We start from the raw sequence: 57671 nt of genomic DNA on the forward strand, positions 1-57671 counted from the left end.
ACGTGAAGGCCGGCCGGGGTGATGCCGGGGGGCGGGGCGGCGGCGATCTCCTCCACCCCGGCCATCACCCTCGCCGCGCGGCGGATGGCGCGGCGGATGCGCGGGGTGGTGCCGCAGCGGCAGATGTTGGTGATCGCCGCGTCCATGTCCGTATCGGTGGGGTTGCGGTTCTTCTCCAGCAGCGCGGCCACCGCCATCACCATGCCGGACTGGCAATAGCCGCACTGGGGCACCGCCTCGGCGATCCACGCCTGCTGCACCGGGTGGCCGCGATCGCCCGAGAGATGCTCGATCGTGGTGACGAAACTGCCCTCGATCGCGCCGATCGCGATCTGGCAGGATCGCTGCGCCACGCCGTCGACATGCACGGTGCAGGCGCCGCACAATCCCGCGCCGCAGCCGTATTTCGTGCCGGTGAGGTTGGAGGCATCGCGCAGCGCCCACAGCAGCGGGGTGGCCGGGTCCATGCGGTAATGGACGGCCTGCCCGTTGACGGTGAAGCGGGTCATGCGCCTGTCCTCCCGGCGGCCCTCAATAGCTCATCTCGTCGTACACGCGCGACAGGTCGCCCTGCCATTCGCCGTGGTAGCGGTCGAGCAGGCGCTGGGCCGGCACCTTGCCGCTTGCCACGATCTCGCGCAGCGGATCGAGGAAGCCCTGTTCGGTGTCGCCGATGCCGTTCAGGCGGGCGCGGGCGGCGAGGCCGGCGTCGGCGATGGCGAGCACCTCCTTGCCGAGCTGCTGGAAGGTGCGGCCGCGCGGGCCACGCGCGGCCAGGCCCAGGCGGGGCACCTCGGCACGGATGCGGTGATGGTCCTCGATCGTCCAGTGCTTCACCAGATCCCAGGCCGCATCCAGCGCGGTCTGGTCATAAAGCAGCCCCACCCAGAAGGCGGGCAGCGCGCAGATGGTGCCCCACGGCCCGCCGTCGGCGCCGCGCATCTCCAGATAGCCCTTAAGCCGCACTTCGGGGAAGGCGGTGGAGAGGTGATCGGTCCAGTCGCCGAACAGCGGCTTCTCGCCCGGCAGGACGGATAGGTCGCCCTTCAGGAAATCGCGGAAGCTGAGGCCGGCGGCATCGACATAGCCGCCGTCGCGGAACACGAAGTACATCGGCACGTCGAGCATGTAGTCGGCATAGCGTTCGTAGCCGAAGCCGTCCTCGTACACGAACGGCAGCATGCCGGTGCGGTGCGGGTCGGTGTCCGTCCAGATGTGGCTGCGGTAGCTGAGGAAGCCGTTGGGCCTGCCCTCGGTGAACGGCGAGTTGGCGAACAGCGCGGTGGCCAGCGGTTGCAGCGCGAGGCTGACGCGGAACTTCTTCACCATGTCCGCCTCGCTCGCATAATCGAGGTTGGTCTGGATGGTGCAGGTACGCAGCATCATGTCCAGCCCCATCGTGCCGACGCGCGGCATGTGATCGAGCATGATCTTGTAGCGGCCCTTGGGCATGATCGGCAGCTCGGCGCGGGTCTTGTCCGGCCACATGCCGAGGCCGAGGAAGCCCAGGCCGAGGCGGTCGCCGATGGCCTTCACCTGCTCCAGATGACGGCCGGTTTCGGCGCAGGTCTGATGCAGGTTTTCCAGCGGCGCGCCGGACAGTTCGAGCTGCCCGGCCGGTTCCAGGCTGACGTTGCCGTCCGGCCCGCCCAGCGCGATGATCTTGCCGCCCTCGTAGATCGGCTCCCAGCCGTATTTCGTCAGGCCGATCAGCAGCGCGTGGATGCCACCCGGCTCCTCGTAGGAGGGGGCGCGGTGATCGTCGCGGAAGTAGACGAACTTCTCGTGCTCGGTGCCGATCCGCCAGCGTTCGACGGGCTTTTCGCCCTTCGCGAAGATGGCGAGGAGATCCTCGCGCGTTTCGATCTGCGGATCTTCGCCGTCGCCGGCCGTGCGGGTGCTCATGCCTTGCGCCCATAGCGTCGCGGCGGGGGCTTCGCCAGCGCCTATGTTGCCGGCTGTTTCCAGTCCCCCGCCGCTGCCATCCATACCGCCACGGCGGCGGCGGCGGCGGTATCGGCGCGCAGGATACGTGGCCCCAGCGACACGCCGCGCGCCGCCGGGATCGCGGCGATCAGCGTGCGTTCCTCCGCCGTGAAGCCGCCCTCGGGGCCGATCAGGATCGCCGCCGGGCCGGGGCGGGCGACATCGGCCAGCGGCGCGCCGCCCTGCTCGTCGGCGTGGATCAGCATCCGCTCGGCCGGCCAGTCGCGCAACGCCTCGCGCAGCGGACGCGGCTCGTCGAGCGCGGGCAGCGCGGTGCGGCCGCATTGTTCCGCCGCCTCAATCATATGCGCGCGCAGGCGATCGAGGTTGAGGCGGTCCACCACGGTGCGCTGCGTCAACACCGGCAGCACGCGGGCGACGCCCAGCTCGCACGCCTTCTCCACCAGCCAGTCGATCCGCCCCTTCTTGATCGGCGCGGCCAGCAGCCACAGGTCGGGCACCGTCTCGCGCGGAGAAAGCCGGGTGGTGACGGCCAGCGTCATGCGGCGCTTGCCCGCATCCGCCACCTCGGCCAGCCATTCGCCGCTCGCATCGTCGAACAATCGCACCGGCGCGCCGGGTTTCAGCCGCATCACCGCGCCGAGATAATTCGCCTGCGCGCCCTCCAGCACGATCGCGGCGCCTTCGTGCAGCGGGGTTTCAACGAAGAGGCGAGGGGTGCTGGCGGGCGGCCAGGCGGGAGTGGCGGTCATGCCCCCGATGTATCGCCGGCGGGGGGCGGCGTCATCCCTCCGCCATGATGCGAGGGGGCAGGCCGAGTGTTGCAATGCGGCAACAGCGCCGGGAAGTTCCAAGTGCGACGCAACAATCCCGACCTGGCTTGGTTCATCCCCTACGCACGGAGCGGCACGCGGCCGATCAATCCGGCGAGTAAATCTGGAGCTTTGCGCTTTTATGAAGACGTTCTTTCTCGCGGCCCTCGCCCTCGCTGCCCTGCCGACCGCCGCAATGGCGCAGGACACCGCACCGGACGGCACCCCCGCCTTCGGCATCGAGCCGTATGTCGGCGTGCTCGGCGGCTACCACTCGTTCGATCGCCTCAGCGAGTTCGGCACCAGCGGTCGTCGCGGCCGTATGGATGGCGCCCTCATCAGCGGGATCGCCGGCGTGAACGTGCCGCTCGGGCCGGTGTTCGTCGGTGCCGAAGGCAACGCCACCAAGGGCTTCAAGGACATCGATTGGGAATATGGCGTGAAGGGCCGGATCGGCGCGCGCGCCGGTGACAGCGGCATGATCTACGCCTCGGCCGGCTACCAGTGGGTCAACGGCAAGGGCAACCGTGGTTTCGCCGATCGCAGCGATTGGATCTACGGCGTCGGCCTCGAAGTCGGCCCGAAGGACATCGGTCTTGGCGGCCTGACCGGCAACTCGGGCGTGCGTCTGCGCCTGCAGGCCGAAACCTATGATTTCGACTCGGTCCGCCCGATGGCCGGCCTCGTCTTCCACCTGTAAGGGGTTCACTCCTTCAGCCCGGTCGTCGCCACGACCGGGCAAACGAGCGGCCGGGGTGGCGACACCCCGGCCGCTTTGCTTATATGCGCCGCGCGGGCATAAGCCCGCGTTCCCTTTCTGCCTGGAAGTTCCCCGATGTCCGCGATGCTCAAGATCAGCCTGCCCGATGGTTCCGTTCGCGAAGTCGCGGCCGGCACCACCCCGGCGGACATCGCGGCGGCGATCGGCCCCGGCCTCGCCAAGGCGGCGCTGGCCGCGCGGGTGGATGGCGAGCTGCGCGACCTCAACCGCCCGCTGGAGGCGGACGGCACGCTGGCGCTGGTGACGGCGAAGGACGAGGCGGACGCGCTGGAACTGGCCCGCCACGATTACGCGCATGTGCTGGCCGAGGCGGTGCAGCATCTGTTCCCGGGCACGCAGATCACCTTCGGCCCTTCCACCGACGACGGCTTCTATTATGATTTCGCGCCGAAGGACCGCCCGTTCACCGAGGAGGATCTGCCCGCGATCGAGGCGGAAATGCGCGCGATCATCGCCCGCAACGAGCCGCTGGTGCGTGAGGAATGGCAGCGCGAGGATCTGATCGCGCGCTGGCGGGCCGAAGGCGAGACGTTCAAGGCCGAATGGGCCGCCGAACTGCCCGAGGGCGAGGCGCTGACGGTGTATCGCGCCGGCAGCGGCGCCGATGCCTGGCTGGACATGTGCCGTGGCCCGCACCTGCCCTCCACCGGCAAGCTCGATCCCGCCGCCTTCAAGCTCACCCGCGTGTCCGGCGCCTACTGGCGCGGCGACCAGAAGAACGCGATGCTCAGCCGCATCTACGGCACCGGCTGGCTGAGCAAGAAGCAGCTCGACCAGCACCTGACCCGGCTGGAGGAGGCCGCCAAGCGCGATCACCGCAAGATCGCGCAGGAGATGGACCTGTTCCACCTCCAGTCCGAGGCGCAGGGGTCGGTGTTCTGGCACCCCAAGGGCTTCGTGCTGTGGCGCCAGCTCGAGGCGTACATGCGCCGCCGGCTCGACGGATCGGGCTATGCCGAGGTGAAGACGCCGCAGCTGATGGACGCCCGCCAGTGGGAGCAGAGCGGCCACTGGGGCAAGTATCGCGAGAACATGTTCGTGGTGCCGGACGAGGTGCCCAACACGGCGGACGAGGGCGCGGTCCTTTCCGGCGAGGGCGACCTGATGGCGCTGAAGCCGATGAACTGCCCGGCGCACGTGCTGATCTTCAAGCAGGGCATCAAATCGTATCGCGACCTGCCGATCCGCATGGCCGAATTCGGCTGCTGCCACCGCAACGAGCCGCATGGTGCGCTGCACGGCATCATGCGCGTGCGCCAGTTCACCCAGGACGACGCCCACATCTTCGTGCGCGAGGACCAGCTCATTCCCGAGGTGCAGCGGTTCTGCGAATTGCTGGACGCGGTGTATCGCGATCTCGGCTTTTCCGACTATGCGGTGAAGCTGGCGCTGCGGCCGGAACAGCGCTTCGGCTCTGATGCGATGTGGGACAAGGCCGAGGCGGAACTGCGCGAGGCGGTGATGCAGGCCAACCTCAGCGATGCGGTGAAGGCCGGGTTCGAGGAACTGCCCGGCGAGGGCGCCTTCTACGCGCCCAAGCTGGAATTCCACCTGACCGACGCGATCGGGCGGACGTGGCAGGTGGGCACGATCCAGTCCGACCGGGTGCTGCCCGAGCGGCTGGACGCCAGCTACGTCGGCGAGGACGGCAACCGTCATCGCCCGGTGATGCTGCACCGCGCGATCCTGGGCACGTTCGAGCGGTTCATCGGTATCCTGATCGAACATCACGCCGGCCGTTTCCCGCTGTGGCTGGCGCCGGTGCAGGCGGTGGTGGCGACGATCGTATCGGACGCCGACGAGTATGCCGGCGAAGTCGTGGCGAAGCTGGCGGCCGCCGGGCTGCGGGTGGAGGCGGACCTGCGCAACGAGAAGATCAACTACAAGGTGCGCGAGCATTCGCTGGCCAAGGTGCCGGCGCTGCTGGTGGTCGGCAAGCGTGAGGCCGAGGAAGGCAAGGTGGCGATCCGCCGGCTGGGCAGCCAGAACCAGCAGGTGATGACGCTGGACGAGGCGATCGCGCTGCTGACGGCGGAGGCGACGCCGCCGGATCTCGTCGCCGCGGCATGATGGATGCTGCATCTTCAAAATTCGGTCGCGAAGGACTATACCGCCCCCCTGAACCGCCACGACTGGAGAAGTTGCTATACGTCCGCCCATGATGCGCCGCCCGCTCGGCCAGCCGCCGATGCCGCTGAACGGCCCCCGATACAATGAGTTCATCCAGTCGCCCAAGGTCCGGGTGATCGATGGGGACGGCGAGAATCTGGGCGTGATGTACACGCGCGAAGCGATGGAGCAGGCGCAGGAAGTGGGCCTCGACCTCGTCGAGGTGTCACCGAATGCCGATCCGCCCGTCGCCAAGTTCCTGGATATCGGCAAGTTCAAGTACGAGACCCAGAAGAAGGCCAACCTCGCCCGCAAGAGCCAGAAGACGCAGGAGATCAAGGAGATCAAGATGCGTCCGAACATCGACGATCATGATTATGATACGAAGATGAAGAAGGTGAACGAGTTCATCGGCGAGGGCGACAAGGTCAAGGTCACGCTGCGTTTCCGTGGTCGCGAACTGGCGCACGGCCAGCTCGGCATGCAGGTGTTGCAGCGCGTGCAGGCCGATATCGCGGAGGTTGCCAAGGTGGAGCAGCATCCGCGCATGGAAGGCCGGCAGATGCTGATGGTGCTCGCGCCCAAATAAGCCGCGACGGCACGGATCGCTGACGAACAGGAGAGGGAGTCGCTGCGGCGGCTCCCTTTTTTCATGCCGGTGGATCGTGATTGGCCCCGTTCCGTCCTCCGCCGCCGTCCATGATATTCCGCTACGGAAACCGGCTTTTGGGTGGCGACCCCCCGGCGGGCGGGCTAGACCCGGCCGGGGGATGCGATTGGGGCTGGCAAGCGGCGCGCGGGTGATGCACGTTGGCCGTAATCAGAATATATATCGGGGGGATAGCATGTCGAAGTCATTCTGGCTGCTGGGCACCATGCTTGCCGGCGTCGCGCTGCCGGCACAGGCGCAGGTTGCCACCGAGGGGGGCACGCCAGGTCCGACGGAGCAGGGCGGGGGCGTCGCCGCTACGCCCGCCGTCGTCGATGCCGCCACGGACAACGGCGATATCATCGTCACCGCCACCCGCCGCAACGAGGCGCTGTCGGACGTGCCGATCGCCGTCTCCGCCGTATCGGGGGATACGCTGACACGATCGGGCGCGACCGACATCCGCGCGCTCAACCAGCTGTCGCCGTCGCTGCTCGTCTCGTCCACCACCTCCGATGCGGGCGGCGCGGTCGCGCGGATCCGGGGCATCGGCACGGTGGGCGACAATCCCGGCCTCGAAAGCTCGGTCGCGCTGTTCATCGACGGGGTCTATCGCTCGCGCACCGGCGTGGGGCTGACCGAGCTCGGCGCGATCGACCGGATCGAGGTGTTGCGCGGGCCGCAGGGCACGCTGTTCGGCCGCAACGCCTCTGCCGGCCTCATCAGCGTCATCACCGCCAAGCCCAGCTACGAGGAGGCGGGCACCGCCGAACTGAGCTACGGCAATTACGATTACTGGCGCGGCCAGCTCGGCCTGACCGGCGCGATCGTGCCCGGCAAGATCGCCTACCGGCTGGATGGCGTGTACGTGAAGCGCGACGGTTTCCTGAAGGAAGGCCCGTACAGCGGCAGCACCGGCCGCCGGTTCAACGACCGCGACCGCTACATCGTGCGCGGGCAGCTGCTGTTCGAGCCGACCGAAGCACTCTCGTTCCGCCTGATCGGCGATTATTCACGCAAGAACGAGGAATGCTGCGCGGGTGTGTACCTGCCCACGCGGGATGTGTCGCGCAACGCCAGCGGCCAGCTCGTCACCGGCCCGTCGTCCACGGCGGCGGTGCTGCGCAGTCTCGGCGGCTTCATCAACGACCGGCCTTACGACCGTCGCGCCTCGGTATCGCCGGGTCGTAGCTATCGGCAGGATGTCGAGGATTACGGCCTCTCGGGCGAGGTGAACTACGATCTCGGCGGCGCGGCGCTCACCTCGATCACGGCCTATCGCAACAACGACTATACGCGCGGGCAGGATGCCGACTTCAGCAGCGTCGACCTGCTCTACCGGCCTGACGACGGGCGGGACTTCATCCGCTTCCGCACCTTCACGCAGGAACTGCGGCTGCAGGGCGAGGCGTTCGCCGGCAAGCTCGACTGGCTGGTCGGCGGCTATTACGCCAGCGAGAAGCTCGATGTCCGCTCCGCGCTTAGCTTCGGCAAGGATTTCGACAGCTACATCACCCGGCAGGTGCAACTGGGCGGCGGCGGCGCGCAGTTCCCCGGTTTTTCCAACCTGCGCGGTTTCCTTTCGGCCGGGCTGGCCCAAGGGGGGCTGCCCACGGCGCTGATCGGCCAGATCGCACCGCTGGTGCCGAACATCGCCACCTATTCCAATACCGGGCAGGACGATCGCTACCGCCAGCGCAGCCGCAACTTCGCCTTCTTCACCCACAACGTGATCCATGTGACGGACACGCTCTCGCTGACGCTGGGCGCGCGCTACACCAACGAGCGCAAGACGCTGAACGCGAACTTCACCTCCACGGTGCCGGCGGGCAATGCGACGGCGCAGCTGGGCAACGCGATCGTGGCGCTGCGCACGCTCGCCGCCAACGCGCCCGCCACGGCGGCGGGGGCCGCGTTGCGGGCGGGGGCGACGCAGGCGGCCAACGGCATTACCGCACTCGCGCCCGCCTCCGCGCTGTACGGCGTGCTCACCGGGTTCAACGGCACGCTGCCCGAGCGCCGCCGCAAGGAGGACGAGTGGACCGGCACCGCCGTGCTGAGCTGGAAGCCGACGCCAGACCTGCTCACCTACGCCAGCTACTCCAAGGGCTACAAGGCGGGCGGCTTCAACCTCGATCGATCGGTGTTGAGCCTGACCGCGCCGGACCTGAACCAGCTGGAGTTCCAGTCCGAGAAGGTGGACGCCTATGAGCTGGGCGCGAAGTTCAACGGGCGCGGGTTCGACCTGAACGTCGCGCTGTTCCAGCAGGAGTTCAAGAACTTCCAGCTGAACAACTTCCAGGGCGTCAACTTCATCGTCGAGAACATCAACGGCTGCACGGCGCTGGCGGGCGGATCGGGGGCGGACAGCGACACCGGCAACAGCGGCAGCGCCGCCGAGGCCGCCGCTACCGCCTCTGGCGCGTGCACCGGCAAGCTGAAGCCGGGGGTGCGCAGCCGCGGCATCGAGGTGGAGGCCTATATCCGCCCCGCGCCCGACTTCAACGTCAACATCGGCTTCACCCGGGCGGAGACGAAGTACAAGAAGGATCTGGCCGGCGCGTTCGGGCGGCCACTGCCCACCTCGCTGGTCAACCTGCCCGGCGCGCGCGTGTCGAACTCGGCGGTCTATACCGTCACCACCGGCGCGGGGTGGACGCCGGCGCTGGGCACGGGTGGCCTGCGCGGGCTGATCTATGCCGACATGCGCTACCAGAGCGACATCAACACCGGCTCCGACCTGTTCTTCGAGAAGCGGCAGGACGGCTTCGTCACGGTCAACGCCCGCGTCGGCCTGACCGGTGAAGACGGTGCGTGGGCGCTGGAGTTCTGGGGGCAGAACATCTTCGATACCGATTACACGCAGGTCGCGTTCAACGCGCCGACGCAGGGGCTGGGCGACACGATCTCGGTCGCGCGCGGGCTGCAGACCTCGACCAACCGGCTGTACGGCGCGTTCCTCGCCGAACCGCGCACCTATGGCGTGACGGTGCGGACGAAGTTCTGACCGGCGGGAGGCTGGCCGGGGGCGCGCGGCCGGCTCAGGCCGCCGCCCTCTCCGCCACCGTACCCGACGCGGCTTCCAGCAGGCGGCGTTCCAGCGCCTTAAGCCGGGCCGCGTTGGTCACCTTGTCGCCGATCAGGTCGGTGAAATAGAACACGTCCACCGCGCGCTCGCCATAGGTGGCGATGTGCGCCGAATGGATCGTCACCTTGGACTGGAACAGCGCCAGCGCCAGCGCATTCAGCAGCGCCGGCCGGTCGCGCGCGTTCACCTCCACCACCGTGTAGCGGTTGGAGGCGCGGTTATCGATCAGCACGTTAGGCTCGATCTCGAACGCCTCGGCGCGGGTGCGGGGCGAGGGCTTGGCGGCGAGGCGATCGGCCATGCGGTTGCGGTTGGCCAGCGCATCCTCGATCGTCAGCCGCAGCCGGGCGAGCCGGTCGGGGTCGTCGAACGGCTGACCGAACGGATCCTGCACCAGCAGATTGTCCACCGCCATGCCGTCCCGCGTGGTGTGGATGCGGGCATCGATGATGCTGGCGCCGGCCAGGTGAATGGCGCCGGCGATGCGATAGAACAGCCCCGGGTGATCGCTGGCGTAGATCGTCACCAGCGTGGCGCCGCGCTCGGGATCGGCGGTCGCGGCGATCGAAAGCGGGCGGTTCTCCGTCTGCGCCCCGGTGATGAGCCGGGCGTTGCGTTCGAGGATGTCGAACGCCTCGGCTACCCAATAGGCATCGGGCAGGCGGCGGACATAGGCGTCGAACCGCGCCTCGTCCCAGCCCAGCACCTCGCGCAGCCGCGTCTGCTTGGCGTCGATCCGCTCGCGCCGGCCCTTCTGCTTGTGGCCCAGCCGCAGCACCTCCTCGGCGGCCTCGTACAGGTCGGAGAGCAGCTGCCGCTTCCACCCGTTCCACACGCCGGGGCCGACGGCGCGGATATCCACCACCGTCAGGATCAGCAGCAGCCGCAGCCGTTCCGGGCTCTGCACCACCTCGGCGAAATCGAGGATGGTCTTGAAGTCGGAAAGGTCGCGCTTGAAGGAGGTGGCGGACATCAGCAGGTGATAGCGCACCAGCCAGGCGACCGTTTCGGTCTCGGCCGGGGTGAGGCCGAAGCGCGGGCACAATGTCTCCGCCACCTCGGCACCCAGCAGGCTGTGATCGCCGCCACGCCCCTTGGCGATGTCGTGGAGCAGCACCGCCACGTAGAGCACCCGGCGCGAGATGATGCGGCGGAAGATGCCGCTGGCGAGCGGGTGATCGGTTTCCAGCTCGCCCTTCTCGATCGCCGACAGCAGGCCGATCGCGCGGATCGAATGTTCGTCCACGGTGTAATGATGGTACATGTCGAACTGCATCTGCGCCACGACACGGCCGAAATCGGGCACGAAGCGGCCGAAGATGCCCGCCTCGTTCATCCAGCGCAGCGCGTTCTCGGGGTCGTTGCGGCTGGCCAGCACGTCGAGGAACAGCGCGTTGGCGCGGGGGTCGCGCCGCACCTGATTGTCGATCAGCCGCACGTCGCGCGTGGCCTGCCGCATCGCGACGGGGTGGATTTCCAGCCCGTGGCGGTCGGCGACGGCGAACATCTCGATCAGGCGGACCGGATCCTCGCGGAAGAACTCGTCGGACGGCACGTTCAGCCGCCCGCGATCGAAGATGAAGCCGTCGAGATTGCGCGGCTTGCGCTTGAGCGTGGGCAGGGCGAAGCGCCGGCCGCGCTGGGCGAACTCCTCGTCCAGATGCGCGAGGAACACGCCGGTCAGGTCGCCCACCTGCTTGGCCGTCAGGAAATAGTGCTGCATGAACCGCTCGACCGACGAACGGCCCGGGCGGTTGGCGTAGCGCATCCGTTCCGCCACCTCGCGCTGCACGTCGAAGGTCAGCCGCTCCTCGGGCCGCCCGGCGATCAGGTGCAGATGGCAGCGCACCGCCCACAGAAAATTCTCGGCGCGCTGGAAACGGCGCAGCTCGGTCGGCGAGAGCAGCTTCTTGTGGACCAGTTCGCCCTTCGAGCGGACGCGGTGGACGTATTTGCCGATCCAGAACAATGTGTGCAGGTCGCGCAGGCCGCCCTTGCCCTCCTTCAGGTTCGGCTCGACCACGTAGCGGCTGTCGCCCATGCGCTTGTGCCGCGCGTCGCGCTCGGCCAGCTTTTCCGCCACGAAGGTGCGGGCGGTGCCGGCCATCACCTCCTGGTCGAATCGCTTCGATGCCTCGTCGTACAGTCGCTCGTCGCCCCAGACGAAGCGGCCTTCCAGCTGCGCGGTGCGGATCGTCAGGTCGCTCTTGGCCATGCGGACCAGATCGTCGAGCGAGCGGGTGGAGTGGCCGATCTTCAGCCCCAGATCCCACAAGGCGTAGAGCATCGACTCGATTACTTGCTCGCCCCACGCGGTCTGTTTCCACGGGGTGATGAAGGTGACGTCGACGTCGGAATGAAGCGCCATCTCGCCGCGCCCGTAGCCGCCGACCGCCATCAGCGTCAGCCGTTCGGCGGCGGTGGGGTTGTTCTGCGGGTAGAGGCGAAGGGTGGTGAAATCATAGATCAACCGCAGCAGCTGATCGGTGAGGAAGGCGTAGGAGGCAGCGACGTCGTGTCCCCGCGTGGGGTGTGCCGCCAGCCGCCCGGCAATCTCCGCCCGCCCGCGATCGAGCGCACCGCGCAGCACCGGCGTCGCCGCCTGCCGCATGGCGGCGGCATCGCCGGCGGGGATCGACCCGAGCGCATCGGCGATGACGCGGCGATCGATGATGGCGCGGCGGTTGGGCAGGGTTTCGAAGCGTGCGGGCATGGGGGGGAAGATAGGCGCGGGGTGCGTCAAAAGCGAGTATCTCCATCGCCGTCCGTCCCGCTATGCTGTGCGTTCGCGGGGCGGGGGAGACGATATGCGGCGGGGGTTTTGCACTGCGGCGATGACGGTGCTGTTGCTCGGTGGGTGCAGCAAGGCGCCGGAAGGGACGACCGTCGCCAAGGAAGCGTTGCCGCCCGGCGGCGCGGCGGCGGCATCCGCGATCAAGGTCAGCGTGCCGCAGATCGCCTATACCTTTGGCTACAGCTATCGCGTGCCGTCCGGCGAGATCGCGGCGCTGCAGGATCGCCACATCGCATTGTGCGACCGGCTCGGTCCGGCAGGCTGTCGCGTGATCGGGATGCAGCGGGAGAGCGACGACACCGCGTCGGCATCGGGGTCGCTCACGCTGGCGGTCAGCGCGCCGGCCGCGCGTGCCTTCGGCCGGGCGCTGACGGCTGCCGCGGCGCGGTCGGGCGGCAGCGAGGCAGACAGCAGCATCGCCGCCGAGGATCTCTCGAAACAGATCGTCGATACCGAGGCGCGGCTGCGCGCCCGTCAGGCGCTGGCCGACCGGCTGATGGAACTGCTGCGGACGCGGACCGGTCCGGTCGCCGATCTCGTCGCCGCCGAGCGATCGGTGGCCGCCGTGCAGGAGGAGATCGACGCCGCCCGATCCTGGCTGGCCGAGGCGCGCGGACGGGTGGCGATGTCCACCGTCGAGGTGCGCTATGTCGCCGGGGACGGCGGCGTCTTCGGGCCGTTGCGCCCGACGCTAGCGACGATGGGATCGTTCTTCGGCCAGAGCCTCGCGCTGTTGCTCCAGCTGGCCGTGGTGGTGGTGCCGTGGGCGGTACTGGCGGGCGCGATCGCTTATGGCGTGCGACGGTTGCGGCGGCGTCGGCGGATCAGCGACGACGCCCGAATCACTCCTCCGCCGCCCGCTTGAGCGCATACAGGCGGTCGAGCGCATCGCGGGGGGAGAGGGCGTCCACGTCGATCTCCGCCAGCAGCGCACGCAGGGGATCAGGCGGGGGCGTGGCGGCAGCGGCGGCGGCGAACAGGGGGAGGTCGTCCAGCCCGTCGGCGAGACCGCCGGTGGCGGCGCGGCCCTTTTCCAGCTTCGCCAGCACCGCCTTCGCCCGCGCCACCACCGGCGGCGGCAGGCCGGCCAGCTTGGCGACGGCGAGGCCGTAGCTGCGATCGGCCGGGCCGCGTGCCAGTTCGTGCAGCAGCACCAGATCGCCCTTCCATTCGCGCGCGCGCACATGGTGGAGGGTCAGCCCGTCGAGCCGTTCCGCCAGCCGGGTCAGTTCGTGGTAATGGGTGGCGAACAGGCAGCGGCTGCGGTTCATGTCGTGCACCGCCTCCACTACCGCCCATGCGATCGCGAGGCCGTCATAGGTGCTGGTGCCGCGCCCCACCTCGTCGAGGATGACGAAGCTGCGTGGCGTCGCCTGCGCGAGGATCGCCGCGGTCTCCACCATCTCCACCATGAAGGTGGAACGGCCGCGCGCCAGATTGTCCGACGCGCCCACCCGGCTGAACAGGCGATCGACCAGCCCCAGCGTGGCGGAGGTGGCGGGCACGTAGCTGCCCGCCTGCGCCAGCACCGCGATCAGCGCGTTCTGCCGCAGGAAGGTGGATTTGCCGCCCATGTTCGGCCCCGTCACCAGCCACAGCCGCGACTCCTCGGAGAGCGCGCAGTCGTTGGCGACGAAGCGACCACCCGATGCCGCGACCGCGCTCTCCACCACCGGATGGCGGCCGCCGGCGATCTCGAAACAGGGATGGCCGGTGAAGCCGGGGCGTGCCCAGCCGCCTTCCGCCGCGCGTTCGGCCAGCCCGGCGGCCACATCAAGCCGGGCGAGCGCATCGGCGGTGGCGGCGATGGCGGCGGGGGCGGCGAGCGCGAGGGCGGTCAACTCCTCCAGATGCGCGGCCTCGGCGGTGAGCGCGTGGGCGCCCGCCTGGCCGACGCGCAAGGCTTGCTCGTGCAGGTCGGCGGCGTTGAAGCGGACGACGCCGGCCAGCGTCTGGCGGTGGGTGAAGCCGCTGTCCGCCGCCATCAGCGCATCGGCGTGCCTGGCCTGCACCTCGACGTGATAGCCGAGCACGCCGTTGTGGCGGATCTTGAGGCCGGCGATGCCGGTGGCGGCGCGATACTGCGCCTCCAGCCCGGCGATGGCGCGGCGCCCCTCGCCGCCGGTGGCGCGCAGCGTGTCGAGCGCGGGATCATAGCCCTCGGCGATATACCCGCCCTGCGCGGCATCGACCGGCGGCACCGGCACGAGCGCGCGGGCCAGCAGGTCGATCAGCGCGCCGTGGCCGGCCAGCCGCGCCGCCGTCTCGTCCAGCAGCGGCGGGCGATCGTCGAGCGAGGCGAGCCGCTTGTGCAGCGTCCGCGCCTCACCCAGCCCGTCGCGCAACTGGCCCAGATCGCGCGGGCCGCCGCGCCCCGCCGCCAGCCGGCCCAGCGCGCGGCCGATATCGGGGGCGGCGCGCAGGGCCGAACGCAATCCCTCGCGCAACCCAGGATCCCGCTCGAACCGCTGAACCAGATCGAGCCGCGCCTCGATGGCGGCGCGATCCATGAGGGGGGCGGCGATATCGGCCGCCAGCATCCGCGCGCCCGCACCCGTCACGGTACGGTCCACCGCGTCGAGCAGGCTGCCCTTGCGCCCGCCGCCGGTGGCGCAGGTGAGTTCCAGGCTTTCGCGCGTGGCCGCGTCGATCAGCATGTGGTCGGCGGTGGCGCGCGCCACAGGCGGCTGCATCAGCGGCAGCGCGCCCTGCCCGGCGCGATCGAGATAGGCGAGCAGCCCGCCCGCCGCCGCCAGCCCGGCTCGCTCGAACCGGCCGTAGCCGTCGAGCGTGGCGACACCGAACAGCGCCTTCAGCCGGGTTTCCGCGGCGAGACTGTCGAACGCGCGCGGGGAGAAGGGGATCGCGCCCGCCGGCGCCGCCTCCAGCGTTTCCGGCACCACGATCTCGGCCGGGCCGAGCCGGGCGAGTTCGGCATCGAGCGAGGCCAGCGGCACCGTCGCGATCTCGAACCGGCCGGTGGAGATGTCGGCCGCCGCCACCCCGGCCATGCCGCCGGCCTCGGCCACGGCGACCAGCCAGTTGGCGGTCCGCGCATCGAGCAGCGCCTCCTCGGTCAGCGTGCCCGCCGTTATCACCCGCACGATCGCGCGCTCCACCAGCGCCTTCGATCCGCCGCGCTTCCTGGCCTCCGCCGGGCTTTCCACCTGTTCGGCGATGGCGACGCGGTGGCCGGCCCTGATGAGGCGGGCGAGATAGCCCTCGGCCGCGTGCACCGGCACGCCGCACATCGGCACCGCGTTGCCGCCATGCTCGCCGCGCGCGGTGAGCGCGATGTCGAGGCAGGCGGCGGCGGCCTTCGCATCGTCGAAGAACAACTCGAAAAAGTCGCCCATGCGGTAGAACAGCAGGCAATCGGCGCTCTGTGCCTTCAGCGCATGATATTGCTGCATCATCGGCGTCATCGCCGCGGCGGTGCTCGCGGGGATATCCTTTTCTGGGGTCTTTCCGGCCATGGCGGGGCTGATAGCGGCTTGTGAGGCGTGCAGCCATGCCCCACAAGGCGCAGCGGAGCGGACGCATCGGGGGTACAGTAATGAGCGACGGCAGCAGCAACGTGCAGTTCTCGGAGCGCGAGGCGCTGCTGTTTCATTCGGCGGGGCGGCCCGGCAAGATCCAGATCGTCGCGACCAAGCCGATGGCGACGCAGCGCGACCTGTCGCTGGCCTATTCACCGGGCGTGGCGGTGCCGGTGCGCGCGATCGCCGCCGACCCCGATACCGCCTACGACTATACCGCCAAGGGCAATCTCGTCGCGGTGATCTCCAACGGCACCGCCATCCTCGGCCTCGGCGATCTAGGGGCGCTCGCCTCCAAGCCGGTGATGGAGGGCAAGGCGGTGCTGTTCAAGCGGTTCGCCGACGTCGATTCGATCGATATCGAACTGAACACCAAGGATGCCCAGCGCTTCATCGAGGCGGTGGAGCTGATGGAGCCGACGTTCGGCGGCATCAACCTTGAGGATATCGCCGCCCCCGACTGCTTCATCATCGAGCAGGCGCTGCGCGAGAAGATGAACATCCCGATCATGCACGACGACCAGCACGGCACCGCGATCATCACCGCCGCCGGGCTCATCAACGCCTGCCACCTGACGGGCCGCGACATGAAGGACATCAAGGTGGTGGTGAACGGCGCCGGTGCAGCCGCGATCGCCTGCACCGCGCTCATCAAGTCGATGGGCGTGCGCCACGACAACGTCATCATGTGCGATCGCAAGGGCGTGATCTGGCAGGGGCGCGAGGGGGTGGACCAGTGGAAGTCCGCCCACGCTGCCGTGACCGACCACCGCACGCTGAACGACGCAATGGAGGGGGCGGACGTGTTCCTCGGCCTTTCGGCGGCCGGCGCGCTCAAGCCCGAGATGGTCAGGCGCATGGCCGACCAGCCGATCATCTTCGCGATGGCCAACCCCGATCCGGAGATCACCCCGCCCGAGGCCATGGCCGCGCGCCCCGATGCGATCGTCGCCACCGGCCGTTCGGATTACCCGAACCAGGTGAACAACGTCCTCGGCTTCCCGTTCATCTTCCGCGGGGCGCTCGATGTGCGCGCCACCGCGATCAACGAGGAGATGAAGATCGCCGCCGCCGAGGCGCTGGCCGGGCTGGCGCGCGAGCAGGTGCCCGAGGAAGTGGCGCTCGCCTATGGCGGCCGCGCGCCGCGTTTCGGCCGCGACTACATCATCCCCGCCCCGTTCGACCCGCGCCTGATGGAGGTGGTGCCCGCCGCCGTCGCCAAGGCGGCGATGGATTCGGGCGTGGCGCGCAAGCCCATCCTCGACATGGCGGCCTATCGCGATTCGCTGCGGGCCAGGCTCAACCCGACCACGGCGACGCTGACGCTGGCCTATGAGGCGGCGCGCGCGCACCCGAAGCGCGTGGTGTTCGCCGAGGCCGAGGAGGAGGTGGTGCTGCGCGCCGCCATCCAGTTCCGCGACGGCGGCTACGGCACGCCGGTGCTGGTCGGGCGCGACGAGGTGCCGGACAAGCTGCGCGCGCTGGGCGTTGGCGACCCCGACAGCTTCGAGCTGCACAACAGCCGCAACTCGCCGCTGGTCGGCCGGATGGTGGACTTCCTGTACGAGCGGCTCCAGCGGCGCGGCTACCTGCGGCGCGATATCGAGCTGCTGGTGAACCAGGATCGCAACATCTTCGGCGCGCTACTGGTGGCGCTGGGCGAGGCCGACGTGATGATTACCGGCGTCACCCGCACCTATTCGCAGACGCTGCGGCAGATCCGCCGCGTGATCGATCCCGCCGCCGGCGTCACCCCGTTCGGCATCCACGTGCTGGTGGGGCAGAGCCACACCGTCTTCATGGCCGATACCACGGTGAACGAGCGGCCGACCGCGCTGCAACTGGCCGACATCGCCGAGCGGACGGCGGCGGTGGCACGCAAGATGGGGCATGAGCCGCGCGTCGCGTTCCTCAGCTATTCCACGTTCGGCAACCCTTCCGGCAACTGGCTGGACAGCATCCGCGAGGCGGTGGCCATCCTCGACGCGCGCGGCGTGAGTTTCGAATATGAAGGCGAGATGGCGCCGGACGTGGCGCTGAACGAAAAGCTGCAAAAGAACTATCCGTTCATGCGGCTGTCCGGCCCGGCCAACGTGCTGGTGATGCCGGGGCTGCAATCGGCCAACCTCTCGGCCAAGCTGCTGCGCGAACTGGGCGGCGATTCGGTGATCGGGCCGATGCTCGTGGGGCTGGAGAAGCCGGTGCAGATCGCCACCATGTCCGCCACCGCCTCCGAACTCGTCACGCTCGCGGTGCTGGCGGCGGCGGGCGTCGCCAGCTAGGCGCCCCGCCCAACGAAGGAACGTCCGGATGCCTGCCGACCATGATGCCATCGCCGAACTCGTGCCGGCGCTGGTCGCGATCCGGCACGATATCCACGCGCACCCCGAACTCGCCTTCGCCGAGCATCGCACCGCTGCGATCGTGGCGGCCGAGCTGCGGGCGCTGGGGCTGGAGGTGGAAACCGGGATCGGCGGCACCGGCGTGGTCGGCACGCTGCGCGCCGGGCAGTCCAATCGCTCGCTCGGGTTTCGCGCCGATATGGACGCGCTGCCGTTCCATGAGGAAACCGGCGTCTCCTATGCTAGCACCTTGCCCGGCACGTTCCACGGCTGCGGGCATGACGGGCATGTCGCGATCCTGCTCGGCGCGGCGCGGCATCTGGCCGAAACCCGGGCGTTCGCCGGCACGATCCACTTCATCTTCCAGCCGGCCGAGGAGGGGCAGGGCGGCGCGCGCGCGATGATCGCCGACGGGCTGTTCGATCGTTTTCCGTGCGACCGGGTGTTCGCGCTGCACAACTGGCCCGATCTGCCGGCCGGCAGCATCCGCACCCGGCCCGGCCCGATCATGGCCTCGGCCGACAAGTTCGAGATCGTGCTGACCGGCAAGGGCGGCCACGCGGCGCTGCCACACCAGACGCCGGATGCGATCCTCGCCGCCGCCGATCTGGTCGGCCAGCTCAACACCATAGTCTCGCGCCGGGTGCCCGCCACGAAGGCGGCGGTGCTGTCCGTCACGCAGATCCACGGTGGTCTGGCGCACAACGTGATCCCGGCGGAGGTGCGGTTGATGGGTACGGTACGCACGTTCGACCCGCAGGTGCAGGACATGATCGAGCAGTCGCTGCGGGACATGGCGGCCGGGGTCGCGTTGTCGAGCGGCACGAGCGTGGCCGTCATCTACGATCGTTATTATCCCGCGACGATCAACGGTGCGGAGTCCGCCGCGCTCGCGCTGGAGGCGGCGGCGGCAGTCTGTGCCGATGCGGCCGAGGCGCCCGATCCGGCGTTCACCTCGGAGGATTTCGCGTTCATGCTGCAGGCCCGGCCCGGTGCCTATCTGTGGCTGGGGCAGGGGCGCGGCGCGGAAAGCCCGGCGCTGCATCACCCGCGCTACGATTTCAACGATGGCGTGATCGGTACGGGAATCGCCCTGTTCGCCGAACTGGCCCACCGTTTGCTGCCGGTGCGTCCGGCCTGAAGCGCCGCACCGGCATATTATGCGCTGAACCGACACGAATCCTTACAACGACCTAGGGAACGTCGTCTCTTTGTCATAATCTACCTTGAGGCGGCCTCATACTCGGGGGGTCAAGAGGCTTCAGGGGAAGAAAGCCGCTGATCTCGATATAATGAGCGCGCGGCGAAATACGCGCGAGCGAGATCATCGGTTCCCAAGGAGCGCAGGAGGACGACGGCTGCCAGCCAAGGGGAACCATTATGCCTTTCATGTCCGATTTTCGATCCGGCCTGCTCAGCGGCGCCGCTGCCGTCCTCGCCTTCGCCGGCTCATCCGCCCATGCACAGACCGCCGATGCCCCGCCCGCCTCGCTGACCGAGGTGGCCTCCGCCGAGGATGGCGGCACCATCACCGTGACGGGCCTGCGCCAGCAGTATCGCGGTGACGTGCCGTTGAAGGAGCTGCCGCAGAGCATCCAGACGCTGTCCGGCGAGACGCTGCGCGAGGTGAACCTCACCCGGCTGGATACCGCGCTCGACTTCGCCAGCGGCGTCTCGCGCCAGAACAATTTCGGCGGGCTGTTCGATGCGTTCGCGCTCCGCGGTTTCGCCGGCGACGAGAACACCGCCAGCAACTACCTCGTGAACGGTTTCAACGCCTCGCGCGGCTACGGCGGCATCCGCGATACGTCGAACATCGAGCGGATGGAGGTGCTGAAAGGCCCGTCGTCGGCGCTGTTCGGGCGCGGCGAGCCGGGCGGCACCGTCAACATCATCACCAAGAAGCCGCAGTTCGATGCGTTCGGCCTCAACGCTACCGTCGGCTACGGCCGCTTCGACACCTATCGCGCCGAGGGCGACGTCAACGTGCCGCTGGCCGGCAACTTGGCCGTGCGCGTGACCGGCGCCTACGAGAATGCCGACAGCTTCCGCGACTTCATCGAGAGCGAGAAGTACACCGTCACGCCCTCGATCCTGTGGAAGCCGGCGCCCGACACGACCGTTTCGTACGAGCTTGAATATATCCATCAGGCGGTGCCGTTCGATCGCGGCATCGTGGCGGTGAACGGCGACCCCAAGGCGCTGTCGCGCAAGACCTTCCTCGGCGAGCCAGGCGACGGGGATACCGAGGTCGAGGCGCTCGGCCACCAGTTCCAGCTGCAGCACAGCTTCAGCCGCGACTGGAATATGTCGTTCGGCGCGGGCTATCGCGACACCAGCTTCACGGGTTTCTCCAGCGATGCCGAACTGGTCGACGGCCGCCAGCCGTTCTACAACAACAACAGCTTCACGACGACGCGGATCCTGTCGCGCCAGCGCCGCTTCCGCGATTATGGCACCAAGGATTTGGTGTTCCGCGGCGAGTTGAGCGGCAAGATCTATACCGGCCCGTTCACCCACCACCTGCTCGTCGGCGCGGACTGGGACTACTACAAGCTCGACGTCCTCCAGAACCGCTTCCGCCCCGGCACTGGCGCCAACGCCCTCACCACCGCCTCCACCCAGGCGATGCTGAACACGTTCAACGCGATCAACGTGTTCAACCCGGTATACGGCAACCTGCCGGCGGTCGGCGCCTTCCAGAACCAGCGCGAGCGGCAGTATAGCTGGGGCGTCTATTTTCAGGACCAGATCGATCTCACCGATGCGCTGAAGGTGCGCGTCGGCGGCCGTTACGACGATGTCGAGCAGACGCTGAACTTCCGCGTTCCGGGCACGAACGGCGCGCTGCCGGCCGTCGCCAAGCAGGACAAGACCAAGTTCAGCCCGCAGGTCGGCGTCTCGTACGAGATCAGCGAGGCGTTCTCGCTCTACGCCAGCTACGGCAAGGGCTTCCGCTTCAACACCGGCACCGGTGCGCCGAACGCGGCCGGCGTTTCCACCCTGTTCGAGCCGGAGACGACCAAGAGCGTCGAGGTGGGCGGCAAGTTCGCGCTGTTCGACGACATGCTGACCGGCACCGTCGCGCTGTTCGAGACGAAGAAGAACAACGTGCTGACCGCCGATCCCGCCAACCCCGGCTTCTCGCAGGGGCTGGGCAAGGCGCGCAGCCGCGGCGTGGAATTCGACGCCACCGGCCAGCTGCCCGCCGGCTTCCGCGTGACGATCGCCTACGCCTATCTCGACGCGGAGGTGCGCACCGCCGCCGCCGATCCGAATTTCGGCTTCCAGCTGCGCGTCGGCGATCCGCTCATCAACATCCCGAAGAACAGCGGCAGCGTGCTGCTGTTCAAGGATATCGAGTTCGGTGAGCAGAAGCTGACCCTCGGCGCGGGCGTCAACTATGTCGGCAAGCGGCTGGGCGAGACGGGCTATCGCTTCCCCGACGGTTCGTTCTTCACGCTGCCGTCGTACACGCTGACCCGCGTCAGCGCCGCATTCGAGGTGAACGAGCATATCCGCGTCTCGGGCGAGGTGACCAACCTGTTCGACGAGAAGTATTTCCCGAGCAGCTATTCGCGCCTGTGGCTCACCCCCGGCACGCCGCGCAGCTGGATGGTGCGTGTGGGCTATAAGCTCTAGCACCGGGACGACGAACGCTTCGGGTCGCGAAGCGGGCCGCCGGTGGAAAGTCCCCTCCACCGGCGGCCTTTCTCTTGAGGAGACCGCGATGATCCTGCTCCATGTCGGCGATCCGGCGCGCGGCGCGCGCTGGGGGGAACTGGTGCCCACGCTGGTGCCGGGCCTGTCGGTGCGGCAATGGCCCGATGCGGGCGACCTCGCCGAGATAGACTATGTCGCGGGGTGGGCGCCGCCCGGCGATCTGCTGGGCCGGCTGCCGGCGCTGAAGGCGCTGTTCTCGATCGGCGCGGGGATCGACCATCTGGATCTGGCCCATCTGCCGCCGGGCGTGCCGGTGGTGCGGATGATCGACGACGAACTGACCGAGGCGGTGGCCGATTACGCCACGCTCGCGGTGCTGGCGCTCCACCGCGATCTGCCCGCCTATATCGCCGCGCAGAAGCGGGGCGAGTGGCGCGCGCTGCCACGGCGGACGAACGGCCGGCGGCGGGTCGGCGTGATGGGCCTCGGCCAGATGGGCCGGGCGACGCTGGCGCGGCTCGCCCCGTTCGGCTTCCCGCTTTCCGGCTGGAGCCGCTCGGCCGGGACGATCGAGGGCGTGCGCTGCTTTACCGGCGAGGCGGGTCGCTCCGACTTCCTGGCGCAATGCGATATCCTGATCTGCCTGCTGCCGCTGACGGACGGGACGCGCGGCATCCTCGATGCGCGGCTTTTCGCCGGGCTGCCGACGGGCGCGGGGCTGGTCAATGCCGGGCGCGGGGGGCATCTCGTGCAGGCGGACCTGCTGGCGGCGCTGGCATCGGGCCGGATCGGCGGCGCGGTGCTGGACGTGACCGATCCGGAGCCGCTGCCCGCCGACCACCCGCTCTGGCACGATCCCCGCATCATCGTGACGCCGCACATCGCCGGCACCACCGATGCCGTGCGCGGTGCCGAGGCGATCGCGGCGAACATCCGCCGGCACGCGGCGGGCGAGGCGATGGAGGGCGTGGTGCCGGCGCGCGATTTGCCGCCTGATCCGAACCGCTCATCCTGAGGAGGGGCTGGGCCTGGCGAAGCATGTCCTGAGCGACGCCGCAGGCGGCGTCGAAGGGTCCCGTCTCGAAGGACGTGGCTTCCGCTCTCCTTCGAGCCGCCATTTCGGCAAGCTCGATGGCTCCTCTGGATGAGCGGTAATTCCCAGTTTCCACTTCCATCCCCCGAGCGAAGTCGAGGGGCGGGCCACGCACGTGACGCTCCGTGTCTCGACTTCGCCCGACACAAGGGGCACGCGGCTGGGTCAGGCGAAATCTTCAAAGGACGAACATCGGCGTTGAATGCCCGGTCAGGGTTTCAAGATGAGCGGTCGGCCCCCTGACCGTTTGTCATCCGGCCTCACCCGATCCGTTCGTCGAACAACGTCTCGATCGGATCGAACCGCTTCACCACCGGCGACTTGATGACGATGTAGCTGAAATACTTCTCGATGCCGAAATCCTTGTCGAGGATGCTCTCGATCACCTCCTGATAATGGCTCACGTTCTTGGTGATGAACTTCAGCAGGTAATCGTAGCCGCCGCTGACGAGGTGGCACTCCACGATCTCGGGCACCACGCGCACGCGCTGCTCGAAGCGGGAGAAGTCGCCGCTGCGATGGTCCGACAGCGTCACTTCGGTGAACACCGTCAGCGTCTCGCCGAGCTTGCCGAGCGCGATGTGCGCGCCGTAGCCGGTGATGTAGCCGTGCTTTTCCAGCCGCTTCACCCGGCTGAGGCACGGGCTGGGCGACAGCCCCACCGCATCGGCGAGGTCCACGTTGGTGATCCGCCCGTTCTTCTGCAGATGGGCAAGGATCTTGAAATCCAGCCGGTCGAGTTTCGGTCCCGTGCTCATGTCGACGCTCCCACCCGGATCACGGTGCCTTGGTCAAACGATTGCGCGGCGAACGTCCGGCTCGTCAAGCACGGCGTCGAGCGTGGCGCGCAGGCGGGCGAGCAGCACCTCCATGTCGTCGGCATCGCAGGAGATCGCAGGCGCGAGTCCGATCGTGCCGTCGGCGAAGGCGCGGAAGATGATGCCGTTGCGATAACCTGCCGTCGCCAGCCGGTTCGAGATGTCGAGCGCGCCGTCGAAACGGGCCTTCGTCCGCTTGTCGGCCACCAGTTCCAGCGCGGCCAGCATGCCCGTATGGCGCACGTCGCCCACCAGCGGATGATCGGCCAGCGCCGCCAGCCCCTCGCCCAGCCGCACGCCGCGGACCTGCCCGTTGCCCAGGATGCCGCCCTCGGTATAGAGCCGCATGACTTCCAGCCCGACCGCCGCCGAGACGGGGTGGCCAGAATAGGTGAAGCCGTGGCCGATCGGGAGGTGATTGTCCGGCCCGTCGGCGATGCCGGCATATACCTTGTCGTTCATCAGCACCGCGCCCATCGGCGCGTAGCCGGAGGTCAGCCCCTTGGCGACGGTCATCAGATCGGGCGAGACGCCCTCGTGCTCGCAGCCGAACATCGGCCCGGTACGGCCGAAACCGGTAATGACCTCGTCGACCACCAGCAGGATGTCCAGCTCGTCGCACAGCGCGCGCATCGCCTTCAGCCAGCCCTTCGGCGGCACGATGACGCCGCCCGACCCCTGCACCGGCTCGGCGAAGAAGGCGGCGACGTTCCCGGCGCCCAGTTCCTCCACCTTGGCGCGCAGCTGCGCCACCGAATGATCGATGATCGCCTGCGGATCGCTGCCCACCGGCGATCGGTAGGCGTAAGGGGCGGGGATGTGGTGCTGCCACGCATGCGGCACGTCGAACTGGCGGTGGAAGGCGGGCAGGCCGGTCAGCCCCGCGCCGGTGGTGGAGGAGCCGTGATAGCCCTTGTCCAGCGCGATCATCTGCTTCTTGGCCGGGCGGCCGGTGGCGTTGAAATAATGCACGATGAAGCGGATCGCCGAATCGACCGCGTCCGATCCGCCCAGCGTGAAGTACACCCGGTCCAGCCCCGGCGGCGACAGTTCGGCCAGCCGCTCGGCCAGCCGGATCGCCGGCTCGTTGGCATAGTGGAAATAGCCGGTGGCATAAGGCAGCCGGCGCATCTGCTCGGCCGCCGCCTCGACGATGCTCTCCTGCCCGTAGCCCACGTTGACGCACCACAGGCCGGCGAAGGCATCGAGCAGGCGATTGCCCTCGATGTCGCTCAGATACATGCCCTTGCCCTCTGTCAGCACCGTGGCACCGCGTTTCTCGTGCGTGCGGAAGGCGGTGACGGGGTGGATCAGGTGGGTGCGGTCGCTTTCGACCAGTGAATTCGCGGTCATGGCTCGCCTCTTGGGGGACGCACGAGCATATCGCGGTCGCGGCGCGGCGTCGCCCGAAGCCGGCGGCGCGGCGGTTCGACCTACCGTATTGGCCGCACGCACGGCAGATCATGCCGTGGCCCGGCCGGGCCATCGGTGCGGCCTCTGGCCTGGCCGACGCGGCCTCTGGCCTGGCCGACAAAGTCCGGTGCGGTGTGGCCGCCCGGTCGTTATGGTGCCGGTCCGGCTGGCGGCGGGGGGCCGCCGGCAGGGATTTTTCAGGGATTCCGTGTCAGGGGCCAGGCCCCGGGGCGGGGTGGAGGAGTGACGGTTGACCGACTGCGAGCTGCGCTATGTCGCGACGGTGGATGACGGGGCGTGGAGCGAGAGCGAGCGCGATGCCGGGCGGCGGGTGGAGGCTTGGCTCGACCGCTGCGCCGGCTTCATCCGCGAGACGTTCTCGGCGGTGCCCGCGCCGCGCGCCGATACCCCCGGCGTGGAGGCGATCCTGCGCGTGCTGCTGCGGCGCGAGTTCAACTATCAGGCGACGGGGCGGGTGGCGCATCTGTTTCCCGCGCTTGGCGAGCGGATCGCACGGGTCGTGGCCGAGGGGCGGCCGCTGCCGCTCTACTTTCTCCACCATGGCGGCTACCGGGCGTCGTCCGGCCCGGTGCTGGCCGATCTGGTGTTCGCCCCCGACGCGACCGATCTGCTGCTGCTGTATCAGGTCGCCCGGCTGCAGCGCGCGATGACGGCGGTGTACCCGCCGGGGATCGCCTTCGTCATCGTCGTCAACAACGGCGTGGCGATGGAAACCAACGACATCCCGCTCACCGCGACCGAGGGATATGCGGCCGGGCTGCGCGGCATGATCGCCGCACTGGGCGCCACGGCGGCGGTGACGGTGCTGGTCCAGTCCGAACTCGCGCCCGCCGCGCCGGTGCCCCCCGTGCCGCCCGTGGAGGTGGACGAGACGGCGCACCGGACCATCGAGCGCTTTCTCGGCCGGTCCTGCTCGGTGGAGGAGGCGGGCCACCGTGCCGCCGTGTACGTGGCATCGGAGGCGCGGTGGTGGGACCGGATCGAGGCCATCGTCATCGCCGCCGCCGGCCTTATCCTGCGGCAGGTGGCGCACCAGCGCTGCCTCAGCTTCCGCCCGTTTCCGGGCGGGGCGATCCGCGCGCAGAACGGCGCGATCGGTGTCACCCTGCGGGACGGCGGTCGCGATCCGCTGCCGTTCCTCGTCACCTCCATTACCGCCCGGCAACGCGAGCTGCACACCATCCCGGTACGCCACGAGGTGCTTCCCGGCGGGCCGATGGCATGACCGGGCCGTGGCACTGGCAGGCCTCCCCCTTCGCCCCGCCACCGGCGGCGCGGACGGGGCAGACGCTGTCCGATGCCCTGCTCGACCTGGCGGAAGCGCGGCCGCACGCCACCGCGGTGATCGACGGCGGCCGCCGCACCAGCGTGGCCGAACTGGCCGGGCTGGCCGGCGGGCTGGCGCGGACGATCGCGGCGGCGGGCGCGGCGCCGGGGCCGGTGGCGCTGATCCAGTCGGCCGGGGTGGATGCGGTGGCGGCGTGGTTCGCCTGCGCGATCGCCGGGCGGCCGCTGCTGCTGCTGGAGCCGCACAACCCGCCGGGGCGCAATGCCGAGCTGATCGCGCTCGCCGGGGCGACACTGATCCTGCACGATGCGGGTGTGCGCCACGCCGTGCCCGAGGGGCTGGACGGGGTGATCGCGATCGTGCCCGATGGCGGCACCGCGCCGTTCGCCCGTGGCGCGGGCCTCGATCCGGCCGCCCCGGCGATGATCTTCCCCACCTCCGGCTCCACCGGCGAGCCCAAGCTGATAACCTATGCCGCGCGCACGATGCAGGCCAAGATGCAGGCGTCGGTCGGGCTGATGGGGGCCGCGCCGGGGGAGGTGGTGCTGATCGCCGGATCGCACGGCAATTTCGGCTTCGTCCACCACGCGCTCGTGTTCCTGCTGGCGGGCGGCGCGCTGTGCCTGCTCGATCTGCGCGGGGCGGGGCTGGCGGCGCTGTTCGCCACGATCCGCGACGAGGGTGTCGGCCATGTCCGCTTCACCCCCTCGCTGTTCCGCGCGGCGGCCGGGCAGCCCGAGGCGGCGGCGGCGCTGTGTGGGCTGAAGGGCGTGCGCTTTTCCGGTGAGCCGCTGCTGTGGAACGACGTGGAGACGGCGCGGCGCATCCTCGATCCGGCGTGCCGCATCCAGAACGTGTATGGCAGCACGGAAAGCGCGATCTTCATCTGGACGGACGACCGGGCGCTGGCCGGGGATCGCGCCGTCGCGCCGATCGGGCGGATCTATCCGCTGTGGGAGTTCGCCATCAGGGCGGACGCCGACACCGATCCGCGCGAGGGCCGGCTGTTCATCCGCTCCCGCCATCAGGCGCTGGGGGACTGGAAGGCAGGGCGGATCGACGGCACGCGCTTCCCCGACGACCGCGACGACCTGCGCCTCTACGACACCGGCGACATCGTGCGGCAGGAGGCGGATGGCGCGCTGACGATGCTCGGCCGCGCCGACCGGGTGGTGAAGGTGAACGGACACCGCATCTCGCTGGCGGAGGTGGAAGCGCACCTGCTGGCGATGCCCGGCTGCGCGCAGGCCGCCGCGATCGAGCGGCCGGGGCCGCGCGGCGGCACGCTGGCGGCGTTCTTGACCCGCCCGGGCGAGGCAGGCGGCGAGACGGAGGCGCGCGCATGGCTCGCCGCCCGCCTGCCCGCCGCGATGGTGCCGGCACGGTTGATGCGGGTGGAGGCGATGCCGCTGTTGCCCGGCGGCAAGCTGAACTACCGTGCGCTGGCCGCCCTGCTCGACGAAGCGCCGGCAGCGGCGACGGCCGTGACGGCGACGGACGATCTCTCCCGCCTGCGCGCGCTGTGGAACGAGGTGTTGCAGCGCCCCGCCGCCGATGAAGACCCCGACCGCGACTTTTCCGACCTCGGCGGCGATTCGCTGCGGCTGCTGGAACTGCGGCTGGCGATCGAGCGGGCGTTCGGCCGGGACATCGATGTCGAGGCGTTCCTCGACCGGCCGACGCTGCGGCGGCTGGCCGGCCTTGCCGGGATCGCCGGCCTCGCCCCGCAGGCGGCGGTGGCGACGGGGACGATCGACTTCCGGCGCGTGCGCCCGGCCACCGGCCCGTCGCGCGGGGTGGCGCTGTCGATGCCGGGGTGGAGCGGGGCGGCGGTGGCCGGGCCGTGGCTGGCGGCCGACACGTTCGCCGGCTTCGACGTATGGGCGTGCAGCGTGACGCTGCCGGTCGCCAACATGGTGGATGACGGGCACTGGCTGGAGGTGGCGCAGCGCATCGCCGCCGCGGTGGAGGCCGGCGAATGCCCGCCGCCGGCCGTGCTGTTCGGCTATTCGATCGCCGGCTATGTCGCGTGGCTGGTCGACCGCCTTCTGGCGGCGGGCGGCGCGCGCCCCGGGGCCGTGATCTGCCTCGACACCGTGCCGATGCATCGCCCGGGCCGTCTCGCCAACCGCGCGGCGCGGCGTGTGCTGGCCACCACTGCTGCGTCCCCGCCGGGGCGGATGCTGCTGCTGCGCCGCGCGGCGTTGCGGCCGATCGTCTCGCCGGGGGTGGTGCGGCTGTGCTGGACGGCGGCGGATGCCGATCTGGACATCGTGACGGTGCGGACGCTGGAACATCCCGACATGGAATCGACCGCCGTGCTGGAGGCGGTGCGCCCGGCGATCGCCGCCTTTCTCGACCGGCGGCCGGTGCCCCAGGCGCCGGTCGCGGTGGAGACGGTGAGCGGGCTGCTGTTCGACCTGATTGCGGGTGAGCAGCCGGTGACGGCGGAGCGGCTGGCGCGCGTGATCGGCGACCTGCCGAAATCGGGCACGCGGCTGTCGCTGGCGGCGGTGCAGTATCTGGCGGTGGCACATGGCGATCTGCCCGCCGCGCGCGCCGCGCTCACCCGGTTGGGGCGGGCCGGGCCGCCATCGCCGGCCCTGCGCTACGCGGCCCGCGTCCTCGACGATCTGGCCGCTGGCCGGACGATCCGGGGCGCGCCTGTGGCACGCGATCCGGCGATCGGCTCGTTCGCAGCGGTCGATCGGGCGCTGGCGATCCGGTTTGGCGATCCGGGGTCGCGCGGGCGGGTTGCCGGTTTCGCCCGTCGCGTCGGGGCGATCGCCGGCGCGGGCGGCTGGTGGCGCATGCGATCGGCCGAGGCGTTCGGTCGCAATGCCCTGACCCGCGCGTGGCGGGCGTTGCGCCGCCGCCGATGATCGCCGCGTCTGTCGCGCGAAGGGCGACGAGGCATATTGCCGTCGTGCCGTTCCCGCGTCACTGCACGGGGCATGGTCGGCGCGACATCAATGCGTGACCGGCGAAGGGAAAGACGAATGCAGATCGCGGTCCTCACGTTCGACAGGTTCAACGAACTGGATTCGTTCGTCGTCGCGGCCATCCTCAACCGGCTGCGGTCGCAGGGGTGGGCGGCGCACATCACCGCGCCGACCGAGGAGGTGACTTCCATGAACGGCGTCACCGTGCGCCGCCAGCGCCCGCTGGCCTTTGCCGCCGAGGCGGATGCGGTGATCGTGGGCAGCGGCATCCGCACGCGGGAGATCGCCGCCGATGCCGCGCTGCTGGCCCAGATCCGCCTCGATCCCGCGCGCCAGCTGATCGGCGCGCAATGTTCGGGCACGCTGCTGCTGGCGAAGCTGGGGCTGATCAGCAGCGTGCCGGCCTGCACCGATCTGACGACGAAGCCGTGGGTGATCGAGGCGGGCGTGGACGTGATCGACGCGCCGTTCGTGGCCCACGGCAACGTGGCGACCGCCGGCGGCTGTTTGGCCGCGCCGTATCTGGCGGCGTGGATGATCGCGCGCGGCGCCTCCATCGGCCATGCGCGCGAGGCGCTGCATTACGTCGCGCCGGTGGGAGAAAAGGCGGCGTATGTCGATCACGCGCTCGGCGTGGTCGCCACCGCGCTCGGTATACCGGCGTGATGGCGACCGATAGATCGAGCCGAGCCTGACCAGCGCCACCGAGTGGATCGACGTGTTCGGGAATCCGGCTGGCGCAGGATGACGCGCCGATGCGATTGCCGGGGGCATCGAGATCCCGCGCGCGCAAACCGGGCCTGAGCGGCCATTTTACCGGCGCCATGCTCCATGATGCCAGCGGCGATGGGCAGAAACGTGACGGAGCCCGAAGACGACCGACCCCGACCCCGACCCCTGCGGCCTGCCGCCGGGCCGCGCGATCGATCTTGCAGGAACGCGGCCTGTTCCCCCCACGGGTATGGGCAGGCACGTTACGCGGCAGTCTCGGCCGGCACATGCCCGCCGATCCGCCGCGTCGTTCCTCCGGCGGGATGCGGCCTGGGCCGCCGTCCGGTCAGGAAGGCTTCTTGGGTGCGCGATAGGTGTCGTGGCATTGCTTGCAGGGCATGGCATCGACCATCAGCGAGGTGACGGCGGCCATGTTGCCGGTCTCGCCCGCTTTCGCCATCGCCTCCGCATTGCGCGAGAAATTCTCCATGCGCTTCATGAAATCGTCGTGGTTCGACCAGACCTCATCCCTGGAGCGCCCGCCCGGCGCGATCGTGCGGAAGCTCTCCGTGGACTCCTTGGCGTCGTTGGCGATCGTGCGCGTCACTTCGGCCAGCCGTTCCGGCGGCTCGATGCCGGCGACGATATTGCCCAGCACCTCGCCCTCCTCGTCGAGCCGCTGCATGATCGCCTTGCGTTCGTAGATCGGATCGCCCTTCACGCCGGCCGCCGCCACGGGCGCCGCGCCCGTCGCAGACGATCCCGCAAGGCCCATCCCCGCCAGAACGGAAATGCCGAGGCACACACCCACAGCGGTACGCATATCGAAACCGGTCATGCTGAGACATCCTCCGTTGCAGGCAGCACGCCGATATCGATCCGGCTTTTGCCGTCTCCATGGAGAGCGGGCAGGCTGCACCCGAGGGGTAGGAGCGCCCGCTGACCATGTCAAACCGGCCGCGCCCGCCCTCAGCGCGAGCCGAAGGCGTAGCGCAGCTGCACGCCGATCTCGCGCGGGCGGGAGGTGGTGACGACATCGTAGCCGCCCAGCGCGGCGAAGCTGGGGAAGACCGAGTTGATCGTTGCCACCCGGCTCAATTCGGCCTGCTTGTCGAAGGCATTCTTGGCATAGATGCCGAGATCCCAGATGCTCTCGTCCCCGGTCAGGCCGGCGAAGAGATCGACGACGGTGTACGACGGCGTTCCCCTAAAGCCCGAGGCCGTGCGGAAATTGCCGAAGTTCGGGTTCCTGCCCTGATAGTTCGCGTTGAACCGCACATAGGCGCCGATCGCCGACGTGATCGGCAGTTCGTAGCCGCCGTTGATCGACGCCTGGAACGGTGCCTGCGTGTTCAGCGTCTGGCCCTTGGCCGAGGGGCAGAAGTTGATCGGGTTGGCCGCCGTGACGGGGGCGGTGCCCGCGCAATCGCCGGGGTTGGCCGGAACGATGCCGCCCTGCGACTTGATCTTCGAGTAACTGAGGTTGAGCCCCAGCGACAGGTTCTGCACCGGCCGGGCATCGATCTGCAGCTCGACGCCGCGAACCCGGGAATCGATGTTGCTGTAGAAGGCGACGCTGGTCTGCGCCCGGGCGGCGGAAACCGTGTTGAAATACTGCGTGCCCTGGAAGGTGTTCAGCTGGTTCTTGTAGTCGATCTGGAAGGCGGAGGCGTTCACGCGCAGCCGCCGCCCGATGCTGGCCTTGAACCCGACCTCGTAGGAGGTGGCCTTCTCCGGGTCCGGCGTGACCAGATCGGCGGGCAGACCCGGGTTGTTGATCGCCGGCAGGCCGGTGCGAAAGGAGGTGCCGGTCGTCGCATAGACGAGCAGGTCGTCCATGAAATTGTGCGACAGCGAGAAGTTGTACAGCGCCTCGCTGTACTTGTCATTATTCTGCTGCTGCGAGTTGCGGAAGCCGTTGGGCAGCGGAGTCTCGCAGACGACCCCGCCTGTATAGACCGGGCTGGCGATGGCGCCGGGCGACGCGAACGGGCAGGCGGCGCGGGAGGGCAGCAGCGGGCTGGTGAAGGCGCTGAAGGCCGCGAAGGTCTGCACGTTCAGGTTGACCGGCACCCGATCCCGGATGATGGCCAGCCCGCCGCTCAATTCGGTCCGGTCGTCGATATGGGCACGGATATTGCCGTAGAAGCTGTCGAACTTCTGGCCGAGCCTGATGTTGGTCAGGCTGTTCAGGACATAGCGTTCGTTCGGTGTCGTCACCTGCCCCGGACGGGCGGTGAGCGGGCTGCCGAACGCGCCCGGCAGGTATGCGGGCGTGAAATAGTTGATGCCCTTGCCGCCCGAATGCTTGGAGAACCAGCCGATATCGAAGTCGAACGGCCGGTCCGGATCGGTCAGCGAGGAATAGCGGATCTCGTGCGTGGCGAATTTCGGCAGGCCGACGTTGCCGAAGGTGGGCGCCGATTCGAAGCCGGGGATGATGTTCAGGACGTCGTTGGCACTGAAGGTGACGTACTGGTTGCGATTGAACTGCCGCCCGAAATTGTAGCTGAGCTGCTGGCCGAACACCTCCCAGCTGGCATTGATGGTCAACAGGTCGACGGTGCCCCGGCCGCTGAGCGGCAGATCCTGCACCGAGCGGCGATCCCCGACGGTCAGCGCCGGGCCGTTGAAATTCGCCGGAATGCCCTGCGCGGCCAGGCCGGGGCTGCCGGTGCCGGCCACCTGCACGTACGTCCGCGTGTTCGTGTTGCGGCGCTGGTACATCGCCTGCAGCGAGATCGTGTCCGTCGGCCTGAACAGGATGGTGGCGCGGTAGCTGCGTTCCCGGAACCTGGGCAATACGTCGCTGTTAACGCTGTAGACCTGGCTTCCCCGGCTCTCCTCGATGTTGGTCGCCAGCCGGATCGCCAGCAAATCCTTGATGATCGGCACGTTGATCGCGCCCTGCAGGTCGCGGTGCCGGCCCTCGCCGACCAGCCCCTGCACGTAGCCGCCATAGTCGTCGAGATCGGGCTTGCGGGTGGTGATCGTCACCGCGCCGGAAATGGAGGGCGCGCCGCGCGTGGTGCCCTGCGGCCCGCGCAGCACCTCGATCTGCCCGACGTCGAACAGCGACTGGATCACCTGCGCGGGATCGAACGGCGCCTCGTTGAAGTAGATCGGCGTGGCCGGCGTGCCCGACCCCGGCCGCCACGTCACGCCACGCAGCGTGACCGACGTATTGGAGCCGGCCGCGTTGACGAGGTTCAGGCCCGGCGCGAGCTTCGATATTTCCTCGACGCGGGTGATCGCCAGTTTCGCCAGCGTATTGCCGGTCACCACCTGTACCGTCACGGGCACGTCCTGAAGGCTCTCGGCCTCGCGGCGCGCGGTGACGACGATGTCGCTGATCGACTGTTCTTCCGCAACGGCCTGTGCAGGCGCGATGGAAGGCGTGAAGGCAGCAAGCGCGGTGCCTGCCGCGAAATAACGAAGCCCGGCTTTCGCCATGACGTGATCCTCCCCCAAGGCCTTGTCGGCCATTCCCCCCGAAACCCGATGGCAATTTGCCATTCGTATGTGATCTGTTCGATCCTGGAGTTCGGAACGATGATGATATGAGTCACTATCGACCGGCGTCAAGCAATCGATGCACTTTCGGTTCGCCATGTGCTTTGGTGCATTATTGCCGGTTCTCCGGCGGCGGTGGGGTGTTGCCGGCTTCGTCGAGGCGACAGGAGGGGGCGCCGTTCGCCGGCGGCGGTTGATTGACATCATGCCGGGTCCGCATAGAACCGGACGACATCATAAATCGGAGTTCACGGCCTTGCTTCGAGTCATCCTCATTGCCGGAGCGGGCGTGGCGCTGCTCGCGTCGGTCGGCGCATCGGTACAGGCCGCCGCACCGGAGACGATCATTCAGGCGCGCAAGGCCAAGTATCGGGAGATCGGCAAGGCGTTCAAGTCGATCAACGACGAAGTGAAGAAAAGCGCGCCGGACAGGGGCTTGATCGGCAGCTCCGCATCGCTGATCGCCGGCAACCTCAGGCAGGTCGGCAGCCTGTTCCCCGCCGGGTCCGGGCCTTCGTCCGGCGTCAGGACCAAGGCGCTGCCGACGATCTGGACCAAGTGGCCGGAATTCGCACGGCTGAATGCCGCCGCCACCGGGGAGGCCGGAAAGCTCGTCCTGGCGTCGAGGGGGGCGGACGTGGCGGCGATCGCGGCCCAGGCGCGGTCCCTCGGCAAGGCGTGCCAGGCTTGCCATCAGCAGTTCCGCGACGAGGACTGAGGTCTTGCCGATCCCTCCGAAGGCCGGGCCCGGTCCGGGGCGCATCGCGGTGTGGGACGTGCCTGTCCGCATCGTGCACTGGGCGATCGTCGGGCTGATCGCCTTTTCGTGGTATTCGGCCGAAAACCACATGATGGACTGGCATCGCTATTCGGGCTTCGCCATCCTCGGCCTTCTGATCTTCCGCATCCTGTGGGGATTCATCGGCTCCAGCACCGCGCGTTTCTCCGCCTTCGTCAGGGGGCCGGCCGAAATACGCCGTTATGCCGGTACGTTGCGCAAGCGTGCGCCCGGTGCGGGCGTGGGCCACAACCCGGTCGGCGCGCTGAGCGTGCTGGCGCTGCTGCTGGTCATCATGGTGCAGGTCGGCACCGGTCTTTTCGCGGTCGATGTCGACGGTATCGAATCCGGGCCGCTGTCGGAGCGGGTGAGCTTCGATCAGGGGCGCCTGCTGGCCGAAGTGCACGAGATCAGCTTTACGGTATTGCAGGTTCTGGTGGTGCTGCACGTCTTCGCGATCCTGTTCTACCTGCTCTACAAGCGAGACAACCTGGTCGGCCCGATGATCGTCGGAGGCCGGAAGACGGGCGACGTCGCACGCGGCATGACCCGCGCCCCGCGCCGCAACTTCGTGATCGCCGCGACGGTGGCCGCGGTCACCGGCTGGTTCATCTCGCAAGGGCTGCACTTCTAGCGCGGCTCCCGCGCCGCCCGTCGTTCACGAGGACATGCCTGCCAGAGCGGCACGGTGGTGCCTGTGCCGTCGATCAGGGCCGCCCGAACCGGCTAAAACGACTCGCCCGCCATCGAACAGCGCACATCCTGTCGGCCCGATCGGCGTATAAACGGCGGAAATCCGCGAGAACTTCGCTGTTGTCAAACGTAACCTTGTCGTACATCATTATAGGACAAGCTGCGCAAAGCAGCGACCGAGAGGATGTAAATGTTTGGCCGGGTCGCTCGTACTCGAGATCGATTTGCGATTTCCTTTTTTGGCGCGCTGGCCTTTTCGGCGGGGGTGGCGATCCAGCCGGCCGCTTCGCAGGTGCCCACGGGAACCATCGGTCTGGTCATCACCGGCTGGCATCACGCTCTCCACGAAACCGACGATCCGAAGAACGAATGTTCGACCGGCTATACCGCCGGCGACTATACCAATGCCGAGGCGCAGCCCGACCACGCCGAACTGCGCCGGAAATTCGGTCATCCTTACAGTCGCGGGCCGAACGGGGAGCTCACCAACTATTCGCCGATGGCGGTGGAGGATCCCATTCCCCCGAGCGAACTGACCACCAGGACGGGATACGGCCTGAATCTGGACGGCACCGCCGATGGAAAGGCGACTCCCCGCACCTGCGCCCACGCCAAATTCGCCAGCCCGGAAGGGGTGCAGGTCGACAACCAGCTCGCCCGCGTGGTCGGCTGCACGAAGGGCTGGCGCAAGGGCGGCTTCTCCGACGCCTTCTACAACGAGGAGATCTACACCAACCCGGTCAATCGCATCCTGATCGAGATCACCGGTGTCGATGACGAACGCAACGATCCGCAGGTCGAGGTCGCGATCTACAAGGGCGAGGACCGGCTGACGCGCGACCCCGCCGGCAAGTATATCCCGTTCCTCACCCAGCGGATCGATGCCCGCTTTCCCGAATACAGCACGAAGCTGCGCGGCAGGATCGTCGATGGCGTGCTCATCACCGATCCCGATCCGGATGCCACGGCGCGCCTGCCGATCCGGTGGATCGCCAAGGTCGCGGAGCGGCGGATACGGGATCTCCAGCTGCGTATCCCGCTCGCCGGATCATGGCCGGTGGCGATGCTCGCCGGCTATGAGGACAACAAGATCTGGTGGAACAGCCAGAAGGCCCACCACATCGCGATGCCTGCCGCCCAGAACAGCCCGCCCAGCCAGTATCGCGCGCTGATGCGCTATGCAGACGGTTATCCCGATCCGAAGACGGGGCAGTGCACCGCGATCTCGGCGGCCTATCGCGTCGAGACGGTCCGGGCCTTCATCGCCCATCCCGAAACCCCGCAGCAACGCACGGCTGCCGCGACGATGGTGCACGCACGATGCCCCTGTTCCGATCCCGCCGGCCTGCACGGGGCATCGGCTATCCCGTCATGATGGCCGCGCTCGGCGGCCTGCTGTTCGGCTGCGCGGCGGACAAGGCGAAGGTGGGCGCGGCGGCCGGACCGGCGCGGACGGCGGTGGCCGAGCCGGCCGTCCCGCCCGCCGCGCCGACGATGCGGCTGATGACGCAGAGCCAGTATGCCAACACCATCGCCGACATCTTCGGCACGGATATCGTCGCCAAGGTGCGGTTCGCGCCGGTCAACCGGACCAGCGGCCTCGTGGCGATCGGCGCGGCGAAGGCGGGGCTGACCCCGGGCGTGCTCGATCCGCTCGACGCGACGGCGCGGTCGATGGCGCGGCAGATCCTCGACACGCGCCACCGCGATATCTTCGTTCCCTGCCGCCCGGTGGATGCGGCCACGCGGGATGATGCCTGCGCCACCGCCTTCCTCGCCGGGGCGGGGCGGCGCCTCTATCGTCGCCCGATGACGCAGGCGGAACTGGCCGGCGCGGTCGGGCAGGCGGGGCAGGCGGCGGAACGCAGCGGCGATTTCTACGCGGGCCTCGCGTTCAGCCTCGGCGGCATGCTCGTCTCCCCCCAATTCCTGTTCATCACCGAGACGGCGGAGCGCAGCCCCGGCCCGACCGGCGTGTGGGGACTGGACGGTTATTCCAAGGCCTCGCGCCTCAGCTTCCTGCTCTGGGATTCCGCGCCGGACGAGGATTTGTTGAAGACGGCGGAACGCGGCGGCCTGGAAAGCCCGGCCGCGCTGCGGCGGCAGGTGTCGCGGATGATGGCGTCGCCCCGGTTCGAGCGCGGGCTGCGCGCGTTCTTCAGCGATTATCTCGATCTGGAATCGTTCGATACGCTGAGCAAGGACGGCGAGATCTATCCCGCCTTCAGCATCAAGGTCGCACAGGAGGCGCGCGAGCAGGTGTTGCGCACCGTCGTGGATCATCTGATCGTGCGCAAGGGCGACTATCGCGACCTGTTCACCACCAAGCACACGTTCATGAGCTCGGATCTGGGCGTCATCTACAACGTGCCGGTGAACCGTGGCTCGCAGGGCTGGCAGCCCTATGACTTCGGCGCGGACGATCCGCGCGGCGGGCTGCTCACCTCCGTGGCGTTCCTGGCGCAGCATTCGCATCCCGGGCGCAGTTCGCCGACGCGGCGGGGCCGGGCGATGCGCGAGATCCTGCTGTGCCAGAACGTGCCCGATCCGCCGCCCGACGTCGACTTCTCCACCTTCGAGGAGCCGAGCGCCAAGATGATGACCGCGCGGGAGCGGCTGTCGGCGCATGCGACCGTGCCCACCTGCCGCGGCTGCCACGCGCTGACCGATCCGATGGGTCTGGCGCTGGAGAATTTCGACGGCGCCGGCCAGTGGCGCAAGGCCGAACATGGCATGTCGATCGATCCCAGCGGATCGCTGAACAAGGTCGCCTTCAAGGATCCGGCCGGCCTCGGCCGTGCCGTCCGCGACGAGCCGGCGCTGCGCACCTGCATCGTCAACCGGCTCTACGGCTACAGCACCGGCAGGGCGCCCACGCCGGGCGACGCGCCGCTCCTCAAGTACCTCCAGTCGGAGCTGGATCGTCGCGGCTACCGGATCGAGGACATGCTCGGCTCGATCATTCTCAGCCGATCCTATTTCGCCGTCGCGCCGGCGGACAGACCGGCCGTCGTCGCCATCAATTCGCGCGGAACGGGGAACAGCCATGCTGCTCGGAACTGAGAAGCCAAACCGCCGCCGCGTGTTGCGCGGCATCTTCAACGGTGCTGCGGTCGCGGTGACGCTCCCGTTCCTCGACATCTTCCTCGACGGCAACGGCACGGCGATGGCGGCGACCGGCAAGCCGCTGCCGATGCGGTTCGGCACCTGGTTCTGGGGGCTGGGGGTCGACAACAACATCTTCGTTCCGAAGACGACCGGTGCCGACTACGTGCTGCCCAAGCAACTGGAGGCGCTGGCGGCCGTCCGGCAGCATCTGAACGTCTATACCAACTTCAACGTGTTCAACGATGGCCGTCCCAATCTCTGCCATTATTCGGGCTGGGTGGCGCTGCGCTGCGGCTCCGCGCCGACCTCGCGGGCGTCGAAGCCCGGGCAGAGCCTCGACTGCGCGGTATCGGACAGGATCGGGGGCGGCAGCCGCTTCAGCGTCCTCAACATCGCCGCGACCGGCAAGCCGCGAGACAGCATGAGCTTCCGCGACGCGGATTCGATGAACCCGGCCGAAATCTCGCCGCTGGAGCTTTACCAGAAGGTGTTCGGCACGGACTTCGTCGATCCGAACTCGGCCACCTTCACGCCCGATCCCAAGGTGATGATCCGCAAGAGCGTCCTGTCCGGCGTCACCGAACAGAGCAAGGCGCTGGAGCAGACGCTGGGGGCGGCGGACCGTGCCCGGCTGGATCAATATTACACCTCGGTGCGGGAACTGGAAAACCGGCTGGCGATGCAGCTTGAACGGCCGCCGGCGGCGCCGAACTGCCGGGTGCCGGGCAAGCCGCCCAAGGACATCCCGATCGGCCTCGACGTGGAGCGCGTGGCCGAACGACACAAGGCGATGGTCGACCTGATGGTGATGGCGCTGTCGTGCAACCAGACCAAGGTGTTCAACATGGTCTATTCGGACAGCGGCTCCTCGCTGACCCGCAACGGGCAGGAGAAGACGCACCACGGCTATACCCACGAGGAAGCGATGGATTCCGCGCTCGGCTATCAGCCGAACGCCTCGTGGTTCGTCGGGCGCGCGATGGAGTCCTGGGCCTATCTCATCAAGGCGATGGCGGACACGCCGGAGGGGGACGGCTCGCTCCTCGACCATTCGCTGCTCTACGCCCACTCGGACTGCAACCTGGCCAAGACCCATTCGGTCGCCGGCATCCCGATGTTTACCGCCGGCAAGCTCAACGGTCGCGTCAAGACCGGGCTGCATGTCGACGGCAAGGGCGAGGCGGGCACGCGGCTGGGCTACACGTTGCAGCGGCTGTACGACGTGCCGGTCGCCAGCTGGGGCACCCAGTCGATGGAGACGTCGCGCGAGCTGGGCGAGATCCTGACATGACCCGGACCGCATCGGTGCTGCGGGCGCGGGGGGCACGCCTCGGCCTGTTTTTCTGGCTCGCCGCGCCCGCCGCGCTGGCCGCGGCCACCGGCGGGCCGGTCGATCCCGCCGCGTCCTCCGGCGGCGCGCCGGTGCTGGTGCGGGATACCGAGGTGGGGTCCGTCCTCACCGACATGGCGGGCCGGACGCTCTACACCTACCGCATCGACGAGGCCACGCCGGGCAAGTCGGCCTGCACCGGTACGCGCTACACGATGCAGAACGGGCGCCAGTTCGGCCAGGTGCCGCTGCCGGCCGCCCGAGCGCGCAAGACCTGCATGGAGAAATGGCCGCCGTTCCTTGCCGGCGCCGATGCCAGGCCGGCCGGCAGCTGGTCGCTCATCGCGCGCGAGGGCGGGGCGAAGCAGTGGGCCTATGAGGGCAAGCCGCTCTATACGTCCGGAAAGGACCGCAGGCCGGGCGACGTGGACGGCGAGGGCGGCCTGCCCAACCTGCCGCTGTGGGCTGCCGCGATGGCGCCGACCACGCTTCCCCCGGGCTTCCGGCTCGTGCGGCGGGAGGAAGGGCTGGTCCTCGCCACCGCCGATGGCCGGCCCGCCTATGTGAGGCGGGGCGCGCGCCTCCGCCGCAAGGTGTCCGCCTCCGCCGAACTTCTCCAGCCCGTGGTGGCGCCGAGTTTCGGCACGGTCAAAGGGAAATGGACGATCTTCGATGCCGGCGGGATCAAGCAATATGCCTATGACCGCGAGCCGCTCTATGTTCTTCCCGACGGGTTTACCGATGCGGACGCACAGCGCGAGGGGGGCTGGGCGACGGCGCTCTATCGTCGCGCTGCGCCCGTCCCGGCGCAGGTGGGCACCCGCACGACCCTGCTGGGCAAGGTGTACACCACCGACACCGGCATGACCCTCTACCGCTTCTCCTGCACCGAGAGCGAGGTGCCCGACTTCCTGCCCTGCGACGATGCGGGGGATGCGGCCGCCTACTGGTCGGCATTGTGCGGCGACGCCAAGGAATGCTCGCGGCGCTGGCGGCCGTACCGGGCGGCGGCGAACGCGCGCCCCTCCGGCGAATGGACGATCGAGGAGGTGGCCGATCCGCCCTTCCTCGACCCGGCCGGCGCCACCGCCCCGCCGGAAGCGCCGCGGGTGAAGGCGTGGGCCTATCGCGGGCGCCCGCTCTACACCTTCGTCGACGACGACGAGCCGGGCCAGACGCTGGGCGACTGGATCAACTATTTCAGCCGTTCCTCGTTCGACGCGGTCGTGGTGCCCGGCCCCGGCATCTACTGACGGCGCGCTCGGCGACGGGACGTGCGGCTATCCCCTCATATTCATCTGCCGCCTTTCGATGGCGCGCGCACGATACGGAGCGCATGCCCCTCTGACGCCAGCTGTGCAGGCGGGGGGATCGGGTGGAGCGGGCAAGGCTCCGTTTATCGGGCGACCTGCGCCATCATGACCTGCAATTTCCTGTGACCCGAGGGCCTTCGGCCGGCTCCCCGCCGGACCTGATGGTCATGTTGCCGGCCTCCCTTCCGGAAACATCTTATCTCCGGGTCCACGGAACCGGCGGCGGATCGAAGCGTCAGGGCGAGGGCCGGCATCAAATCGTCCACGGCTGGTAGTCCCGTAGAAAGCAGAAGCCATGACCATCGCCCGGAATCGCGTCGAGAGCGGCGGCCTGATCCTCTTCCTCGCGCTCATCACGATCGGGCTGACGCTCGTCGTTTCCAGTTTCATCAGCGCGCTGTTGTGGGCGGCACTGGCGGCGCTCCTGTTTCAACCCCTGTTCCAGAAGCTGCTGGCGCGGTGGCCCGGCCGCCGCAACATCGCGGCGGCGTTGACGATCCTAATCATCACCGTGGCGGTCGTCATCCCGGCGATCGTGATCGCCAGCCTCGTCGTCGAGCAGGCCGCCGGCGTCTATGGCCAGATGCGCAGCGGGCAGATCAATTTCGCGCTGTACTTCAAACAGATGCACGATGCCCTGCCGTTCCGCCTCCAGCATCTGCTGGATACGTCGGGCTTCAACAGCTTCGAACGGGCGCAGGCGCGGCTCTCGCAGTCGGTCAGCAACAGCGTCAGCACGATCGCCCGTCAGGCATTCTCGATCGGGGCGAACGCCGCGGCCTTCCTGCTCGCGTTCGGCGTGGGGCTTTACGTGACGTTCTTCCTGCTGCGCGACGGCGAGCGGATCGGGCCGTCGATCGTCCGCGCCCTGCCACTGGAGCCGGCGGTCGCCGCCCGTCTCGCCGACAAGTTCGTCGCCGTCGTGCGCGCCACCATCAAGGGGTCCGGCGTGGTGGCGCTGGTGCAGGGGGCGCTCGGCGCGATCACATTCTGGATCGTCGGCCTCCCGGCGGCCCTGCTCTGGGGCATGCTGATGGCCGTGGCGGCATTGCTGCCGGCGGTCGGCCCGGCAATCATCTGGGTGCCGGTCGCGGTGTACCTGCTGGCCACCGGCGCGATCTGGCAGGCGATCGTCGTCATCGCGTCGGGCGTGCTGCTCATCGGGCTGGCGGACAACATCCTGCGGCCGATCCTCGTGGGCCGCGACACCGGCATTCCCGACTGGCTGGTCCTGGTGACCACGCTCGGCGGCATCGAACTGGTCGGCCTGAGCGGTATCGTCGTCGGTCCGCTCGCCGGTGCGCTGTTCATCACGGGCTGGCAGATCCTGACCGAGCAGCGTCTGGCCGACGCTGCGCCGAAGGCCGCTTCCTAGGCCGGGGCGGACGCATTGCGGCGGGTCGCCCATGCCGAGGCGTCTCGATGCTGAACGAACCGTCTGTAGCAGGTCGTACCGCCACCATTATGCCATCTGCGATCCTGCTTGCCGCCACCGCAGAAGTCAGCCGATCACCGCCTTGCCTTGCCTTGCCTTGCCTTGCCTTGCCTTGCCTTGCCTTGCCTTGCCTTGCCTTGCCTTGCCTTGCCTTGCCATGCCATGCCATGCCATTGCCTCGCCGATATGGGGGCAAGCATCAGGGCGAGAGCTTCGACGTTTTCTGGTCGCATTCCAGAAAGTGGCACCGGGTGAGTCTGCCCCGGTGCTCTGGCGCGGAACGACAGAGTGTAGGACGAGGCATGACTGACTGGCGTTCCGACAACCGATCGAATTCAGCGCCGTAAACCTGCGACCAAATCAGTTGCTCGTCACCCGCCTTGTCGAGCCAGTCCGAAACCGCGTTCCCGTCGCGACGCTCGGCCTGATGTCCCGGCGGTTGCCGTGCGTCGCCGAGGACTAATAATTGAACTGGACCTGGGCGCGGATCAGGTCGCCCTCGGCGCGACCGGTCCGGCGCTCGTCCGCTTCGCGGCGCTTCATGTTCGCATAGGCCAGGGTGAACTCGAACGCCTCGAAAACCTGCCACTCGACACCGACCTCGATCTCGTCGGTTTCCAGCCGGGGGGCGTTGGTACCGGCCTTCCAGCCACCGCGGTAATGCTGCCACCGGCCATAGGGCATCAATTTGCCGAGCCCGATGTCGCCGACATTGTACATCGCCTGCACATAACCGCCTTCGAGCTTCGTCGAACGGATCGCGCGCGCGGCCGGGTCGTATTCCGGGCCGCGCCCCCAGTTCCACTCCGCCTGTATCCCGAACGGCTGGGGATAGAGGATGGCATGTACCCCGATCCGGTTATCGGCATAATCGACGCCGCTCACCCCGCCGGTGCGGAGTTCGGGCCGGAATTTGTTACGATAGCCGGATCCGCCCAGTTCGAGCACCTGCCCCTCGAAGGCGCTGCCCAGCGCGTCCAGTTCGAAGGGCCAGGTCGCCATCGCCACCGTCATCAGGTTGTTGTTCTGCTCGGTGCGGTTGATGCCCTGGCCATTATAGGCCGCCAGCCCGAACGCACCGTAATTGCCGAACAGCTTCTGGCCGTCCTTGGCGAGCCGGTCCCATATCCTCTGCACATGTCGGGGCGTGTAATAAGCGACGATGCCAAGATCGCGCTCGCTGATCGTGCCGCTGTTGATCCCGTCCGATCGGTCGAGCGTCAGCCGGTTGGACGAGGACTGGAGATTCTCCCACCCGAACGGCACCTTCGACTGGCCGAAGCGCAGCTTGAATTCATGATCCCGGTCGACGAACACGTCGACATAGGCGTCACGCAGCTGGCCGAAATGCTCGCGCCGCTCACCATTGGACTGGGCGTTCACCGCCGAGGCGAAATCCGTCTGGAAATAGATCGCCACGCGGTCGGAGACGTTCCCCTGAAGGACCAGACGGGCGCGGCGCAGCGAGAAGTTGTTCGTCTCGGTCACCGAAGAATCGTGCACCGAGCGCAGCCGCGACCGTCCGGCGGGGGCGTCGTCGCTGCTCACGATCTCGTTGAGCCGCATCTGCGTGTAGCCGCGCAGCTGGAGCTTCTCGTACCACGCCTTCTTGGGCGGCTTCGCCTCGGTCAGCGCGACTGTCTGCGGCGGGACGGTCGCCTTGCCGCCGAGGGAAGGGCCGTCGAGGGGAGGCGCCGTCGCCAGCTGCCCGGTCGGCGCGGTCTGCACCCCGGCGGGTATCGCGGATGCGGCGGGTGGGGGCGCCGCCGCGGCTGTGTTGGCGAGGCGCGCCGCGCGCTCGGCCTTCAATTCCGCGCGCAGTTCATCGATCTGACGCTGAAGGTCTGCCACCGATTGCGCCTGGCCGGCAGCCGGCGCGGCGAGCAGCGACGCCGCCGTGATACGAAGTGCATAGCGCACGGTGTTTCTCTTCCGATCTGGGCACGGCGCGCCAATGCCAAATGACGACCGAACCTATAGCGCCGCTTATGTAACAGTTTTGTGATACGGCCCGATCGGCTGATCGGGCTCCTTCCTGCCGGGCTGAGCCGCGCAACCACCCTATGACGACAGCGATAGGGTGGAGGGGGGGGCCGAGGAAGCCGCGGATCAAGGTTGGCCGCTGCTTCAGTGCCACCTGATGGCGATGGGGATGCGGCCGGCCGGCTCACCCGCTGGCAGCAATTTCGCTGCTTTGCCCTACGCCGAGGCTCCCGCCCTCGCGCAGATGCTGCGGAGCGGGCCTGAAACCTTCGGCCGCCTCGGGCTGAAGTTTCTGCTGCTGACCGCGGCGAGGTCAGGCGAGGTTCGGGGCGCGGTGTGGAGCGAGATCGATCATGACGCGCGCACTTGGACCAACATGTCGTTCCACTCTGCGATCGCGCGATGACGATTGTCGAGCGAGCGACAGAGCTGCGAACCGGGGACTATCTGTTTCCGGGGGCCGGCGGCAGAAAGCCGATGAGCGATGCCACCATGGCGAAGGCACTCCGCGAAGCCGGCGTACCCCGCGAGCGAGGAACCGTGCATGGGCTCCGCTCGACCTTTCGTGATTGGGCAACCGAAGAGACCAGCGTCGCCAACGAAGTCGTCGAAATGGCCCTCGCGCATGCCATCAGCAATGCCGTGGAGAGGGCCTACCGCCGGGGCGATCTGCTGCGTAAGCGGCGCGAGCTTATGCGGGTCTGGCAAGCGTATCTCGAGAACGGTCTGCAGGGTTGATGTTGGTGCAAAGTTCGATCGCCGCAATTTCCTGAAACCGTTCCGAGCCAAGCTTTGACGGCTAGCGCTACTCTGGGCTGGACACTTGGTAGTTGACGTAATGGCGTGGACGGCCACTGCACAAACGTAGCTGTGAGATACTGCGGCCGTCGTAGGTTCGTGTGTGGACAACCCTGGGGCGCAAGAGCTTCGTGCGGCGATGAGCGCTGGTCGGGTCGACGGACCAGAACGGCCGGTGCGCGGCTCGATTTGAGCCCTGTCGCATCCCCGCGCGATCATCCGGTGGCTACAGGGCGGAGGCCGCAGACGCGGTTCGTGGCCCGCCCTTGCGGTCGAGGTCGTCGATAACCCGCAGCGTCGCATGGTCGATCATCGCCGTGCTGAAACGTGCCGTGTACGCCGTGTTGATCGATTCCGGCTGGTAGAACGACTCGTTGACCATGAAGATGATGTAGCCATCGAGCAGGAACGCCGCATATTGCTCCATCGCCGCGTCCAAGGAGGGTGCCTCCACCCCGAGGCTGCTCAACGTCTCGAGGTAATGCTGCACCAGCGCGCCTTCCCAGCGCCGCCGGTCGTCGGTGTCGAGCGCGCCGACCAGATGGTAGCAGACCTCGCGTATGCCCGGGCCACGCCCCGGCAGGCTGTCCAGAAAACCCGGGCTGCCGTCGGCGTTGTGGTAGAGATTACCGAGGTGCGTATCGCCGTGGACGATGCAGTGCGGCAGCCGGCGCGAGATCGTCACCAGCTTGTCGAACGCGGAGACGATCCGGCCGAGATCGTGAAACCGCACCGACGTGCAGGCGCCACGCGGCGAGAGCACGAAGCGGCGCCACTCCTCCGGCTTCTCCAGATAGCGGTTCATGTAATCGCGCAGCTGCGCCTCGCCTTCCGGAAAAGAGTGCCATCGTCCGCCGGGCTCGAGTTCCGCACTCTGCCACGTCTGCGCGTGGAAACGCGCGAGCGCGTCGAGCCGCCGGCGCGACTGCTCGAAACTCTGGGGGACGAGCGCGGAACAGAACGCGACGTCGCGTTCCAGCAGGTCTTCCAGGATCACGATACCCTGCTGGTCGCTAGGATCGAAATCGGCGAAATAGCACGTCGGCACCGGCAGATCGACGACCGGGAAGACGTCTCGATAGCCGCGGACCTCGGCATCGTGCACCAGCGACATCGCCCGGCTGTGTTCCTCGAATCCGCCCTTCAGGATGACCAGTTCGGGGATGCCGGCGGCGCGGCCGGCGTCGTCCAGCGAGAGTCGCAGCCGGATCTTGGTACAGGTACCCTTGATGAGGTCGACGACCTCGATGCCCTCGCAGGTGACGCCGGGCGCGCGGGTCCGCAAGGCGCGCGTCATCCAGTCGGCGTCGATATCCTCCAGGCGGAGCGGCAGCGGGCGGGCGTCGGTCTGGTTCATCGCAGGCATCCTCTTGCTCCTCGCATCGTCCGTCAGGCTCAATCGTTCGTGGGCGGGGTGAGCAGCCGGTCGCGGAGGCGTGCGATCGCCTCCTCCCCCATCCCCAGCCGGTTTCTGGCATAGCCGGCTACCGACCCGCACGATTGCTCGACCGACCGGAACATCGCCTCGATATAATCTGGCTCGACGCCGAGCACCGGCTCCAGCACCGCATCCGACCACCGTGGCAGGCCCATCTCGACAAGCGCCGCGCGCACGCGGGCAAGGCCGTGGCGCAGGGTGGTGCGCGTGCGCAGATAATCCGCCTCGATCGCTTCACGCGGCACGCCGAGCAGATCGAGCAACAGCGCGGCGGCGACCCCGGTGCGATCCTTGCCGGCGGTGCAGTGGAACAGCAGCGGCAGATCGCCATCGGCGATCCGGCGGAGCAGTTCGGCATAAGCGGCCGCCTGCTCGTCCGGCATGGCGCGATAGACATCCAGCATCAGCGCGCGCGCACCCTGAGGGGTGAGATCGGGCTGTCGCCAGATCGTGTGGATCTCGCCGCCGCTGCCGCCGTAATCGCGCGACCACGCGCGGACCGGGATCGCGGTCGGCGCGTGCGCCCGCTCGGCAGAGGTTCGCAGATCGATCAGCAGGGCAAGCCCCATCGCCTCGAACAGGGCGCGTTCCCGATCGTCGATCTCGCAGAGGGCGGCGGATCGAAACAGCAAGCCGTGGCGGACGCGCCGGCGATCGACCGTCATCGCACCACCGAGATCGCGCAAATTGTACGCATGCTCCAGTTCGGCCAGAGCCTCCCGCGATCGATCGCTCACCACATTCGCTCCTGCACGTCAGCGCCGTCCCGGATCGACATGAACCTTGAGTCCGGCATGGGTGCCGTTGCGCATATCCTCCAGCACGCGGGGCAGTGCATCGAGCCCGATGACATCGCTGACCATCATCTCCGGATGGACGCCGTCCGCGTCGAAGGCGCGTGCCGTTTCGGCGAATTCCTCGACCGAATAGGCCACCGGGAACAGCAGCCGCACTTCCTTGAAGGTCAGCATGGCGGGCATCACCGGCTCGGTCTTCTGACACATGCCGAGCGATACGACGGTGCCCTGCGGCCTGACGTAGCGGACCGCCTCGCCCAGCATCCCCGCCTTGCCGACGCATTCGGCGACAAGATCGGGGCCGTCGCCGAGCAGGGACGCCAGATCGGCCGGATCGTCGTCGGCGAAACTGTGGAAGGCATCGGCCCCCATCGCCATCGCGATTTCCCGCCGATGCGCCGAGCGCGAGGCAACGACGATCCGCCCCGCCCGGAAGCGTCGCGCCCAGTAGATGATCGACAGCGCCATCGATCCGGCGCCGAGCACCAGCACATGCGCCCCCGGATCGAGGCGGGCGAGCCGCAGGGCGTGGAGCCCGCAGGCCATCGGCTCGATGAGCGCGCCATCGCCAAAGCTAAGCGATTCAGGCAAGGCGAGGGCGCCGGCCGCGGGAATGGTGACATATTCGCCGAAGCCGCCGCCGATCCCGCGACGCGGGGCGAGGCAGAATACGGGATTGCCGTTGCGGCAGCCGGCGCATGCGCCACACGGGATCGAGGCGAGGCAGGCCACACGACGGCCCGCTTTCAACGCGGCGACGCCGCTGCCCGCCTCGACGATCTCGCCGGCGAACTCGTGTCCGATCGGCCCCGGCGCGAAGGTGAACGGCGCATCCCCGGTCATCGAGACATCGCTGCCGCAGACGCCACAGCGGCAGACCTTGACCAGAACCTCGCCCGCGCCCGGCACAGGCAGGGGGCGATCCTCGATCGTCAGGGGCGTGCCGGGGCCGTGAAAAATGGCCGCCCGCATGATCCCGCCGCTGTCCGCCGGCGGGCTGGCGTCCGTCGCGCTCACGGCCTGTCGCCGATCGCGACCGCACGGTTGGTCGCGTGCCCGGTCATCGCCGGCTCAGGCCATCTGTGAAATTGGCGCCGAAGGCCACCACCGGAGGCTTGCGACCGCCGGTCGGGTTGGTGGCGATCTCGAAGTTCGACATACCGACCCGGTCACCCCACGTCACCGTGCCGATCGATTCCACTGCGGTATAGCCGCGCACGTGCATCCCCACGCCGTCACCGGGCCGATGATGCAGCGTGCCACGCTCGCCATCGTTGAAGGTGAATTGCGCGGTGGCCGAGCGAGGGCTCAGCGCATCATAATCGAGGCCGGCGACAACGTCGATGTCCTGCATCGTATAGGGGATGCCATCCCGCATGACGTATCCGAAGGCTCCGTGGAAGCTCTCGTCCACCACCGCGACGCAGTGCGCGGACAGATCGGGGCCGAAGACCGACGGCCACCACCGCGTCGCCCGCAAGGTGCCCCAGGTACGCACGCCCCACGAGCGATCGCGGTAGCCGAGCGCGTCCACCGCGATCCGGCGGCCGGCGATCGTCACATGCCCGCGCATGCTGCCCGCCACCTCGAAATGGGCCTTGTGATGCTCGGTGCGGGCGGGGCTGCCGACCAGTTCGGAAAAGGCGTAGCGCGGAAAGAAATCCTCGAACCGCAGGCTGGCTTGCAGATCGGCGAAATCGGCGGTGATCGCCAGTGTATCGAGGTCCGCACGCAGCGCCGTGCCCCAGCCCATGTGCGTCTCACCGCGATCCGCCGTCGCCATCGGCACGCCGGTGACGTTCGAGCGGAAGCGCGCGCCATCCGTCGTGAACACCCCGAAGCACGAACTGAGCTGGCCGATCACAGGCTCTTGCCCGATCCGCCAGAATCCGCCCACGCCCGCCCTGGCATCATGCCAGACGAACAGCGCGCTCTCCTGAAACCCGTCTTCCGTGGCGCCATGATGCGGGCAGTCGTCCGCCGCGTCATGGATTGTGATCGATCGCATCCTGCTTCTCCAATCGTGGCGCGGGCGGGGCCGCCCCCGTCAAGCGGTGAGTTCCACCAGCCGCTCCGCGATCCGGTGCCCGGCATCAGCGGGAACGGTTTCCGGCCGGCCCATCCGCTCGGCCAGCAGGCGGGCGCGGTCGACGATCATGCTGAACCGGAGGGCGGCAAACGCCTCGTGCCACTCCATCGCTTCGGCCCTGCGTCCGGCGAAATGCTCCCACGCCGCGATCGTCCCGGCGCGATCGGTGGTGCCCTCCAGGCGCGCGATCTTGCTCCCTTCGGAGACGTTCCAGTCGAAGAACAGCCACCAGCCGAGATCGGTCTCCGCCCCGCCGAGCGAGGTCGTCTCCCAATCGATCACCGCCCGGCATTTATCGTCGCGGAAGATCATGTTGGCGGGCCGCGCATCGCCCCATGCGAGGCCGCCACCTCGCGCGTCCGGCAGGTTGTCGGCCATCCAGCGCAGCGCCCGTTCCTGTTCTGCCCGCACCGGCGCCCCGCTCCACGCGAGGTAATCGGTCCAGTAAGCGATCTCCTGATCGAGCCCGGTCGATCCCAGCGCCGGCCGGGCGAGGAACTGGAACCGCGCCTCGGATAAACGATGCAGCCGTGCCATCGTCTCGATGGCCGACAGCCAGATCGCCTCGCGCGCGGCCGGCGGCGCCTCGGCCAGAAACCCCCCGGAATGGTGCATGCCGGGCATCACCTGGCCGTGCACATGCTCCATGACGAAGAACGGCACGCCCAGCGTCGTGGGATCGGCCTCGTACCAGAGCATCGCCGGCACGGGAACGTCGCCCTGCGCGTGCAAAGCCTGCATGACGAGAAACTGGCGGCGCAGGCCGGGATCCATGTAGATCTGGTGATCGCTCGGCTCGATGCGCAGAACCCATTCCTCCCTGCGCGTCACGCCCGCCTGTCTTATCGTGGGGCTGATGAGGAGGGTTTCGCTCGATCCGCCGCTGCCCGGCTTGCGCGGCAGCGGCAATTCGATCGCATCGGCCTCCGGCAGTCGCTCGTGCAGCCAGGGCAGCAGCGCTCGGCGCAGCGTCTCGGGGTCGCGGCGGATGACCTGCGACATCAGCCGGCCCGCCGCGCCGCGCCGTACCCGCCGGGGCCAAGAAGCGGTGCGATCACGGCCGGCCAGCCTGCCCCGCCGGCTGCGCGAGGAGAAGCTCATACTCGTTGATGAGATCGTCCGGGACGACGAAGCCGCGTGACGTGTCGCCGATGTCGTCGAAATGCTCGGCCACTTCCTCGGCCGTCGCCGGCGTGTCCCGGTCGCCCTGCCACCCGGCGGTGATGCCGGTGAAAACGCGGGCGAACCGTCCGCCGAGCGACGAGAAGACGGCGTGCGACGACTGGCACGCCTCGCTCGCCAGATACACCGCGAGCGGCACGGTGAAATCGGCCGTCATCGACGCGCCGAGCCCCGGCACGATCGAGAAGCGGTCGATGGCCTCCCCATCCATTACGCGTGCCATGTCCTCGCCCATCCGGTTGTGCGCGTTGGGCTGGATCGCGTTGCACAGGATGCCGAGCCGGCGCCCTTCGAGCGACACCACGTTCATCAGCCCGGTGATACCACCCTTGGCCGCACCGTAGCCCGTCTGCCCGCGATTGCCGAGCATGCCGGCGGCGGAGGTGGTGAAGAGGATACGGCCATACTTCTGCGCCACCATCGCTGGCCAGGCGGCTTGCGTGGCGAAGAAGGAGCCCATCAGGTGCGTATCGATCTGCGAGCGCAGATCGGCCTCGGTGACATCGCCAAACCAATCGCTGCGGATGTTGCCGGCGTTGTTGATAACCACGTCGATCCGCCCGAAACTGTGGAGCGCGGCCTCGATCACCCGCTGGCTGCCCTCGCGCGTCGCCACGGTATCGTAGCTGGCGACGGCCTTGCCCCCGGCGGCGCGGATCTCTGCGACCACGGCATCCGCCGCGTCGGGCGCGCTGCCGGTGCCGCGCGCCGTCCCGCCAAGATCGTTGACGACGACGGCGGCGCCACGCCGGGCAAACTCCCGGGCATAGACGCGCCCAAGGGCACCGCCGGCCCCCGTCACCACGACGACCCGACTCTCGAATGAAATCGACATGGCGCTCTCTCTCCATTTCCGGTCTTCGCCGGCTGTTCCCGCGATACTGTACGCGGGTGGCATCTATTGCAACACGCTCGTTTCTTTTCCTTCGCGTCGCATTGACGCTGGTCCGGCCGCCGGTTAGCTTTCGCGAATAATCCGATCCGGCAGTTAAGGGCGGCGGCGCGATCGCCTGTCGGACTCGGATAAAAGGACCGACCGGCCCGAACCGGCGGCGGAGGGGATGGCTATGAGACTTGCCGGTAGGACGGCCCTGATAACGGGCGCAGCGGGCGGCATCGGACGTGCCATCGCGCTCGCCTATGCAGCGCAAGGCGCACATGCGCTGTGCGCCGATCGCAGCGGCGGCGGTACGGCAGAAACCGTGCTCGCGGTGCGAGACGCGGGGGGCCACGCGACCGGCATCGACCTCGATGTGACGGACGACCGGGCGATCGACGACACCGTCACCGCTGCCATGAAGGCTCATGGCGCGATCGATATTCTGGCGAATTGCGCCGGGATCGCCGCATCGCAGCCGCTGCTCGAGATCACCCGCGAGAGCTTCCAGCGGGTGCTCGACGTCAATCTGATCGGGCTGTTCTTCACGCTCCAGGCCGTCGCCCGCACGATGGTGCAGCGGGGCGTGAAGGGCCGGATCGTCAACATCGCCTCGGTGTCCGGCCGGCGCGGCGAACCGGGCGCGCTGCAATATGGCGCCAGCAAGGCCGGCGTCGTCAGCGTTACCCAGTCCGCCGCGCTGGCGCTCGCGCCGCACGGCATCACGGTCAACGCGATCGCGCCCGGCTTTATCGACACCGGCATGTGGCGCGACGCGCGCGACAGGATCGTGGCCAGCGGCGCGCTTGGCGACACCGGCGCTACGGTCGACGCGGCGATGGCACGTTCCATCCCCCTCGGCCGGCTGGGGGAACCGGCGGACCTTGCCGGCATCGCGCTGCTCCTGTCCGGCGACGAGGGGGCCTACATCACTGGGCAGACGTACAACGTCGACGGCGGGCTGCTTGCCGGATGAGCCAGCCGCCTGCCATTCACACCGCCGCCGACGGCATCACCACCGGCAGACGCTGGCAACGTCGCCCCGACGGCGCGAACTGGGGTGATTTCGGGCCGGACGATCAGGTCGGCCGGATGAACCTGCTCACGCCCGAACGCAGGCTCGGCGGGGTCCGCGAGGTGCGCGACGGCATCGCCTTCACCCTCAGCCTGCCGCTCGACCTGCCGGGCATGCTCAGCGAGATGCGCAAGCCGCCGAAGCTCTTCGTCGAGAGCGTCCAGGGCATACCCGCGTTCAATTGCGCGATGACGATGTTCGGGGGCACCGGGCACGACGTGATGTGCGACGACGGCGTCATCCTCTACACCCAGTATTCCACGCAGTGGGATTCTCTCGCGCATTGGGGCCAGAGGTTCGATGCCGACGACGATGGTATCGCCGAAACGGTCTATTACAACGGCTATCGCGCCGGTGAGCATCTGATCGGCCCCGAGGCCGGCGGGCCGCGGGCCGCCGCGCTGGGGATCGAGAACCTCGCGACCGCCGGCGTGCAGGGGCGGGCGGTGCTCGTCAGCCTCAGACAGGCCTTCGGGCCGGGGCGGACATGGGTCGGTCACGACATGCTCATGCAGGCGATCGCGGCGCAGCGGGTGGAGGTGCGGCCCGGTGACTTCCTCGTGCTCCATACCGGCCTCGACGAGGCGGTGCTGGCGATGAACGGGCAGCCCGACCTCCACGTCCTCGAACAGACGGGCGCGGTACTGGACGGTGGCGACTTGCGCCTGCTCGACTGGATCGACAGGAGCGGGATCGTGGCGATCTGTTCGGACAACATGGCGATCGAGGGGGTCGATCTCGCCACGCCCCCCGCGCCCGACCGGTCGATGCTGCCGCTTCATGAACTCTGCCTGTTCAAGCTCGGCATCCATCTGGGCGAACTCTGGCAGCTGCACGAACTGGCGGATTGGCTGCTGGCGCGCGAACGCAGCGCCTTCCTGCTCACCGCGCCGCCGTTGCGGCTGCCGGGCGCGGTCGGATCGCCCGTTACCCCGATCGCGACGGTCTGAGCGATGCGACCGCCCCGCGATCCCCGTGGCCGCGCCGCCCGCTTCGCCGGACGTCGCATCTACATCACCGGGGCCGCTTCCGGGATCGGCCGCGCGACCGCCGGGCTGCTTGCCGGTGAGGGCGCCACGCTCGCGCTGGTCGATATCGACGGCGCCGGTCTGGCATCCGTCGCACGCGAAACCGGCGGCACGGCGTTCGTCGTCGATCTTGCCTCGGGCGAGGCGATCGACGCCTCCGTCGCAGCGGCGGGCGGGGCACTCGGCGGGCTGGACGGCGTCATCAACTGCGCGGGGCTGGGTGAAGGCACACGACTGGCCGGGCTGGAGCCGTCGTTGTGGGCGCATGTCCTGGCGATCAACCTGAGCGCGCCCTACCGGGTCTGCCGGGCGGCGCTGGCGTGGTTCGAGCGCGAGCCGCGCGCGTCGATCGTCAACGTGGCGAGCGGCGAGGCGTTACTGCCGTCTGGCGCCGGGGCACCGGCCTATGCCGCATCGAAGGGTGGCCTGATCTCGCTCACCAAGGCGCTGGCCGCCGATCTGGCGCCGCGCGTCCGCGCGAACGTCGTTTGCCCGGGTCTCGCCGACACGGCGATGACGGCCGGCTTCCTGCATGGCGGCGACGGATCTCTGGCGGCGGCAGCGATCGCGCGCTACGCCTTGCGCCGCGCCGCCGATCCGATCGAGATTGCCGAGGCGATCGCCTTTCTCGCCAGCGACGACGCCTCCTACGTCACCGGAATCACGCTCGCTGCGGATGGCGGGAGAAGCTTTCACTGAGCCGTGGGGTGCGGGGGTGGCGGGAGAGATCGAGAGGGTGAGGTTCGATGCGCCGGCTGGACCATGAAGGTCGCTTCCTGGAGGGGGCACGCTGGCGGAACGGCCGGTGGTGGGTGTCCGACATGGTCGAGCGCGCCGTCTGCTGCCTCGACATGGGCGGACGGACGATCGACAGGATCACGTTCGAAGACCGTCCCTCCGGCCTGGGCTGGCTGCCCGATGGCGCGCTGATCGCGGTCGGGATGGACAGCCGGACGCTGATGCGCGTCGGGCCGGGCAGTGCCACGGCCACACGCCATATCGACCTGACGGCACAATGCGGCGACCTCGACGGCTATATCAACGACATGGCCGTCACGCCCGACGGGCATATCTATGTCGGCTTCGATCCGGACTTCCACAGATATGGCTTCGACTGCCCTGCCGGCGCGATCATCCATGTCGATCCCGCCGGTCGGGCCGACGTAGTCGCGACCGGCCTGCATTTTCCGAACGGCATGGTGGTAACGGCGGACGGCGCGACGTTGATCGTCGCGGAAACCGGCAGCCCACGGCTGACGGCCTTCGCCCGCGCCAGCGATGGCGGCCTGCACGATCGCCGGATCTGGGCGGCGATCGGCCCCGATGCCGATCACCGTCACGATCGCCGCCGGCCGCTCCCGCTCGACGGTATCGGCCTGGACGGTTGCGCGATCGATCGTCGGGGGCATGTCTGGGTCGCCAACGCCCACTCGTCCAGCTGCCTGCGTGTGGCGCCTGACGGCGGGATCGTCGACGGCGTAGCGATACCCGACGGCTACCGATGCCTCGCCTGCGCCATCGGCGGCGAGGAAGGTGAACTGCTGTTACTGTGCGGGCTTGCATTGTCACCAGACGACGATCTGGCCACGAGTCGATCGCACCTGTTCGTCGTCGAGCACGGCGCGGCATGATGATGTGCCGCCCCGGCGCTTCCATAGGCGTCTCGCGTGTATGCGGTGTGACTGCGTACGGAGAACGCCTTGAAAGGCGCTGTCCCAGAAACCCGTTTAGAAAAAGCGGAATGAATGTAAATTTCCTTGCAGACCGGGTCATTTTTGAAATACGCTAAAAGACACGAGAATGCTGAATCAATATAGCAGCATCCATTCATGGGGGAGGTCGCCTTGGGGGGCATGATCAACAAGCACGTCTTGCTGACGATGAGTTCAGCGATAGCGATGCTAGCGTGTAGTGCAACGCCTGTTCTTGCGCAGAGCGCCGAAAGCGGTGAGCAGAACGGCCTCGAAGACATCATCGTTACCGCGCAGAAGCGCGAGCAAAGCGTTCAGGACGTGCCGATCGCCGTGACGGCGCTCAGCGGCGAGGCGCTTCAGGCCAATCGCGTCGTCTCGGTTTCCGATCTCGGCGGGCTGGCGCCCGGCGTCACTGTACGGACCTCCGCCGGCGGCTCGCAACTCCCGTCCTTCTCGATTCGTGGTGCGGTAAGCTATGGCGTCGTGCCCGGCTCCGACCGGCAGGTATCGATGTATCTGGACGGGGTCTATATCGCCTCGCCGCGCGGCTCGATTTTCGATCTACCCGATCTGGAACGCATCGAAATCCTGCGCGGACCGCAGGGCACGCTGTTCGGCCGCAACGCCACCGCCGGCGCGATCAGCATTTCCACGCGCGAGCCGAACGGCGAGTTCGGCGCCACGGCGACGGGCACGGTCGGCAATCGCGACCAGTACCGTTTCCGCGTGAGCGTGCAGTCACCCCAGATCGGGCCGTTTTCGGGCTATGTGAGTTACGTGCATGACGAGCGACACGGCGACATCCGCAATCTGGATGCCGGACAGCGCTGGGATCGCACGAGTTCGCGCCTGTCCAACGTCGCCCGCGTGCGACGATCGTCAAAATGGCTCGGCAGCAAGAACTCGGAATCCTGGTTCGGCGCACTTAAATTCGAGAGCGGGGACTTCAAGACAGTTTATAAATATGACCGTAACGAGGGGCGCGGATCGGCCGAAGCGACGGTGCCGGTGGCGTTCCTGCCCTCCAACATCATCATACCCGGCGCCGCGAACTTCATTACCACGCTGCTGAACACGCAGACGACGCCGGTGGATATTGTGACGAGCACCAAGCGACCGGACTCCGCCCATAACGGCTGGGTCGTTCCCTACATCCAGAATGTCGACGGCCACAGCCTGACCAGTACCTATGACGTGTCGGACAGCGTCTCGGTGAAGAACGTCTTCGCTTTCCGGCGGGCATTCATCTTCAACACCTCCGCGCTGGACGGTATCGCCGGCCTGCCAGTCACGGCGGCGGCGGCGCCGCTGTTCGGCCTGCCCGCCGCGTTTGTCGGCTCACCCTTCGTCGGGCTCGGCATCCAGATCAGCAGCCGGACGAGGCAGTTCAGCGACGAGGTCCAAGTCAATTACCAGTCGGATTTCCTGACGGCCACGGTCGGCGGGCTATGGTTCGAGGGCAAGGACTATACGAACGCGCATCGCTTGCAGAATACGCTGTTCCTGAGCGTGCCGCTGAACGGCGTAATTCCCAGCGCCAACATCGGCGAAACGTTCAACAAGGTGACCTCGCTGGCGGCCTATACCCAGCTGGAATTCCATGTTGCATCGCAGATCGACGTGATCCTCGGCGGCCGAGTCACGAAGGACAAGAAGGACAGCACCCTCCTGTACGGCCCGACCCCTCTCGCGTTGCAATCGCTCGTCAGCCCGACCTACAGGAAGACCAAGCCGAATTACCTGATCGGCGTGAACTACAAACCGAATGATGACACGCTGGTCTATGGAAAATACTCCACGGCGTTCGTCTCCGGCGGCTCTGTCGGCGGCGTGCCGTTCGCACCGGAAACGGCGAAATCGTGGGAGGGCGGTATCAAGGCCGACCTGCTGGACCGCCGCGTTCGCACCAGCCTAGCCCTCTACCATGCGGCGTACCAGAATTATCAGGCGGCGCAGGCATCCAGCAACTATGGCGCCTACATCGCGCAGGTGACCGGCGATCCTACCCGGGCGGGCGTACTTGGCACGATCGTGGTGACGGCCGGCGGCGTCAAGGCACGCGGTTTCGAGTTCGACCTGACGGCCGCGCCAGTGAAGGGGGCCACCGTCGGCGGAACGCTCGGCTACAGCAAGGTCACGTACAACAACGTCAACCCGGTTCTGCTGGCGGTCAACGGCGGGCGCTACCTGCCTTCCTCGTTTCGGCCGAAGTGGACGGGCACCGTGTTCGCACAATATGAGACGCCACCGTTGTTCGGCGATGCCTTCCTGAGCCTGCGCGCCGACGGTATCTATCAATCGGACATGGGTCTCGCCCAGAACCCGGATCAGGCGATCTATGTCGCCAATCCTAATTTTCGCGAGGTTCCCGCCTACTGGCTGCTGAATAGCCGGGTCGCCCTGCGCAATTTTCAGATAGCCGGCATCAAGACCGAACTGGCGCTGTGGGGAAAGAACCTGACCGATGAAAAGGCCGGGAGTTTTCCGGGAGACTATTCCTTGTTCACGGGTATCGGGGTGCTGAACTTCA

The 57671-nt window shown here is 68.3% G+C and carries 42 protein-coding genes (1 of these 42 running past the window's edge); 26 read left to right on the plus strand and 16 right to left on the minus strand.

Features of this window, described 5'->3' with window-relative positions; genetic code table 11:
• The 3 genes from FOY91_RS05865 to FOY91_RS05875 all read right to left on the minus strand — a co-directional run.
• Positions 1–509, minus strand: a 509-nt coding sequence (locus FOY91_RS05865) for a (2Fe-2S)-binding protein (RefSeq protein ID WP_145149091.1), incomplete at its 3' end; no start/stop codon positions are given.
• 22 nt (positions 510–531) lie between these two features.
• Positions 532–1905, minus strand: a complete 1374-nt coding sequence (locus FOY91_RS05870; protein WP_145149093.1) for a glutamate--cysteine ligase — start codon at positions 1903–1905, stop codon at positions 532–534.
• Between the two features lie 41 nt (positions 1906–1946).
• Positions 1947–2699: a 16S rRNA (uracil(1498)-N(3))-methyltransferase gene (locus tag FOY91_RS05875; RefSeq protein WP_145149095.1), complete on the minus strand. Its 753-nt coding sequence runs from the start codon at positions 2697–2699 to the stop codon at positions 1947–1949.
• 202 nt (positions 2700–2901) lie between these two features.
• On the opposite strand from FOY91_RS05875, the gene FOY91_RS05880 reads away from it, so the two are divergent.
• The 4 genes from FOY91_RS05880 (at position 2902) to FOY91_RS05895 (ending at position 9305) form a co-directional block, all read left to right on the plus strand.
• Positions 2902–3459, plus strand: a complete 558-nt coding sequence (locus FOY91_RS05880; RefSeq protein ID WP_145149097.1) for an opacity protein — start codon at positions 2902–2904, stop codon at positions 3457–3459.
• A gap of 135 nt (positions 3460–3594) precedes the next feature.
• A complete protein-coding gene (gene thrS / locus FOY91_RS05885; protein ID WP_145149099.1) occupies positions 3595–5610 on the plus strand; it encodes a threonine--tRNA ligase in 2016 nt (671 codons plus the stop codon).
• Between the two features lie 88 nt (positions 5611–5698).
• Entirely contained in the window at positions 5699–6238 is a 540-nt protein-coding gene (infC, locus tag FOY91_RS05890; RefSeq protein WP_145149101.1) for a translation initiation factor IF-3, read from the plus strand.
• Positions 6239–6494: 256 nt separating this feature from the next.
• Positions 6495–9305 (plus strand): TonB-dependent receptor, encoded by a 2811-nt coding sequence (locus tag FOY91_RS05895; RefSeq protein ID WP_145149104.1) that lies wholly within the window; start codon positions 6495–6497, stop codon positions 9303–9305.
• Between the two features lie 34 nt (positions 9306–9339).
• Here the strand turns inward: FOY91_RS05895 and FOY91_RS05900 are convergent, their stop codons facing one another.
• Positions 9340–12099, minus strand: coding sequence for a [protein-PII] uridylyltransferase (locus FOY91_RS05900; RefSeq protein WP_145149106.1), 2760 nt, complete (start codon positions 12097–12099; stop codon positions 9340–9342).
• A 94-nt stretch (positions 12100–12193) separates the two neighbouring features.
• Here FOY91_RS05900 and FOY91_RS05905 point away from each other — a divergent pair, with 94 nt between their 5' ends.
• Positions 12194–13045 carry a DUF4349 domain-containing protein gene (locus tag FOY91_RS05905; protein WP_162527149.1) on the plus strand — a complete coding sequence of 284 codons (852 nt, stop codon included), beginning with the start codon at positions 12194–12196 and terminating at the stop codon, positions 13043–13045.
• Here FOY91_RS05905 and mutS read toward each other — a convergent pair.
• Complete coding sequence (mutS, locus tag FOY91_RS05910) at positions 13023–15596, minus strand: DNA mismatch repair protein MutS (protein WP_145149159.1); 2574 nt, start codon at positions 15594–15596, stop codon at positions 13023–13025. The two genes, FOY91_RS05905 and mutS, sit on opposite strands and share 23 nt — an antisense overlap.
• 140 nt (positions 15597–15736) lie before the next feature.
• On the opposite strand from mutS, the gene FOY91_RS05915 reads away from it, so the two are divergent.
• The 4 genes from FOY91_RS05915 (at position 15737) to FOY91_RS05930 (ending at position 22739) form a co-directional block, all read left to right on the plus strand.
• Positions 15737–18001, plus strand: a complete 2265-nt coding sequence (locus tag FOY91_RS05915) for an NADP-dependent malic enzyme (RefSeq protein WP_145149110.1) — start codon at positions 15737–15739, stop codon at positions 17999–18001.
• A 28-nt stretch (positions 18002–18029) separates the two neighbouring features.
• Complete coding sequence (locus FOY91_RS05920; protein WP_145149112.1) at positions 18030–19202, plus strand: amidohydrolase; 1173 nt, start codon at positions 18030–18032, stop codon at positions 19200–19202.
• 239 nt (positions 19203–19441) lie between these two features.
• Positions 19442–21703, plus strand: coding sequence for a TonB-dependent siderophore receptor (locus FOY91_RS05925; protein WP_145149114.1), 2262 nt, complete (start codon positions 19442–19444; stop codon positions 21701–21703).
• Between the two features lie 88 nt (positions 21704–21791).
• Complete coding sequence (locus FOY91_RS05930; protein WP_145149116.1) at positions 21792–22739, plus strand: 2-hydroxyacid dehydrogenase; 948 nt, start codon at positions 21792–21794, stop codon at positions 22737–22739.
• Between the two features lie 338 nt (positions 22740–23077).
• Here FOY91_RS05930 and FOY91_RS05935 read toward each other — a convergent pair whose 3' ends face one another.
• On the minus strand, positions 23078–23575 hold the full coding sequence (locus tag FOY91_RS05935; RefSeq protein ID WP_145149118.1) for an Lrp/AsnC family transcriptional regulator: 498 nt from the start codon (positions 23573–23575) through the stop codon (positions 23078–23080).
• 33 nt (positions 23576–23608) lie between these two features.
• Positions 23609–24988, minus strand: coding sequence for an aminotransferase class III-fold pyridoxal phosphate-dependent enzyme (locus FOY91_RS05940; RefSeq protein ID WP_145149119.1), 1380 nt, complete (start codon positions 24986–24988; stop codon positions 23609–23611).
• Positions 24989–25298: 310 nt separating this feature from the next.
• Between FOY91_RS05940 and FOY91_RS05945 the strand changes: the two genes are divergently transcribed.
• The 3 genes from FOY91_RS05945 to FOY91_RS05955 all read left to right on the plus strand — a co-directional run bounded on the left by FOY91_RS05945 (position 25299) and on the right by FOY91_RS05955 (position 29965).
• Positions 25299–26294, plus strand: coding sequence for a hypothetical protein (locus tag FOY91_RS05945; protein WP_145149121.1), 996 nt, complete (start codon positions 25299–25301; stop codon positions 26292–26294).
• Positions 26291–29239 carry a non-ribosomal peptide synthetase gene (locus FOY91_RS05950; RefSeq protein WP_145149124.1) on the plus strand — a complete coding sequence of 983 codons (2949 nt, stop codon included), beginning with the start codon at positions 26291–26293 and terminating at the stop codon, positions 29237–29239. Before FOY91_RS05945 ends, FOY91_RS05950 begins: the two co-directional genes overlap by 4 nt.
• A gap of 117 nt (positions 29240–29356) precedes the next feature.
• Entirely contained in the window at positions 29357–29965 is a 609-nt protein-coding gene (locus tag FOY91_RS05955; RefSeq protein WP_145149126.1) for a DJ-1/PfpI family protein, read from the plus strand.
• Between the two features lie 391 nt (positions 29966–30356).
• On the opposite strand, the gene FOY91_RS05960 is transcribed toward FOY91_RS05955, so the two are convergent.
• Both FOY91_RS05960 and FOY91_RS05965 read right to left on the minus strand, forming a co-directional pair.
• On the minus strand, positions 30357–30848 hold the full coding sequence (locus tag FOY91_RS05960) for a c-type cytochrome (RefSeq protein WP_145149128.1): 492 nt from the start codon (positions 30846–30848) through the stop codon (positions 30357–30359).
• 131 nt (positions 30849–30979) lie between these two features.
• A complete protein-coding gene (locus FOY91_RS05965; RefSeq protein ID WP_162527150.1) occupies positions 30980–33463 on the minus strand; it encodes a TonB-dependent receptor in 2484 nt (827 codons plus the stop codon).
• Positions 33464–33812: 349 nt separating this feature from the next.
• Here FOY91_RS05965 and FOY91_RS05970 point away from each other — a divergent pair, with 349 nt between their 5' ends.
• The 7 genes from FOY91_RS05970 (at position 33813) to FOY91_RS06000 (ending at position 42120) form a co-directional block, all read left to right on the plus strand.
• Positions 33813–34241 carry a c-type cytochrome gene (locus tag FOY91_RS05970; protein WP_162527151.1) on the plus strand — a complete coding sequence of 143 codons (429 nt, stop codon included), beginning with the start codon at positions 33813–33815 and terminating at the stop codon, positions 34239–34241.
• Between the two features lie 4 nt (positions 34242–34245).
• The gene (locus tag FOY91_RS05975; RefSeq protein ID WP_238995271.1) at positions 34246–34935 is read left to right on the plus strand and encodes a cytochrome b/b6 domain-containing protein; all 690 of its coding nucleotides are present in this window, start codon (positions 34246–34248) and stop codon (positions 34933–34935) included.
• A 351-nt stretch (positions 34936–35286) separates the two neighbouring features.
• Positions 35287–36369 carry a hypothetical protein gene (locus FOY91_RS05980; protein ID WP_145149134.1) on the plus strand — a complete coding sequence of 361 codons (1083 nt, stop codon included), beginning with the start codon at positions 35287–35289 and terminating at the stop codon, positions 36367–36369.
• Complete coding sequence (locus FOY91_RS05985) at positions 36366–38057, plus strand: DUF1592 domain-containing protein (protein WP_145149136.1); 1692 nt, start codon at positions 36366–36368, stop codon at positions 38055–38057. The genes FOY91_RS05980 and FOY91_RS05985 overlap by 4 nt, the downstream gene beginning before the upstream one ends.
• Positions 38041–39393 (plus strand): DUF1552 domain-containing protein, encoded by a 1353-nt coding sequence (locus FOY91_RS05990; RefSeq protein ID WP_145149138.1) that lies wholly within the window; start codon positions 38041–38043, stop codon positions 39391–39393. The genes FOY91_RS05985 and FOY91_RS05990 overlap by 17 nt, the downstream gene beginning before the upstream one ends.
• Positions 39390–40685, plus strand: a complete 1296-nt coding sequence (locus tag FOY91_RS21960; protein WP_203234507.1) for a COG4315 family predicted lipoprotein — start codon at positions 39390–39392, stop codon at positions 40683–40685. The genes FOY91_RS05990 and FOY91_RS21960 overlap by 4 nt, the downstream gene beginning before the upstream one ends.
• Before the next feature lie 355 nt (positions 40686–41040).
• Positions 41041–42120, plus strand: a complete 1080-nt coding sequence (locus tag FOY91_RS06000) for an AI-2E family transporter (RefSeq protein ID WP_145149140.1) — start codon at positions 41041–41043, stop codon at positions 42118–42120.
• A gap of 519 nt (positions 42121–42639) precedes the next feature.
• Here FOY91_RS06000 and FOY91_RS06010 read toward each other — a convergent pair.
• Positions 42640–44100 carry a porin gene (locus FOY91_RS06010; protein ID WP_145149145.1) on the minus strand — a complete coding sequence of 487 codons (1461 nt, stop codon included), beginning with the start codon at positions 44098–44100 and terminating at the stop codon, positions 42640–42642.
• 220 nt (positions 44101–44320) lie between these two features.
• Here FOY91_RS06010 and FOY91_RS06015 point away from each other — a divergent pair, with 220 nt between their 5' ends.
• The gene (locus tag FOY91_RS06015; RefSeq protein WP_145149147.1) at positions 44321–44569 is read left to right on the plus strand and encodes a hypothetical protein; all 249 of its coding nucleotides are present in this window, start codon (positions 44321–44323) and stop codon (positions 44567–44569) included.
• Positions 44566–44901: a tyrosine-type recombinase/integrase gene (locus FOY91_RS06020; protein ID WP_145149148.1), complete on the plus strand. Its 336-nt coding sequence runs from the start codon at positions 44566–44568 to the stop codon at positions 44899–44901. Before FOY91_RS06015 ends, FOY91_RS06020 begins: the two co-directional genes overlap by 4 nt.
• 286 nt (positions 44902–45187) lie before the next feature.
• Here FOY91_RS06020 and FOY91_RS06025 read toward each other — a convergent pair whose 3' ends face one another.
• Genes FOY91_RS06025 through FOY91_RS06050 form a run of 6 tightly spaced genes read right to left on the minus strand, consistent with a single transcriptional unit; the run spans position 45188 to position 51302 of the window.
• Positions 45188–46318, minus strand: a complete 1131-nt coding sequence (locus FOY91_RS06025; RefSeq protein WP_162527152.1) for a phosphotransferase — start codon at positions 46316–46318, stop codon at positions 45188–45190.
• A 38-nt stretch (positions 46319–46356) separates the two neighbouring features.
• Entirely contained in the window at positions 46357–47136 is a 780-nt protein-coding gene (locus FOY91_RS06030; protein ID WP_145149150.1) for a tyrosine-protein phosphatase, read from the minus strand.
• 18 nt (positions 47137–47154) lie between these two features.
• Complete coding sequence (locus FOY91_RS06035) at positions 47155–48213, minus strand: zinc-dependent alcohol dehydrogenase (protein ID WP_238995272.1); 1059 nt, start codon at positions 48211–48213, stop codon at positions 47155–47157.
• A gap of 43 nt (positions 48214–48256) precedes the next feature.
• Positions 48257–49204: a DUF7064 domain-containing protein gene (locus tag FOY91_RS06040; RefSeq protein WP_145149151.1), complete on the minus strand. Its 948-nt coding sequence runs from the start codon at positions 49202–49204 to the stop codon at positions 48257–48259.
• A 39-nt stretch (positions 49205–49243) separates the two neighbouring features.
• A complete protein-coding gene (locus tag FOY91_RS06045) occupies positions 49244–50287 on the minus strand; it encodes a phosphotransferase family protein (protein WP_162527153.1) in 1044 nt (347 codons plus the stop codon).
• A 52-nt stretch (positions 50288–50339) separates the two neighbouring features.
• Entirely contained in the window at positions 50340–51302 is a 963-nt protein-coding gene (locus FOY91_RS06050) for an SDR family NAD(P)-dependent oxidoreductase (RefSeq protein ID WP_145149153.1), read from the minus strand.
• A gap of 232 nt (positions 51303–51534) precedes the next feature.
• On the opposite strand from FOY91_RS06050, the gene FOY91_RS06055 reads away from it, so the two are divergent.
• From FOY91_RS06055 to FOY91_RS06075, 5 genes are all read left to right on the plus strand, one after another.
• Positions 51535–52320, plus strand: coding sequence for an SDR family NAD(P)-dependent oxidoreductase (locus FOY91_RS06055; RefSeq protein ID WP_162527154.1), 786 nt, complete (start codon positions 51535–51537; stop codon positions 52318–52320).
• Positions 52317–53369, plus strand: coding sequence for a cyclase family protein (locus FOY91_RS06060; protein WP_145149155.1), 1053 nt, complete (start codon positions 52317–52319; stop codon positions 53367–53369). Before FOY91_RS06055 ends, FOY91_RS06060 begins: the two co-directional genes overlap by 4 nt.
• 3 nt (positions 53370–53372) lie before the next feature.
• Positions 53373–54146 (plus strand): SDR family NAD(P)-dependent oxidoreductase, encoded by a 774-nt coding sequence (locus tag FOY91_RS06065; protein WP_145149156.1) that lies wholly within the window; start codon positions 53373–53375, stop codon positions 54144–54146.
• Positions 54147–54193: 47 nt separating this feature from the next.
• Entirely contained in the window at positions 54194–55078 is an 885-nt protein-coding gene (locus tag FOY91_RS06070) for an SMP-30/gluconolactonase/LRE family protein (protein ID WP_145149157.1), read from the plus strand.
• A 222-nt stretch (positions 55079–55300) separates the two neighbouring features.
• Positions 55301–57671 carry the 5' portion of a TonB-dependent receptor gene (locus tag FOY91_RS06075; protein ID WP_162527155.1) on the plus strand. The gene runs 44 nt beyond the window's last position, so the window shows 2371 of its 2415 coding nt (coding positions 1–2371); its start codon is at positions 55301–55303; its stop codon lies beyond the right edge, outside the window.

It is taken from the genome of Alterirhizorhabdus solaris (assembly GCF_007785815.1).
GTDB classification, from domain to species: domain Bacteria; phylum Pseudomonadota; class Alphaproteobacteria; order Sphingomonadales; family Sphingomonadaceae; genus Alterirhizorhabdus; species Alterirhizorhabdus solaris.

Coding starts and splice junctions, on each gene's coding strand:
- FOY91_RS06020 (WP_145149148.1), top strand. CDS start 44,566: ATGACGATTGTCGAGCGAGCGACAGAGCTGCGAACCGGGGACTATCTG.
- FOY91_RS21960 (WP_203234507.1), top strand. CDS start 39,390: ATGACCCGGACCGCATCGGTGCTGCGGGCGCGGGGGGCACGCCTCGGC.
- FOY91_RS05985 (WP_145149136.1), top strand. CDS start 36,366: ATGATGGCCGCGCTCGGCGGCCTGCTGTTCGGCTGCGCGGCGGACAAG.
- FOY91_RS06015 (WP_145149147.1), top strand. CDS start 44,321: ATGGCGATGGGGATGCGGCCGGCCGGCTCACCCGCTGGCAGCAATTTC.
- FOY91_RS05895 (WP_145149104.1), top strand. CDS start 6,495: ATGTCGAAGTCATTCTGGCTGCTGGGCACCATGCTTGCCGGCGTCGCG.
- infC (WP_145149101.1), top strand. CDS start 5,699: ATGATGCGCCGCCCGCTCGGCCAGCCGCCGATGCCGCTGAACGGCCCC.
- FOY91_RS06070 (WP_145149157.1), top strand. CDS start 54,194: ATGCGCCGGCTGGACCATGAAGGTCGCTTCCTGGAGGGGGCACGCTGG.
- FOY91_RS05915 (WP_145149110.1), top strand. CDS start 15,737: ATGAGCGACGGCAGCAGCAACGTGCAGTTCTCGGAGCGCGAGGCGCTG.
- FOY91_RS05960 (WP_145149128.1), bottom strand. CDS start 30,848: ATGACCGGTTTCGATATGCGTACCGCTGTGGGTGTGTGCCTCGGCATT.
- FOY91_RS05870 (WP_145149093.1), bottom strand. CDS start 1,905: ATGAGCACCCGCACGGCCGGCGACGGCGAAGATCCGCAGATCGAAACG.
- FOY91_RS05990 (WP_145149138.1), top strand. CDS start 38,041: ATGCTGCTCGGAACTGAGAAGCCAAACCGCCGCCGCGTGTTGCGCGGC.
- FOY91_RS06050 (WP_145149153.1), bottom strand. CDS start 51,302: ATGTCGATTTCATTCGAGAGTCGGGTCGTCGTGGTGACGGGGGCCGGC.
- FOY91_RS05900 (WP_145149106.1), bottom strand. CDS start 12,099: ATGCCCGCACGCTTCGAAACCCTGCCCAACCGCCGCGCCATCATCGAT.
- FOY91_RS05905 (WP_162527149.1), top strand. CDS start 12,194: ATGCGGCGGGGGTTTTGCACTGCGGCGATGACGGTGCTGTTGCTCGGT.
- FOY91_RS06065 (WP_145149156.1), top strand. CDS start 53,373: ATGCGACCGCCCCGCGATCCCCGTGGCCGCGCCGCCCGCTTCGCCGGA.
- FOY91_RS06000 (WP_145149140.1), top strand. CDS start 41,041: ATGACCATCGCCCGGAATCGCGTCGAGAGCGGCGGCCTGATCCTCTTC.
- FOY91_RS05950 (WP_145149124.1), top strand. CDS start 26,291: ATGACCGGGCCGTGGCACTGGCAGGCCTCCCCCTTCGCCCCGCCACCG.
- thrS (WP_145149099.1), top strand. CDS start 3,595: ATGTCCGCGATGCTCAAGATCAGCCTGCCCGATGGTTCCGTTCGCGAA.
- FOY91_RS05920 (WP_145149112.1), top strand. CDS start 18,030: ATGCCTGCCGACCATGATGCCATCGCCGAACTCGTGCCGGCGCTGGTC.
- FOY91_RS06045 (WP_162527153.1), bottom strand. CDS start 50,287: ATGTCGCAGGTCATCCGCCGCGACCCCGAGACGCTGCGCCGAGCGCTG.
- FOY91_RS06055 (WP_162527154.1), top strand. CDS start 51,535: ATGAGACTTGCCGGTAGGACGGCCCTGATAACGGGCGCAGCGGGCGGC.
- FOY91_RS05955 (WP_145149126.1), top strand. CDS start 29,357: ATGCAGATCGCGGTCCTCACGTTCGACAGGTTCAACGAACTGGATTCG.
- FOY91_RS05965 (WP_162527150.1), bottom strand. CDS start 33,463: ATGGCGAAAGCCGGGCTTCGTTATTTCGCGGCAGGCACCGCGCTTGCT.
- FOY91_RS06040 (WP_145149151.1), bottom strand. CDS start 49,204: ATGCGATCGATCACAATCCATGACGCGGCGGACGACTGCCCGCATCAT.
- FOY91_RS06025 (WP_162527152.1), bottom strand. CDS start 46,318: ATGAACCAGACCGACGCCCGCCCGCTGCCGCTCCGCCTGGAGGATATC.
- FOY91_RS06060 (WP_145149155.1), top strand. CDS start 52,317: ATGAGCCAGCCGCCTGCCATTCACACCGCCGCCGACGGCATCACCACC.
- FOY91_RS05875 (WP_145149095.1), bottom strand. CDS start 2,699: ATGACCGCCACTCCCGCCTGGCCGCCCGCCAGCACCCCTCGCCTCTTC.
- FOY91_RS05880 (WP_145149097.1), top strand. CDS start 2,902: ATGAAGACGTTCTTTCTCGCGGCCCTCGCCCTCGCTGCCCTGCCGACC.
- FOY91_RS05925 (WP_145149114.1), top strand. CDS start 19,442: ATGCCTTTCATGTCCGATTTTCGATCCGGCCTGCTCAGCGGCGCCGCT.
- FOY91_RS05930 (WP_145149116.1), top strand. CDS start 21,792: ATGATCCTGCTCCATGTCGGCGATCCGGCGCGCGGCGCGCGCTGGGGG.
- FOY91_RS05940 (WP_145149119.1), bottom strand. CDS start 24,988: ATGACCGCGAATTCACTGGTCGAAAGCGACCGCACCCACCTGATCCAC.
- mutS (WP_145149159.1), bottom strand. CDS start 15,596: ATGATGCAGCAATATCATGCGCTGAAGGCACAGAGCGCCGATTGCCTG.
- FOY91_RS05935 (WP_145149118.1), bottom strand. CDS start 23,575: ATGAGCACGGGACCGAAACTCGACCGGCTGGATTTCAAGATCCTTGCC.